General features: G+C 36.4%; 60 protein-coding genes and 1 other annotated feature (1 of these 61 running past the window's edge). Of the genes, 41 read left to right on the top strand and 19 right to left on the bottom strand.

The window, feature by feature from the left end; all coding sequences use genetic code 11:
• Positions 1-191: the final stretch of an asparagine synthase (glutamine-hydrolyzing) gene (asnB, locus tag BLE01S_RS17940; protein WP_066145602.1), read on the top strand. It extends 1,699 nt beyond the left edge of the window; the window shows 191 of its 1,890 coding nt (coding positions 1,700-1,890); its start codon lies off the left edge, out of view; the stop codon is at positions 189-191.
• Between the two features lie 59 nt (positions 192-250).
• Here asnB and BLE01S_RS17935 read toward each other — a convergent pair whose 3' ends face one another.
• Positions 251-1,090, bottom strand: a complete 840-nt coding sequence (locus BLE01S_RS17935) for a C39 family peptidase (RefSeq protein WP_066145599.1) — start codon at positions 1,088-1,090, stop codon at positions 251-253.
• A 96-nt stretch (positions 1,091-1,186) separates the two neighbouring features.
• Positions 1,187-1,705 carry a gamma carbonic anhydrase gene (locus tag BLE01S_RS17930; RefSeq protein WP_066145595.1) on the bottom strand — a complete coding sequence of 173 codons (519 nt, stop codon included), beginning with the start codon at positions 1,703-1,705 and terminating at the stop codon, positions 1,187-1,189.
• A gap of 152 nt (positions 1,706-1,857) precedes the next feature.
• On the opposite strand from BLE01S_RS17930, the gene BLE01S_RS17925 reads away from it, so the two are divergent.
• Both BLE01S_RS17925 and tbcS read left to right on the top strand, forming a co-directional pair.
• Positions 1,858-2,670, top strand: a complete 813-nt coding sequence (locus tag BLE01S_RS17925) for an alpha/beta hydrolase (protein WP_066145591.1) — start codon at positions 1,858-1,860, stop codon at positions 2,668-2,670.
• A 12-nt stretch (positions 2,671-2,682) separates the two neighbouring features.
• Positions 2,683-3,783, top strand: a complete 1,101-nt coding sequence (gene tbcS, locus BLE01S_RS17920) for a tetraprenyl-beta-curcumene synthase (protein ID WP_066145588.1) — start codon at positions 2,683-2,685, stop codon at positions 3,781-3,783.
• A gap of 77 nt (positions 3,784-3,860) precedes the next feature.
• Here the strand turns inward: tbcS and BLE01S_RS17915 are convergent, their stop codons facing one another.
• On the bottom strand, positions 3,861-4,235 hold the full coding sequence (locus BLE01S_RS17915) for a winged helix-turn-helix transcriptional regulator (protein WP_066145585.1): 375 nt from the start codon (positions 4,233-4,235) through the stop codon (positions 3,861-3,863).
• 183 nt (positions 4,236-4,418) lie between these two features.
• Between BLE01S_RS17915 and BLE01S_RS17910 the strand changes: the two genes are divergently transcribed.
• Positions 4,419-5,609 (top strand): MFS transporter, encoded by a 1,191-nt coding sequence (locus BLE01S_RS17910; protein ID WP_066145583.1) that lies wholly within the window; start codon positions 4,419-4,421, stop codon positions 5,607-5,609.
• Positions 5,610-5,699: 90 nt separating this feature from the next.
• On the top strand, positions 5,700-6,542 hold the full coding sequence (locus BLE01S_RS17905) for an aldo/keto reductase (RefSeq protein ID WP_066145580.1): 843 nt from the start codon (positions 5,700-5,702) through the stop codon (positions 6,540-6,542).
• Between the two features lie 85 nt (positions 6,543-6,627).
• Here BLE01S_RS17905 and mnmM read toward each other — a convergent pair whose 3' ends face one another.
• Positions 6,628-7,200 carry a tRNA 5-(aminomethyl)-2-thiouridylate-methyltransferase MnmM gene (mnmM, locus tag BLE01S_RS17900; RefSeq protein ID WP_066145576.1) on the bottom strand — a complete coding sequence of 191 codons (573 nt, stop codon included), beginning with the start codon at positions 7,198-7,200 and terminating at the stop codon, positions 6,628-6,630.
• Positions 7,197-8,165: a tRNA modification radical SAM protein MnmL/YtqA gene (mnmL, locus tag BLE01S_RS17895; protein WP_066145574.1), complete on the bottom strand. Its 969-nt coding sequence runs from the start codon at positions 8,163-8,165 to the stop codon at positions 7,197-7,199. The genes mnmM and mnmL overlap by 4 nt, the downstream gene beginning before the upstream one ends.
• A 128-nt stretch (positions 8,166-8,293) precedes the next feature.
• On the opposite strand from mnmL, the gene BLE01S_RS17890 reads away from it, so the two are divergent.
• Both BLE01S_RS17890 and BLE01S_RS17885 read left to right on the top strand, forming a co-directional pair.
• Entirely contained in the window at positions 8,294-8,578 is a 285-nt protein-coding gene (locus BLE01S_RS17890; RefSeq protein ID WP_066145571.1) for a YtzC family protein, read from the top strand.
• 754 nt (positions 8,579-9,332) lie between these two features.
• A complete protein-coding gene (locus tag BLE01S_RS17885; protein WP_066145568.1) occupies positions 9,333-10,517 on the top strand; it encodes an MDR family MFS transporter in 1,185 nt (394 codons plus the stop codon).
• 29 nt (positions 10,518-10,546) lie between these two features.
• Here BLE01S_RS17885 and BLE01S_RS20565 read toward each other — a convergent pair whose 3' ends face one another.
• Positions 10,547-10,681, bottom strand: coding sequence for a YpzI family protein (locus tag BLE01S_RS20565; RefSeq protein WP_082788812.1), 135 nt, complete (start codon positions 10,679-10,681; stop codon positions 10,547-10,549).
• 179 nt (positions 10,682-10,860) lie between these two features.
• Positions 10,861-11,095 (top strand) — a binding site (T-box leader).
• A 57-nt stretch (positions 11,096-11,152) separates the two neighbouring features.
• On the opposite strand from BLE01S_RS20565, the gene leuS reads away from it, so the two are divergent.
• The 3 genes from leuS (at position 11,153) to BLE01S_RS17870 (ending at position 14,337) form a co-directional block, all read left to right on the top strand.
• The gene (gene leuS / locus BLE01S_RS17880) at positions 11,153-13,567 is read left to right on the top strand and encodes a leucine--tRNA ligase (RefSeq protein WP_066145564.1); all 2,415 of its coding nucleotides are present in this window, start codon (positions 11,153-11,155) and stop codon (positions 13,565-13,567) included.
• A gap of 146 nt (positions 13,568-13,713) precedes the next feature.
• Positions 13,714-14,028: a rhodanese-like domain-containing protein gene (locus BLE01S_RS17875; RefSeq protein ID WP_066145561.1), complete on the top strand. Its 315-nt coding sequence runs from the start codon at positions 13,714-13,716 to the stop codon at positions 14,026-14,028.
• A 126-nt stretch (positions 14,029-14,154) separates the two neighbouring features.
• Complete coding sequence (locus BLE01S_RS17870; protein WP_066145556.1) at positions 14,155-14,337, top strand: sporulation protein Cse60; 183 nt, start codon at positions 14,155-14,157, stop codon at positions 14,335-14,337.
• Between the two features lie 156 nt (positions 14,338-14,493).
• Here the strand turns inward: BLE01S_RS17870 and BLE01S_RS17865 are convergent, their stop codons facing one another.
• A complete protein-coding gene (locus BLE01S_RS17865) occupies positions 14,494-15,762 on the bottom strand; it encodes a BaiN/RdsA family NAD(P)/FAD-dependent oxidoreductase (RefSeq protein WP_066145553.1) in 1,269 nt (422 codons plus the stop codon).
• Between the two features lie 192 nt (positions 15,763-15,954).
• Between BLE01S_RS17865 and BLE01S_RS17860 the strand changes: the two genes are divergently transcribed.
• Positions 15,955-17,577: a putative polysaccharide biosynthesis protein gene (locus BLE01S_RS17860; RefSeq protein ID WP_066145550.1), complete on the top strand. Its 1,623-nt coding sequence runs from the start codon at positions 15,955-15,957 to the stop codon at positions 17,575-17,577.
• A 56-nt stretch (positions 17,578-17,633) separates the two neighbouring features.
• Here the strand turns inward: BLE01S_RS17860 and BLE01S_RS17855 are convergent, their stop codons facing one another.
• Positions 17,634-17,909: a bZIP transcription factor gene (locus BLE01S_RS17855; protein ID WP_231955837.1), complete on the bottom strand. Its 276-nt coding sequence runs from the start codon at positions 17,907-17,909 to the stop codon at positions 17,634-17,636.
• A 113-nt stretch (positions 17,910-18,022) separates the two neighbouring features.
• Between BLE01S_RS17855 and BLE01S_RS17850 the strand changes: the two genes are divergently transcribed.
• From BLE01S_RS17850 to ykzP, 3 genes are all read left to right on the top strand, one after another.
• Entirely contained in the window at positions 18,023-18,742 is a 720-nt protein-coding gene (locus tag BLE01S_RS17850; RefSeq protein WP_066145547.1) for a pseudouridine synthase, read from the top strand.
• A gap of 294 nt (positions 18,743-19,036) precedes the next feature.
• Positions 19,037-19,792, top strand: a complete 756-nt coding sequence (locus tag BLE01S_RS17845) for a hypothetical protein (protein WP_066145544.1) — start codon at positions 19,037-19,039, stop codon at positions 19,790-19,792.
• Positions 19,793-20,136: 344 nt separating this feature from the next.
• The gene (gene ykzP / locus BLE01S_RS21000) at positions 20,137-20,307 is read left to right on the top strand and encodes a protein YkzP (protein WP_169800043.1); all 171 of its coding nucleotides are present in this window, start codon (positions 20,137-20,139) and stop codon (positions 20,305-20,307) included.
• Between the two features lie 116 nt (positions 20,308-20,423).
• Here the strand turns inward: ykzP and pulA are convergent, their stop codons facing one another.
• Positions 20,424-22,523 (bottom strand): type I pullulanase, encoded by a 2,100-nt coding sequence (pulA, locus tag BLE01S_RS17840; RefSeq protein WP_066145540.1) that lies wholly within the window; start codon positions 22,521-22,523, stop codon positions 20,424-20,426.
• 358 nt (positions 22,524-22,881) lie between these two features.
• On the opposite strand from pulA, the gene glgB reads away from it, so the two are divergent.
• The 5 genes from glgB (at position 22,882) to BLE01S_RS17815 (ending at position 31,023) form a co-directional block, all read left to right on the top strand.
• Positions 22,882-24,786, top strand: a complete 1,905-nt coding sequence (gene glgB / locus BLE01S_RS17835; protein WP_066145537.1) for a 1,4-alpha-glucan branching protein GlgB — start codon at positions 22,882-22,884, stop codon at positions 24,784-24,786.
• A gap of 12 nt (positions 24,787-24,798) precedes the next feature.
• Complete coding sequence (locus BLE01S_RS17830) at positions 24,799-25,956, top strand: glucose-1-phosphate adenylyltransferase (RefSeq protein WP_066145534.1); 1,158 nt, start codon at positions 24,799-24,801, stop codon at positions 25,954-25,956.
• Positions 25,953-27,059, top strand: a complete 1,107-nt coding sequence (gene glgD, locus BLE01S_RS17825; protein WP_066145528.1) for a glucose-1-phosphate adenylyltransferase subunit GlgD — start codon at positions 25,953-25,955, stop codon at positions 27,057-27,059. Before BLE01S_RS17830 ends, glgD begins: the two co-directional genes overlap by 4 nt.
• Before the next feature lie 99 nt (positions 27,060-27,158).
• On the top strand, positions 27,159-28,583 hold the full coding sequence (gene glgA / locus BLE01S_RS17820; protein WP_066145525.1) for a glycogen synthase GlgA: 1,425 nt from the start codon (positions 27,159-27,161) through the stop codon (positions 28,581-28,583).
• A gap of 13 nt (positions 28,584-28,596) precedes the next feature.
• The gene (locus BLE01S_RS17815) at positions 28,597-31,023 is read left to right on the top strand and encodes a glycogen/starch/alpha-glucan phosphorylase (protein ID WP_066145522.1); all 2,427 of its coding nucleotides are present in this window, start codon (positions 28,597-28,599) and stop codon (positions 31,021-31,023) included.
• Positions 31,024-31,680: 657 nt separating this feature from the next.
• Here the strand turns inward: BLE01S_RS17815 and BLE01S_RS17810 are convergent.
• A complete protein-coding gene (locus tag BLE01S_RS17810; RefSeq protein ID WP_066145518.1) occupies positions 31,681-31,902 on the bottom strand; it encodes a DeoR family transcriptional regulator in 222 nt (73 codons plus the stop codon).
• 259 nt (positions 31,903-32,161) lie between these two features.
• Positions 32,162-32,974 (bottom strand): alpha/beta fold hydrolase, encoded by an 813-nt coding sequence (locus tag BLE01S_RS17805; protein ID WP_066145515.1) that lies wholly within the window; start codon positions 32,972-32,974, stop codon positions 32,162-32,164.
• Positions 32,975-33,175: 201 nt separating this feature from the next.
• Between BLE01S_RS17805 and BLE01S_RS17800 the strand changes: the two genes are divergently transcribed.
• The 9 genes from BLE01S_RS17800 to BLE01S_RS17760 all read left to right on the top strand — a co-directional run bounded on the left by BLE01S_RS17800 (position 33,176) and on the right by BLE01S_RS17760 (position 41,940).
• Complete coding sequence (locus tag BLE01S_RS17800) at positions 33,176-33,880, top strand: ATP-binding cassette domain-containing protein (protein WP_066145512.1); 705 nt, start codon at positions 33,176-33,178, stop codon at positions 33,878-33,880.
• Complete coding sequence (locus tag BLE01S_RS17795) at positions 33,873-35,051, top strand: ABC transporter permease (RefSeq protein ID WP_066145509.1); 1,179 nt, start codon at positions 33,873-33,875, stop codon at positions 35,049-35,051. Before BLE01S_RS17800 ends, BLE01S_RS17795 begins: the two co-directional genes overlap by 8 nt.
• Positions 35,052-35,192: 141 nt before the next feature.
• A complete protein-coding gene (gene pepV / locus BLE01S_RS17790; RefSeq protein WP_066145508.1) occupies positions 35,193-36,620 on the top strand; it encodes a dipeptidase PepV in 1,428 nt (475 codons plus the stop codon).
• A 24-nt stretch (positions 36,621-36,644) separates the two neighbouring features.
• A complete protein-coding gene (dat, locus tag BLE01S_RS17785; protein WP_066145503.1) occupies positions 36,645-37,493 on the top strand; it encodes a D-amino-acid transaminase in 849 nt (282 codons plus the stop codon).
• A gap of 219 nt (positions 37,494-37,712) precedes the next feature.
• Complete coding sequence (gene thpR, locus BLE01S_RS17780; protein WP_066145500.1) at positions 37,713-38,267, top strand: RNA 2',3'-cyclic phosphodiesterase; 555 nt, start codon at positions 37,713-37,715, stop codon at positions 38,265-38,267.
• Between the two features lie 22 nt (positions 38,268-38,289).
• On the top strand, positions 38,290-39,243 hold the full coding sequence (locus tag BLE01S_RS17775) for an NERD domain-containing protein (protein WP_066145497.1): 954 nt from the start codon (positions 38,290-38,292) through the stop codon (positions 39,241-39,243).
• Positions 39,244-39,246: 3 nt separating this feature from the next.
• Positions 39,247-40,221: a diacylglycerol/lipid kinase family protein gene (locus tag BLE01S_RS17770; RefSeq protein ID WP_082788810.1), complete on the top strand. Its 975-nt coding sequence runs from the start codon at positions 39,247-39,249 to the stop codon at positions 40,219-40,221.
• Between the two features lie 190 nt (positions 40,222-40,411).
• The gene (locus BLE01S_RS17765; RefSeq protein ID WP_066145495.1) at positions 40,412-41,200 is read left to right on the top strand and encodes a phosphotransferase family protein; all 789 of its coding nucleotides are present in this window, start codon (positions 40,412-40,414) and stop codon (positions 41,198-41,200) included.
• A 233-nt stretch (positions 41,201-41,433) separates the two neighbouring features.
• Positions 41,434-41,940, top strand: coding sequence for a DoxX family protein (locus BLE01S_RS17760; RefSeq protein WP_066145492.1), 507 nt, complete (start codon positions 41,434-41,436; stop codon positions 41,938-41,940).
• Positions 41,941-41,988: 48 nt separating this feature from the next.
• Here BLE01S_RS17760 and BLE01S_RS17755 read toward each other — a convergent pair whose 3' ends face one another.
• Positions 41,989-42,168: a YfhD family protein gene (locus BLE01S_RS17755; protein ID WP_066145490.1), complete on the bottom strand. Its 180-nt coding sequence runs from the start codon at positions 42,166-42,168 to the stop codon at positions 41,989-41,991.
• A 115-nt stretch (positions 42,169-42,283) separates the two neighbouring features.
• A complete protein-coding gene (locus BLE01S_RS20560; protein WP_420812671.1) occupies positions 42,284-42,415 on the bottom strand; it encodes a YfhE family protein in 132 nt (43 codons plus the stop codon).
• 108 nt (positions 42,416-42,523) lie between these two features.
• On the opposite strand from BLE01S_RS20560, the gene recX reads away from it, so the two are divergent.
• On the top strand, positions 42,524-43,321 hold the full coding sequence (gene recX, locus BLE01S_RS17750) for a recombination regulator RecX (RefSeq protein ID WP_066145487.1): 798 nt from the start codon (positions 42,524-42,526) through the stop codon (positions 43,319-43,321).
• 21 nt (positions 43,322-43,342) lie between these two features.
• Positions 43,343-43,657 carry a YfhH family protein gene (locus BLE01S_RS17745; RefSeq protein ID WP_066145485.1) on the top strand — a complete coding sequence of 105 codons (315 nt, stop codon included), beginning with the start codon at positions 43,343-43,345 and terminating at the stop codon, positions 43,655-43,657.
• A gap of 324 nt (positions 43,658-43,981) precedes the next feature.
• Here BLE01S_RS17745 and BLE01S_RS20555 read toward each other — a convergent pair whose 3' ends face one another.
• Positions 43,982-44,143, bottom strand: a complete 162-nt coding sequence (locus BLE01S_RS20555; RefSeq protein WP_082788808.1) for a YpzG family protein — start codon at positions 44,141-44,143, stop codon at positions 43,982-43,984.
• Between the two features lie 15 nt (positions 44,144-44,158).
• Positions 44,159-44,329 carry a small, acid-soluble spore protein K gene (locus BLE01S_RS17740; RefSeq protein ID WP_066145483.1) on the bottom strand — a complete coding sequence of 57 codons (171 nt, stop codon included), beginning with the start codon at positions 44,327-44,329 and terminating at the stop codon, positions 44,159-44,161.
• Positions 44,330-44,469: 140 nt separating this feature from the next.
• Between BLE01S_RS17740 and BLE01S_RS17735 the strand changes: the two genes are divergently transcribed.
• On the top strand, positions 44,470-44,733 hold the full coding sequence (locus BLE01S_RS17735) for a YfhJ family protein (protein WP_066145481.1): 264 nt from the start codon (positions 44,470-44,472) through the stop codon (positions 44,731-44,733).
• Between the two features lie 52 nt (positions 44,734-44,785).
• Here BLE01S_RS17735 and BLE01S_RS17730 read toward each other — a convergent pair whose 3' ends face one another.
• On the bottom strand, positions 44,786-45,769 hold the full coding sequence (locus tag BLE01S_RS17730) for a metal-dependent hydrolase (protein WP_066145478.1): 984 nt from the start codon (positions 45,767-45,769) through the stop codon (positions 44,786-44,788).
• 157 nt (positions 45,770-45,926) lie between these two features.
• Here BLE01S_RS17730 and mutY point away from each other — a divergent pair, with 157 nt between their 5' ends.
• From mutY to BLE01S_RS17705, 5 genes are all read left to right on the top strand, one after another.
• Positions 45,927-47,030: an A/G-specific adenine glycosylase gene (gene mutY / locus BLE01S_RS17725; RefSeq protein ID WP_066145476.1), complete on the top strand. Its 1,104-nt coding sequence runs from the start codon at positions 45,927-45,929 to the stop codon at positions 47,028-47,030.
• A 109-nt stretch (positions 47,031-47,139) separates the two neighbouring features.
• Entirely contained in the window at positions 47,140-47,889 is a 750-nt protein-coding gene (fabL, locus tag BLE01S_RS17720) for an enoyl-[acyl-carrier-protein] reductase FabL (RefSeq protein WP_066145473.1), read from the top strand.
• Between the two features lie 69 nt (positions 47,890-47,958).
• Complete coding sequence (locus BLE01S_RS17715) at positions 47,959-48,162, top strand: gamma-type small acid-soluble spore protein (RefSeq protein ID WP_066145467.1); 204 nt, start codon at positions 47,959-47,961, stop codon at positions 48,160-48,162.
• Positions 48,163-48,674: 512 nt separating this feature from the next.
• Entirely contained in the window at positions 48,675-49,205 is a 531-nt protein-coding gene (ntdP, locus tag BLE01S_RS17710; protein ID WP_066145464.1) for a nucleoside tri-diphosphate phosphatase, read from the top strand.
• 50 nt (positions 49,206-49,255) lie between these two features.
• A complete protein-coding gene (locus BLE01S_RS17705; protein WP_066145461.1) occupies positions 49,256-51,004 on the top strand; it encodes an ABC transporter ATP-binding protein in 1,749 nt (582 codons plus the stop codon).
• 23 nt (positions 51,005-51,027) lie between these two features.
• Here BLE01S_RS17705 and BLE01S_RS17700 read toward each other — a convergent pair whose 3' ends face one another.
• A complete protein-coding gene (locus BLE01S_RS17700) occupies positions 51,028-52,110 on the bottom strand; it encodes an FUSC family protein (RefSeq protein ID WP_066145457.1) in 1,083 nt (360 codons plus the stop codon).
• A gap of 228 nt (positions 52,111-52,338) precedes the next feature.
• Positions 52,339-53,619, bottom strand: coding sequence for a glutamate-1-semialdehyde 2,1-aminomutase (locus BLE01S_RS17695; protein ID WP_066145454.1), 1,281 nt, complete (start codon positions 53,617-53,619; stop codon positions 52,339-52,341).
• A 162-nt stretch (positions 53,620-53,781) separates the two neighbouring features.
• Here BLE01S_RS17695 and BLE01S_RS17690 point away from each other — a divergent pair, with 162 nt between their 5' ends.
• The 4 genes from BLE01S_RS17690 (at position 53,782) to perR (ending at position 56,102) form a co-directional block, all read left to right on the top strand.
• Positions 53,782-54,201: a potassium channel family protein gene (locus tag BLE01S_RS17690; protein WP_066145451.1), complete on the top strand. Its 420-nt coding sequence runs from the start codon at positions 53,782-53,784 to the stop codon at positions 54,199-54,201.
• A gap of 67 nt (positions 54,202-54,268) precedes the next feature.
• A complete protein-coding gene (gene bcp / locus BLE01S_RS17685) occupies positions 54,269-54,739 on the top strand; it encodes a thioredoxin-dependent thiol peroxidase (protein WP_066145448.1) in 471 nt (156 codons plus the stop codon).
• 279 nt (positions 54,740-55,018) lie between these two features.
• Positions 55,019-55,567 (top strand): cob(I)yrinic acid a,c-diamide adenosyltransferase, encoded by a 549-nt coding sequence (locus tag BLE01S_RS17680; protein ID WP_066145443.1) that lies wholly within the window; start codon positions 55,019-55,021, stop codon positions 55,565-55,567.
• A 100-nt stretch (positions 55,568-55,667) separates the two neighbouring features.
• Positions 55,668-56,102, top strand: a complete 435-nt coding sequence (gene perR / locus BLE01S_RS17675; RefSeq protein WP_169800042.1) for a peroxide-responsive transcriptional repressor PerR — start codon at positions 55,668-55,670, stop codon at positions 56,100-56,102.
• Between the two features lie 30 nt (positions 56,103-56,132).
• Here perR and BLE01S_RS17670 read toward each other — a convergent pair whose 3' ends face one another.
• Positions 56,133-56,483, bottom strand: a complete 351-nt coding sequence (locus BLE01S_RS17670; protein ID WP_066145438.1) for a YgzB family protein — start codon at positions 56,481-56,483, stop codon at positions 56,133-56,135.
• 141 nt (positions 56,484-56,624) lie between these two features.
• On the opposite strand from BLE01S_RS17670, the gene BLE01S_RS17665 reads away from it, so the two are divergent.
• A complete protein-coding gene (locus BLE01S_RS17665; protein WP_338034324.1) occupies positions 56,625-57,503 on the top strand; it encodes a nucleotidyltransferase-like protein in 879 nt (292 codons plus the stop codon).
• The last annotated feature ends 168 nt before the right edge of the window (positions 57,504-57,671 follow it).

Raw genomic sequence — 57,671 nt, 5'->3', positions numbered from 1 at the left:
TTAAAAATAGTGAAACAGACCATATTTTAAACAAGCGTTATATTCTGAAATTACATGAAGATCATTGCCAAGGAAAAATGGATCATAGCCGTAAAATTTGGACGGCTCTTGTGTTTATGATCTGGCATGCGGTTTATGTAGAAGAGAAGTATGACTTTCAAAATGAATACAAAAAGGCCACTGCTCATTAAGAGTAGTGGCTCCATTTTAGAAGCACGTTCAAGATGAATATGTTGAAGCTTGAAAGCTTTTAATCATACGAATAAGTGAGCGCATGGCTTCCCATTTGCACCCAAGATTTTTCAAAATCTTTAATGGGTGCTTTTTTATTTTTCTTACCTGTCAATGGATCGTTGAAATAAATATAGTCTTTATCATAGCCCGTAATTAGAACAGAGTGTTCTTTCATCGTGATTTGAATGACACCTTCCTTCGTGTGCCATGTTTGGAAATAGGAATCTTCCAATTCGCGATATTGCGAATTAATAATGACCCAAACAGGTCTGCCATCAGAAAGTGGTATTTTTAACTCTTCAAAAGATTGATTTGATAAATTTACGATTTTCCCTGGTAAATAGTTTTCTGCTAGTTCCATAATCGGTTCATGATACACACCTAGACCTGGCTCGTTAAATGTATACATATTGCCGACAAAGCCTTTATTCGGATTACCGTAGTGGATTTGGCCGTTTTTATAGGTTCGTTTTGCCGGATCTTTTCTTATTTCTTTAGCGAGCTTCATTTTATCCGCTTTAACTCCTGCACTTTCAAGCAACATAGCAAGTGAAGTTACTTCACAACCACGGGGAAGCTCTGGGAATTGCTCGATGACTGGAGCATCAATAATAATTTTATCCTCAAGTTGTATAATTAAGGGTTCATTTTTTTGTATTACTGAAGCATTTGCGGTTTCTGGTGCTGTAAAGTTATCCGTTTGACGCATACCTAAAAAAACAACAGCTAGTCCAAATATGGTAATAGCAGCAAAAGAAAACAATGTAGAGATAAACGAATTCCGTTTATTTTTAATAAAAAGAACAGTAAGTAAAAGAAGAACACATGCTATAAAAAGGAAAAGGAATGCTTTCATGTAACATCACCTTTACAATAAGATAAATGGTTATATTCTTATTATCGGCAATATATACCATGATTTCCAGTAGTTCTGATGAATAGTCTGTGACACTTATTTTTGCTGAATAGATTTATAATACTGTGCTTTTTCCGCATATTCCCTTGCAATCCGTTCCATATCAATAATATCGTCATCATTTAATTCACGTATTACTTTTGCAGGGCGTCCAAAAGCCAATGTATTCGCTGGAATTTTTTTACCTTGGGGAACAAGACTTCCTGCTCCGATAAACGCACCTTCGCCAATTTCTGCTCCATCTAAAATAATAGAGCCCATACCAATCAAGGCTTTTTTTCTGATAATACTGCTATGTAAGATGACTTGATGTCCGATCGTAGCCTCATCTTCAATGATTAATGGATTGTTTGGACTTTGGTGTAAAACAGAGTTATCTTGGATATTTACTTTCTCGCCAATAATTGTTGGTGCTACATCTCCACGGATTGCACAATTAAACCAAACGCTTGAACCTTTACCGATTTTAACATCACCAGTTACAGTCGCATAATCGGCAATAAATACTGAAGCGTGTATGTCTGGTGTTTTACCGTTATATGGATAAATTGCCATAGTTAATTTTAACTCCCTTTCCTTGTCTTTTTCTATATTTTAACGGATAAAGCAACATTTTTGTGAAAGTAAGTATTATCTTTAGAAATAGTCCTTCAATATCTGTAAACTGGGTAGAATAGAGGTTGAAAGATTGTTGAGGAGGATGCAACATGAGGAAATGGGAAGCAATTGGAACTGCTAAGGCAGTAATAGTGATTGTACATGGAGCAATGGAGCATCAGGGGCGTTATGGTTGGCTAATTGAAATGTGGCGATTAAATGGGTTTCATGTAATAGTAGGAGATTTACCCGGCCAAGGACTAACCACGAGATCACATAGAGGACATATTCGTTCCTTTGACGAATATATAGAGGAGACGAAATTATGGTTGCAGGAAGCGAACACGTACGCTTTACCTATTTTCATGTTAGGTCATAGTATGGGTGGGTTAACCGTAATTAGGCTTTTACAGACAGTTAAGATACATGTTGACGGTATTATATTGTCTTCCCCATGCTTGGGTCTTGTCGAATATCCTCCAACACCAATTAATGCTTTATCAGTAGGATTGAACTGGATTGCCCCAGGATTAAAAATAAATAGTAATTTAAGTATAGATCTTGTGACTAGAAATGAAGAGGAAAAGATGCGTGCGATGAATGACAGTTTATATGTAACGAAGGTCTCTGTTCGATGGTATAGAGAGTTATTAAAGGCAATGAAAACTGCCTTTATGCAGATTTCAGATTTTCCTGATATCCCTCTTTTGGTTATGCAGGGCGGGGATGATAAGATTGTAAGTAAGTCCGACGTAAGAAAATGGTTTAACGAGCTTGCCATTTCTGAAAAAACATATAAAGAATGGCCAAAATGTTATCATGAGATTTTTAATGAGCCAGAAAGAGAAATCATTTTTAATTATGCGAAAAGTTTTGCTGAGTTAAGACTCCGCATGCTAGGTTATGTATCAACTAGAGAATGAGGTGTTGTTAAGATGGTTTTACCCTCCCATCCACTTTCTTTGATGAGTCAAGTGTACCGAAACATTATGCCTGTGGTACATGAAGAGCTTAAATATTGGAAACAGCGGGCGAAAGAAATTCCAAATCAGGAATTACAAGAACAGGCATTAGCAAGTATTGAGCATAAGACGTTCCATTGTGAAGGTGGATCGATTATGGCTTTAACGGCACTTGAACATAAGGACCTGGCGATCAAGTTTATCGTCGCTTATCAGACTATTAGCGATTATTTGGATAACTTATGTGATAGAAGTACTTCATTAGACCCAGAAGATTTTGCTGCATTACATGAATCAATGATTGATGCATTAACGATAGGCGAGCTGCCAAAGTCTTATTATAGATTTCGTGAAGATCAAGATGATGGAGGATATTTGGCAGAGCTTATGCAAACATGCCAATCTGTTTTAAGCAATATGAGCAACTATGAAGAGATTAAACCTTTCTTACTTGAATTATGCCGGTATTATTGCGATTTGCAAATACATAAACATGTGTGTAAGGAAGAACGTGAAGAAAGATTAAAAAATTGGTTCGCGGAAAACAAAAATCTTCTTCCGGATATGGGGTGGCATGAATTTTCTGCTTGTTCTGGTTCGACATTAGGCATTTTTTGCCTTGTTTCATATGCGCTCCGTGAAGACTTTAGTGTGAGCCATGCAAATATGATTCGGGAAGGATATTTTCCTTATATTCAAGGTTTACATATTTTATTGGATTACTTCATTGACCAAGATGAAGATCGTGCAGGCGGGGATTTAAATTTTTGTTTTTATTATGAAAATAATGAAGAGCTTTTTACACGACTGCTACATTTTTTAAAAGAAGCCGATAGGCACACAAGCGAACTACCTGATATGAAATTTCATCAATTGATTAATAGAGGTCTTCTAGGTGTATATTTATCAGATAGTAAAGTGAATGAACAAAAAGAGGTAAAACAATTAGCAAAAAAAATGATGAAGCAAGGTGGCGCTGTAAGTTACTTCTTTTATTGGAATGGTCGTGCTTATAGATGGGTGAGAAATATGTTGATTAGGCCGGAGAAAGGATTAGCAGTGATTCATAAATAAAAGTTATAGGTACTGTTATACATAAAAAAACGAAATTTCCACTCGGAAATTTCGTTTTTTTTTGAAGTAACACCACTTTAATTCTTCAATTTGTCATTCAAAACACTGTCTTCTAATACAGAAAATTTATCGCCGTACACTTTGACAATATGATTTTCTCCCCATGAACATAAGGAATCCAAAATACCACGTAAGCTCATTCCATATTCACTGAGCTCATATTCAACTTTTGGAGGAATTTGATGATAAACAATACGATTAATTACTTCATCTTCCTCTAATTCACGTAATTGTTGGGTTAGCATTTTTTGGGTAATATTTGGCATCAGACGCTTCAATTCACTAGTACGCTTTTTCCCATGTGTTAAATGACAAAGGATAACACATTTCCATTTCCCACCTATTACTTCTAAAGTTGCTTCTACTGAGATATTGTATTTCTTTTGTTGCATCGTAGACCTCCTTATAATAGGCACTTAAAAGTACCTATATAACCTTTTGGTACCTATATTACTAAAAAGTGCGTACTTTTCATTCTGATTAATATCTCTCATAATAACATTTACCTACTGACTTATACTATTTTTATTTATTAAGTTTATCTAAGTCAAAGGAATTTTTATAGGAGGATAAAAATGAGTGTAGATAAAAAGCGAAGTATATTAGCACTACTAGCTCTAGCGGTTAGTGCGTTTGCTATAGGAACAACGGAATTTATTAGTGTGGGACTATTGCCGCTTATAGCACAAGATTTAGAAATAACGATCACGACAGCTGGTTTAACTGTTTCTCTATATGCTCTAGGTGTAACGTTTGGAGCGCCAATCCTGACATCTTTAACTTCAAGTATGTCCCGCAAATCCTTATTACTTTGGATTATGGTTATTTTTATTATTGGTAATAGTATAGCAGCCAGTGCTACAAGTATAGTTGTATTACTAGTAGCTCGTATCGTCTCAGCATTTTCACATGGTGTGTTTATGTCAATTGGTTCTACAATTGCAGCGGATTTAGTACCAGAAAATCGCAGGGCAAGTGCCATCTCCATTATGTTCACTGGTCTCACTGTAGCAACCGTTACCGGTGTGCCATTTGGAACATTTATTGGACAACAATTTGGTTGGAGAATTGCCTTCATCATTATTGTTGCTATTGGCCTCATAGCTTTCATAGCTAATAGTATCCTTGTTCCATCAGGATTAAGAAAGGGGTCGCATTCAACATTTCGGGATCAATTCAGGTTGGTGACAAATGGTCGGTTATTATTGATATTTATCATTACAGCTTTAGGTTATGGTGGAACATTTGTAGTATTTACTTATTTATCGCCATTACTGCAAAATATAACGGGATTTAAAGATACGACCGTCGTAATCATTCTATTAGTTTACGGTGTTGCAATTGCTATTGGTAACATTCTTGGTGGTAAGTTGTCCAATCGAAATCCGATACATGCATTATTTTATATGTTTATCGTACAAGCTGCCGTATTACTGACCTTAACTTTTACGGCTCCATTTAAAGCAGCGGGATTAATTACTATCTTTTTTATGGGCTTTATGGCATTTATGAATGTGCCGGGTCTACAGGTGTATGTAGTTATGCTAGCTGAGCGATTTGTACCAAGTGCAGTAGATGTAGCCTCAGCTATAAATATTGCTGCTTTTAATGCGGGTATTGCTATAGGTGCCTACTTAGGTGGTTTAATTGCGGACAGTATTGGCCTTATTCATACCGCTTGGATAGGAGCGGTAATGGTTGTATTTGCCGCAGCTTTAACAGGTTGGGCTCGTTTACTTGATATAAAAGATCAAAGAAGTAAATGATAAGATTGAAAATAGATAATGACCTCCATTTTTCGGAGGTATCGATCAAGTTGAAATTTAAAATTATGATCAGTAGGAGGATATTTAAAAATGGTGAGAAGTATATATGACACAACAACGCTTCATAACGGAGTAAAAATGCCTTGGTTAGGGATTGGGGTATTTAAAGTTGAAGAAGGTCCTGAATTAATTAACGCTGTAAAAACAGCTATTGAGCACGGGTATCGCAGTGTCGACACTGCAGCTATTTATGAAAATGAAGAAGGTGTTGGAAAAGGGATCAAAGAAGGAATGAAAGCAACTGGCATTTCTAGAAAAGAATTATTTGTCACTTCAAAGGTTTGGAATGCTGATCTAGAATATGATGCAACCATCGCTGCCTATGAAACAAGTTTAAATAAACTAGGATTGGATTATTTAGACTTATATCTGATCCATTGGCCTGTCGAAGGTAAATATAGAGATGCTTGGAGAGCGCTAGAAACCCTTTATAAAGAAGGAAGAGTTAAGGCAATAGGGGTAAGTAATTTCCATGTAGGTCATCTTAAAGACCTAATTATAGACGCAGAAATTATTCCAATGGTGAACCAGATAGAATATCATCCACGGTTAAATCAAAAGGAAATCCAATTGTTTTGCCAGGAGCATGGTATTCAGATAGAAGCGTGGTCCCCATTAATGCAAGGTCAGTTACTAGACAATGAAATTTTAAAGCAGATTGCCAATAAATACAGTAAATCGGTCGCCCAAGTAATTTTACGTTGGGACCTACAAAATCAGGTCGTAACTATTCCGAAATCTACAAAAGAACATCGAATTATAGAAAACGCATCGATTTTTGACTTTGAACTAACAAAAGATGATATGCGAAAAATTGATGCTTTAAATCAAAATTTTCGAGTTGGCCCAGATCCTGATAATTTTGACTTTTAAGGAATTTTGTATCTATCTTTTATTTTTATTAAAGGTGCTTAAGGTATTATTTACCTCAAGCACCTTTTTGGTTCATAGTGCAAATTTACTTTTTCTCCAACGCAAGGATGAAAGGTGGATTATTTTTTTGATTGATAAATCCGTATTGTAAAACATGAACATTTTCTTGATCTAAGTTTTTTACATATTGCAACAAGGCATCCCGTTCATCCATACCTTCAGGATGTCCGTGGTACACAACGAGGACAATTGTGCCTCCTTTGGGCATGACTGTTAGCAATTGTTCAACAGCATAGATCGTTGTATCTGGCTTCGTAACAATTGATTTATCACCCTTTGGTAAGTAACCCAGATTAAAAATAGCGCCAGTAATCTTCTGGTGATCATGTATCGGAATCATTTTGAGTAGTTGTTCATGTCCAGTCTGGAAAAGGGTAGTCCGTTTATTAAGTTCCTCTGTTTCAAGACGCCGATTTGTTTTAATAATCGCAGCATCTTGGATATCAAAGCCATACACATAGCCATTACTACCTACTAGCTTTGTCAAAAACAAAGTATCATGTCCATTTCCGACAGTAGCATCGACGACTACATCACCGTCATTTACGGCAGTTTGTAAGATATTTCGTGCAAAATCTAGTATACGCGGCAAATTCATATCGTCATTTCCTCTGTTTGTGTATGATAAAATTTTCCTTGCCAACTATTTCTTCGCTTTAATTCAGCATCAATGGCATTCATCACACTCCATTTATTTACACTCCACATCGGACCGACCATTAGATCGATGGGACCATCACCAGTGATTCTGTGAATGATCATTTCCGAAGGTAAAATTTCAAGTTGATCACAAACAAGTTCAACATATTCTTCTTGTGTTAGAAATTCAAGAAATCCTTTTTCATATTGTTTCACCATAGGTGTTCCTTTTAATAGGTGAAGTAGATGAATTTTGATTCCTTGTACATCTAACTTAGCAACTTCTTCAGCTGTTTCCATCATCATTTCGCGATTTTCAAGAGGAAGACCGTTTATGATATGTGAACAAACACGAATGCCGTGTTTCCTCAGTTTATTGACGCCTTCAACATACGAAGAAAAATCATGAGCACGGTTAATAAGTAGGGCTGTTCGTTCATGAACAGTTTGAAGTCCAAGTTCTACCCATAAATAAGTGCGCTCATTCAATTCTGCTAAGTATTCGACGACGTCATCAGGTAAACAATCTGGACGGGTACCAATCGAAAGTCCAACGACTCCATCTTGTTTTAAAACGGATTCGAATTTTTCCCTTAATTCACTGACTGGTGCATGTGTGTTTGTATATGCTTGGAAATATGCCATATATTTTCCGTCTTTCCATTTATGATGCATTTTTGTTTTAATTTCCTCAAATTGAGTGACTAAATCGTCTGCTCGATCGCCAGCAAAATCACCTGATCCTGCTGCGCTACAAAACGTACAACCACCGTGAGCAACCGTTCCGTCACGATTAGGACAATCAAAGCCACCATCCAGAGCAACTTTAAAAACTTTATGCCCAAAAAGATTTTTTAAATGAAAATTCCATGTGTGATAACGTTTATCGCCTATGGAATATAGAAACGGGTTCGCCGAATTCATTTTTCAGCAACCTCCTTATTGTTTTACTCAAAAAATTGTATCATAGCTTTGTGTGTTTGAGAACAAACTAACAAGGAAGATGTCTCTAAAGGACATATTCAAAAATAGCGGATGAGGGGTGGATATCCATGGCAACTCGTCAATCGATCGAAGACTGTATGAATCGTTGTGAATCAGCCATTCTTGTCGCAGAAGAGCAATATAATCAAGCGAGCCGTCAAGAACATTATTATGATGTGGAATTCAGTGAAGCCCAGCAACAACTGGAAACAGCTGTTATGGAAATTGAGAAACTTTCTGACAGTTCCAATGCCCAACAAAGGGAACAACTTTACCGTACCCGATTAAAGGTTCAACAGTTGCAAAACAAAATGATGGTAACAAATCATGATCATCCGCTAACGTGGCAGTAATTGAAGAATGGCACTTCGGGGGTATCCGAAGTGCCATTTTTCCTAGTTTACTCTATATAAATGGCGATTCGCTTTGGATTTGCAGGTAAACTTAAGAATTTATATGTAATTATTATATGAAAAATAAAAAAGAGTAAAGACAATTCGAATTTATATTGGATAGAATTGGTATTCCGAAGCTTACCGCTCATTTTTCGCCGAGCCGCTTCGTAGCTAGGCTCTTGCAGGGTCTCGGCTGTCTCGCAGCAGTCGAGCGGACGCTTCTCCAAGCCAATAATATATGGAATCTTCATTGGTCCAATTACTAATTCATTTTAACATTCGCAAAATGGATGTTGCTTATAAAACATCTGAACTTACAAAACTACTACTAGAAAATGAAAAGGCCTTTGTTTATACGTCTACATGTCCAAAAAACAAAAAGAATACATCTTCCAAATGTCCACTGGAACGATAAGTTGCTGCTCCAACATATGATTGACCTCGAATCTTCGTTTTTGCGTAGATATTAATATGTTATCTCTCAACATCTGTTCCAACGCTAAACAGGCAAGGTTATAAGCAATCCATCATCATGAGGGTAAAAAGCAATCAATCTTTCACGCCGTTTTATTTAAACGAGTACCTTCTGCTTTCTTATTTACAGAATTTACTTTTATTATTATTTGACAAAGATTCACTTGCGCACTCTCAGTAAAAGGTCTAGAATTGCTTTGGTTATCGAAATAATTGATCGGAAAGGTTGTTGGAAAACATGCCGAAGGCCTTATGGCTGTTAGTCATCGGGATGCTTGTAAATGTGACTGGTGCTTCGTTTTTATGGCCTTTGAATGCCATTTATATACATGATCATTTAGGTAAGTCTTTATCTATTGCTGGATTCGTGCTCATGTTGAATTCAGCAGGAAGTGTCATTGGGAATTTATTAGGTGGATTTTTATACGACAAGCTAGGTGGATATCGCTCTATTATGCTGGGTATTATCATTTCAGTCGTTGCCCTTACTGGTTTGACATTTTGGCATGGATGGCCACTTTATGTAATATTTTTGATTATTATTGGTTTTGGTAGTGGAATTATTTTTCCGTCGATGTTTGCGATGGCGGGTTTTGTATGGAAGGAAGGAGGGAGAAAGGCATTCAATGCTGTGTACGTGGCTCAAAATGCCGGAGTAGCCATTGGGTCAGCGCTTGGCGGTTTTGTTGCTTCGTTTTCCTTTGATTATATTTTCTTAGCAAACTTATTGATGTATATTGCGTTTTTATTTATTGCGTTTTTTGGATATAGAAATATTGCTGGTCAACAGTTGAAACAAACGAATGTATTGCAACAACGAAAACCAATTAAAAACAAACATAAATTATATGCGCTTATTATATTATGTGGTGCTTATTTTCTTGGTTGGGTGGCATATGTTCAGTGGCAATCAACAATTGCGGCTTACACACAAGTTGTAAATATTTCCTTAAAGCAGTATAGTATCTTGTGGACGATTAATGGAGCATTAATTGTACTTGCTCAGCCATTATTACAATGGTCTCTTAGAAAATATTCCAATCAATTAAAAGGGCAAATTATAGTCGGATTAAGTATATTTATTATCTCGTTTGGTGTTGCGGGAGTAGCTGATGACTTTAAAGGGTTCCTCGCAGCAATGATTATTTTAACAATGGGAGAAATGTTAGTTTGGCCAGTAGTACCAACGGTTGCAAATCAACTTGCTCCGAAAGGAAGAGAAGGTTTTTACCAAGGGATTGTTAACAGTACGGCTACGAGTGGCAGAATGATTGGTCCTGTTCTTGGAGGGATTCTTGTGGATATGTACGGGATGTCTGTATTGTTTGGATTTTTAATTGGTCTATTATTAGTTGCGCTCATTTTAGCTTGTTTTTACGAACGACCACTTAAAGCTACAGGGATACAAACAAACAAGCAATAGCTGGGCCATTGCTTGTTTTGAGAAATATATTATTCGCTAATAACTTTTCCTTTTTCGCCTGGTTTTTCAAGCCTTGTTGCTCCACCATAATGTAAAGCTTGATCCCGATCAGATTCAACTTTTTTCATTTTTTTTAGCTTTTTTTCTTGTCGATCTCTTCCCATTCTCATCACCTCTATATATAAAGTTTCCTAGCGGAAAGTATTTATACTTATTGATTGGGGCGCTAGATGATTCTTTTATGCATTATTAATAGCAGAGATATAACATTGTGATAATACAAACTAATTGGGCTTGAATTTATGTCTAAAATTATCTACAATAGGGGATACATGTAGATATAGAAGAAACGGTAACAAAGGATCAGTAGTGATTTTATCCTGAAAAAGAGAGTTGGCGGTAGGTGCGAGCCAATCGGGAAGGATCATGAACTCGCCTTTATAGTTGCATATGTGAAAGGAAAGTAATAAAAATCCTAATAATATATGCCGTATTCCGCGTTAAGGAAGCATAAAGCGAGTGTTAATTACACTAATGTGGGTGGTACCGCGGGAGAATTCAAACCTCTCGTCCCAAGAAGTTTCTTTGGGATGAGGGGTTTTTCTGTTTTTTAATACTATATAGGAGGCACTAACATGAGTTTTAGCCATCATAAGATAGAACGAAAATGGCAGCAGTACTGGGAAGAGAATAAAACGTTTAAAACAGATGCGGGTGGAGAAGGTGAGAAGTTTTATGCTCTCGATATGTTCCCTTATCCATCTGGTGCAGGTTTACACGTCGGTCACCCTGAAGGATATACAGCAACCGATATCCTTTCACGTATGAAACGGATGCAAGGGTATAATGTTCTTCATCCGATGGGCTGGGATGCATTTGGCCTGCCAGCTGAGCAGTATGCATTAGATACGGGAAATGACCCAGCTGAATTCACGCAACACAATATCGAAACATTCAAAAGGCAGATTAAATCACTTGGTTTCTCTTATGATTGGGACCGTGAAATCAATACAACAGATCCTGGTTATTATAAATGGACACAATGGATTTTCTTAAAGTTGTTTGAAAAAGGGCTTGCTTATGTGGATGAAGTACCAGTGAATTGGTGTCCTGCACTTGGAACGGTGCTTGCCAATGAAGAGGTCATTGATGGGAAAAGTGAACGAGGTGGGCATCCAGTTGAGAGACGTCCAATGCGACAATGGATTTTAAGAATTACGGAATACGCAGACCGACTGCTTGATGATCTAGAAGAACTTGATTGGCCCGAAAGCATTAAAGATATGCAACGTAACTGGATCGGTCGCTCTGAAGGGGCAGAAGTGACTTTTGGCATCGACGGTTTTGATGAAACATTTACTGTATTTACAACACGTCCAGATACGCTTTTCGGTGCAACATACGCAGTATTAGCACCTGAGCATCCATTTGTTGATAAAATCACTAGTCAGGAACAGAATGCAGCTGTTCAAGCCTATATTGAAAAAATAATCTCGAAAAGTGATCTAGAAAGAACAGATCTTGCTAAAGAAAAAACAGGAGTGTTTACCGGCGCATATGCAGTGAATCCTGTGAATGGTGAAAAAATGCCGATCTGGATTGCTGATTATGTTCTTATGTCATATGGAACTGGAGCGATCATGGCTGTTCCGGCGCATGATGAGCGTGACTACGAATTTGCGAAGGAATTTGGTTTGGAAATTAAAGAAGTTGTTGCAGGTGGGAATGTAGAAGAGTCTCCATACACAGGTGATGGTGTCCATGTTAATTCCGGTTTTCTTAACGATATGAATAAAGAAGATGCAATTACTGCGATGATTGATTGGCTTGAGAAAGAAAAGGTTGGAACGAAGAAAATAACATATCGCCTTCGCGACTGGTTATTTAGTCGTCAACGTTATTGGGGTGAACCGATCCCGATTATTCATTGGGAAGATGGTACGATGACGGGGGTTCCAGAGGAACAACTACCAGTAATTCTACCTGTTACAAATGAAATTAAACCATCTGGAACTGGTGAATCTCCACTTGCGAATATTTCCGACTGGTTGAATGTCGAAGATCCAATTTCAGGGAAAAAAGGTCGTCGGGAAACTAACACAATGCCACAATGGGCCGGAAGCTGTTGGTATTATCTTCGTTATATCGATCCAAACAATAATGAAGCGTTAGCGGATGAAGAGCTATTGAAAAAATGGCTGCCAGTTGATATTTATATCGGCGGTGCAGAACATGCGGTACTTCATTTGTTATATGCTAGATTCTGGCATAAATTTTTATATGACATTGGTGTTGTTCCAACGAAAGAACCATTCCAGAAACTATTTAACCAAGGAATGATCCTTGGGGAAAATAATGAAAAAATGAGTAAATCAAAAGGCAATGTGGTTAATCCTGATCACATTGTAGATAGTCATGGTGCTGATACACTTCGTCTATATGAAATGTTTATGGGACCACTCGATTCATCCATTGCTTGGTCTACGACAGGACTTGATGGAGCGCGCCGCTTCTTAGACAGAGTATGGCGTTTACTTGTGAATGAAGATGGTAGCTTATCAGAAAAAGTGCATCCAGGTGCTGGTTCGGAGCTTGAGAAAGTGTATCATCAAACAGTGAAAAAAGTGACGGAAGATTATGAGACACTAGGATTTAATACAGCTATTTCTCAAATGATGGTATTTGTAAATGAAGGATATAAATCCAATGTGCTTCCTAAAGAATATATCGAAGGTTTTGTTAAGATGTTAGCGCCAATTTGTCCACATATTGCAGAAGAATTATGGGCAAAGCTTGGTCACGAATCAACATTAACATATGAAGCTTGGCCTACGTATGACGAAACGAAGCTAATCGATGATGTGGTCGAAATTGTTGTTCAAATTAATGGGAAAGTTCGTTTGAAAATGCAGGTTGCACGAGATACAACTCGCGAGCAACTCACAGAACTTGCAGAGAATGACGAAAAAGTGAAAGAATTGATTGAAGGAAAAACAGTAAGAAAAGTAATTGCAGTGCCAGGAAAATTAGTGAACATTGTAGCAAATTAAAGGATGAAGAACCCCTAACTATATATTGGGGTTCTTTAATTATTTTAAAATACCTTAATGACAAACCCAAAAATGTAATTAAAAGCTTATAGCATTTAATTTTGATATAATGAAAAATATATTTTATTGGAAAGGGTGAACAGTTTATGTCTGAAATTAAAACGATTACTCCTGAAGAAGTGAAAACTCAACTTAGTGAAGGTGTAAATTTACATTTAATTGACGTAAGAGAAGATGACGAAGTGGCAGAGGACATGATTCCGAAAGCTGTACATATAAAGATGGGCGAGGTTCCTGAGCACTTAGATCAATTAGATAAAGACAAGGAATATATTATTATCTGTAGATCAGGTGGACGTAGTGGAAGAGTTTGCGAATATTTAAATGAACAAGGATACAATGTGACAAATATGGTCGGCGGTATGTTGGAATGGACAGGACCTAGAGAACCGAAGCTATAAAATTGCTACCCTTAAATAGAGTGGGAAATCCTCTATTTAAGGTTTTTTTGATTGCGTAATTATTAGAATAGTATAAAAATGTGCGACCTGGCAATACTAAGTGAAAAAGCCGGGAGGATGACTAGGATGATGCAAGTGAAACTTTTTGATTGTGAGCATGAGCAAGATCTTGAAGAAGAAATGAATGAGTTTTTGGGTGGACTCGGAACAAGAGATGTCATCGATATTAAATACCATATTGCAGCTATCGGGGAAGCTGACGACGAACAAATATATTGTTTTAGTGCGATGGTGTTGTATGTAAAATAAAAGCAATGCATCCAAGCTTTAATGGAGGAAATTTTAGTTACAATCGAATGGAGAATAAAACAGCTATAATCATAACTACGGTATTACTACTGAAATTAGCCACAGTCATTATCCGCGATAAAAAGAGCCGTCCCAGTTCCTGAGACAGCTCTCCTTTCATTTCCTAGCATTGCCAATGAGCGCAGCATTTGCGCCTGCTAATCTACCTGTTACTAAGGCAGATGTGATATTGTATCCGCCTGTGTACCCGTATATATCTAGCACTTCTCCGCAGAAAAATAGCCCAGGCATAAGTTTAGAGGCCATTGTTTTAGGTTCAATTTCCTTAACTGATACGCCACCACCTGTAACAAATGCCTTATCAAGCGGTAGTGTCCCATTAACTGTAAAGCGGAATTGTTTGCAAGAAACAGCGAATGCTCGAAGCTTATCTAATGATATGGAGGCACACAAATCACTCGGGTCAATTTCGTTTGTTTCCAATAAAAACAATAAATAACGTTCAGGTACAAGGCCTTTTAATGCGTTTTTTACCGCCTTTTTGGGTTCTTCTTTGATCTTCTTTTGTATATCTTGAAAAAGCTCTTCTTGTTTTAGATCTGGTAAAGCATCTAGCGACATAATGACTTCATCTAAATTCCACTTTTTTTGTGCTTTGACAACGAATTGGCTACATCTGAGCACGGCAGGTCCGGAGATACCAAGATGTGTAAAAATCATATCCATTCTATGTGTGATGATCGCTTTGCCTTTTGGGTTGAGCACACTTAGTGCTACATCACGCAGTGACAATCCTTGTAATGTTTTTTCTTTTATAAAAGTTTCAGCAGATGTTACCGGAACTTCAGTTGGGAAAAGTTCAGAAATCGAATGTCCAGCAGACTCTGCCCATGGGAATCCATCACCGGTAGAACCTGTTTGTGGAACTGATTTTCCACCTGAAGCGATGACAACTGCATTACTTGAAATTTTTTCACCTGATTCTAGAAGGACTCCAGCGACTTGATCTTCCGCATACAGAACTTCCTTTACGGGTGAATTCACTCGTACTTCAACTCCAAGCTTTTCCATAAGTGTTAGCATTGCATCCACAACAGACTGTGCTCGATCCGATACCGGAAACATTCTACCGTGATCTTCTTCCTTCAGTTTAATCCCCAGGTTTTCAAAAAAATTTATAATATCTTCATTATTAAAAACAGAGAAGGCGCCATAAAGGAAGCGTCCATTTCCGGGAATATGTCGAATAATTTCTTCAACTGGAAGTCTATTCGTTACATTACAACGTCCACCACCTGAAATAGCCAGTTTCCGTCCCAGCTTATTCCCTTTATCAATTAAAAGTACCTTTACTTTTTCCTCGGCAGCCGCAATAGAAGCCATCAGCCCTGATGGGCCGCCACCAATAACAATTACATCATACATTTTCCGTTCAACACCTTGTTGTTTAGTCCCCTTATTTTAAAATTAGTTTTGGTGAAAAGCAAACTTGATCACATACTGTTCATTGTCAAATAGCGTCGATACCTGTAAACTATCTAGTAGTGATAAAAACATTAAGCTAAAATCTTTAATAATAAATTTAAACAATAAACTAATTGGAGAGTCAGAGAGTGTATGTCATCTAAATTAATTCGAGGAACTTTCATAATAACTTTAGGAACAATCTTGTCCAAAGTGCTTGGACTCTTGTATGTTATTCCTTTTTACCGAATTATTGGTGGAGAAGAGGAAGTAGCACTATATCAATTTGGGTACGTGCCATATACGATCTTTATAAGTATTGCTACGGCAGGAGTACCGCTCGCTGTCTCGAAATATATTGCAAAATATAACGCTCTTGAAGAATATGCGGTTGGACGAAAGCTATTTCGTTCAGGGATGTATATCATGTTTGCAACAGGTATACTTTCTTTTATAGCGATGTATCTTCTAGCTCCTTGGTTTGCAGGCCTAGTGTTAAATGGCGCAGATACAACAAATTCGTATAGTGTTTCAGACGTAACAACTGTCATTAGGGCGGTCAGCTTTGCATTAATTATTATTCCTTTTATGAGTTTGATTCGCGGATTCTTCCAGGGACACCAATCTATGGGACCATCGGCGGTATCGACTGTAATCGAACAATTAGCAAGAATTATCTTCTTGCTAGCTGGCGCATACATCGCTCTATTCGTGTTAAAAAAAGGAGTAGTCACAGCTGTAAGCGTCGCTACATTTGCCGCTTTTATTGGTGGTCTTGCAAGTCTTATCGTGCTTATTTGGTATTGGAAAAAACGAAAACCAGGATTGGATAAGCTATTACAACACGATAGGGGCACATTAGATATCCCACTTTCAAGTATGTACAAAGAAATTCTTATTTACGCATTGCCCTTTGTACTTGTAGGAATAGCGAATCCATTATTCCAGTTTATCGATCAAATCACATTCAATCGGGCTATGGCAGCAGCAGGAAAATCGGCAGAAGCACTTGGCTCACTAGGTATATTAAATTTTACAACTCATAAACTTGTAATTATTCCAGTATCACTTGCTACAGCTTTTGCGTTAACACTTGTCCCTATGGTGACCGAGTCATTTGTTAAGGGAGAACGACGTGTGATGTTCCGCCAACTGGATCAAACTTTTCAAGTGCTATTATTTATAACAATTCCAGCCGCAATAGGATTAGCTTTGCTTGCAGATCCTATGTATACGATGTTTTACCCGTATGATGAATATGGCGCACAAGTACTGCGGACATATGCGCCTGTTGCCATTTTGTTTTCATTATATGCGGTCACAGCAGCAATTTTACAAGGAATTAATGAGCAGCGTTATACAATACTAAGTCTTTTAAGTGGATTGTTGATAAAGTTAGCCCTAAATATGCCATTAATAAAAATGTATGGAACAGAAGGTGCTGTGTACGCCACTGCTTTGGGTTATACTTTTTCTATTGTTATAAATTTAATTGTCATAAAAAAATTCGCCCATTATCCATTCAAATTAGTAGCTAAAAGAACATTATTAATTATTATTTTTAACGTGATAATGGCTATCCCTGTTTATTTTGTATATAAAGGTTTACTCAATTTTCTATCACCTGAATCAACATTTCAGGCAATTATTATTGTTGGAATCTGTGCAACAATTGGTGGATTCATTTATGCTTATCTCGGATTAAGATCAGGTCTTGCGGACAGATTGTTTGGTACCCGTCTCCAACGACTTAAAAAACGATTGCGGCTGTCGTGAATTACAGATATGAAAAAAGAGGCTACCACGGGTAAGCCTCTTTTTCGAACTAAATATTAATAGTATCCACCCGGAGTATCTGTATGTCCAGGGTGCTCAGGTCGGCCAGTAAAGCCTAATTGTCTTTCAAGTCTATCCACCCTGCGGTCTAATCTTTCAACTTGTCGATCGAGACGTTGTATTTGTCTTTCCAGTTGATCTATTCTTCTGTTTACAGACTGATCTGGAAATCCCGGAAAACTTGGAAAACCAAATTGTTGCTGGGGTGGTGTTTGTCGTTCAGGTTGCTGCGGTATCATTCCCATTGGTATATGCTGGGGGTAATTCATCATAATGTCATTCACTCCATTCATTCGTTGTACATCAATAGCCTATGTAAAAGGTAAAAGAATGTTCGGGTGTTTAGCCCGAATTAGGAAAGTAATATTCATTCGGAGGTTAATCTATGAGAATCGATAAGTTGATTGCTAATCTTGGCTACGGGAGCAGAAAAGAAGTAAAGAAAATTTTGAAAAACGGAAGTGTCACGGTTAACGGTAAAACAGTGAAAGATGCAAAAGTTCATGTTGATACAGTGAATGACTCGATTATGATATTAGGGGAAGAAATTCACTATAAGGAATTTATTTATTTAATGATGAATAAGCCTCCTGGTGTAATTTCAGCTACTGAAGATTCTCGAGATGAAACGGTTGTTGATTTGCTCGCTCATGCGGATATGGTTTACACCCCGTTTCCTGTAGGGCGGCTAGATAAAGATACAGAAGGATTTTTGCTTTTGACAAATGATGGACAGCTCGCACATCAATTGCTATCACCGAAAAAAAATGTTCCCAAAACGTATTTTGCAGTGATCAATACTGAGGTAACAGCAGAAGATGTAGAGGAATTTAAAAAGGGAGTTACGCTCGATGACGGTTATCATACAAAGTCGGGTGAGCTAAAAGTATTAAAGTCCGGACTCAGATCTGATATTGAGCTAACAATTACCGAAGGGAAATTTCACCAAGTGAAGCGGATGTTTGAAGCAGTCGGTAAAAAAGTAATATACTTAAAAAGGATATCAATGGGACCACTTAAATTGGATGATTCCCTTAGTCTCGGAGAATACCGAGAATTGTCGGAGGAAGAAATTAATTTATTAAAGGAATACCGCAATGAATAATAGGTCTTTCTCTAAAAAGTTGAATTGTCTTTTTCCTGAGAACAATTTATGTTGCTGTATAGTAAATCGGTTGATAGATGAGTTAATTGTATAATTGCTTCATATCAACAAAAGTCACCGTATTTATACGAGTGCATTCAACAATTTGCCAATGTAGTATCTCTTTCTATGTAGAAGAATAACAGGCTACAGAAAAAAACCAATTTTTCTCATCGAAATCTCATCTTTCTCACATTTGGATTTAATATCCGGGTATTAAGATTGAAGTAACTTATAAATAGGGAGAGTATGTACATGAAAAAAATTACAATTATAGCAGCAACCCTATTACTTCTGACAATTGTAGGTGTTAGCTATGCTGCTCAAGCAAAACAAGATACAAAATCATTATCCGAGAATGCTACTGAAATACATAAACAAAAGAGTGAGGGTGAAGATGGAGAGGTTCATGATTTTCATTCATATGACACAACTGACGAGATAGCAGTTGAAATGGGTAAGAATGAAACAAGCAAAAATATATCTGTAGAAAATAAAACGGATAAACTTCCGGAATACTCCATCATTTCTACTCATGTTGATATGGAACACTTGAACGCTAAAGTAGTAGAAGATAACCATAATAAACGTGTCATTCTAATAATAGATGACAATGGTCAATCAAAGTTCAAAAGTATCTATGTTAAAAATACAAACAGGTTAAAATTAATAGACTTTGAAGGTGGATTGGTGTTTGATCAAAATCTTGAACGTATAAAAGAGAGTGTAGAAGCAACTACTGATCCTGCTGAAAATGAGAGTGTAAAGAATGAAGCCGCAGAACAAAAAAGAAAGACTGAAACATTTCCTGAGTATTCCACAATCTCTAGCCATGTCGATATGAAGGACTTAAACGAACAAGTCGCAGAAGATAATCATAACAAACGTGTCATTCTATTCAAGGATGACAATGATCAGCAGAAATTTAAAAGTATCTATGTTAAAAATACAAAGAGACTTAAAATTATTAACTTCGACGGTGACGCAATCTATAACGCCATTATTTTATAATGAACTTTCCTCCCTCGGAAACGAATATCCACTTTCGTTTTCGGGGATTTTAATTTTAAATGCTCTAGATCGGGTAGAGTATGCCTGGAATATGATCAAATAGCACAGAACGTTAATTAATATGGTGCGATGATCAGAAAGTAGTCTGTCATGGCTCATAAAGTAGCTCTTACAGCCAGTAAAACTCCGCAAATCGCCAGTACCAGCAAAAATATCATTGTTTTAAGGCGAGAAAAGCGAATCTTTAGCTATATAAGAATAAAGGGCAATCATCTAATTGATTTTTTAAGCGAATATGAATTTCAGCAGTGGAGAAACTATCAATGAAAGGGGAGTTATGAAAAATGGTAAAGCGAAAAGCGGCTAGAAATGCAGTAGAAAAATATAGTAAAACTCCAAAAGAGAATATTGAGGAATCTGATTATACCGCAGAATTTGCTGCTGGAGAGAGCCCGATGAAAGGTGCAAATCGTAATTCTAATCTCGGGCGAAAAGGTAGAGGGAATGAACAATAAAAAAACGGCAGTCGCCGTTTTTTTATTTGTTAAGAAATTATTAGGATAACTTCAAAAGAGGGTTTTTCACCTAACTCCATCACACAGCAGCTAGCAAACGGCGCTTATTATTTTCTTTACCGAGACTTTTTGAGGACGAATAGCTCATATGGTCCGATAAATGTAAATTCTCCTTTTATTTCTTTTTGCTCCCTTTGGAAATCATTCGTTACAGAAATAATCCAACTGCCTGATGAAGGTAATTGTAGCTCGTAATGTTCTTTAGTTGGATTTATATAGATTGAAAAGTCTTCCTCATTTCCAAATAAGGCAAAGCCGAAAACTGGAACTGGGGTATCTAATATATGAAATCTTCTCCTTACTTCCTCTTTAGAGGGAAGACGGAAAACATCATATTTTTTTCGAAGTGCAATAAGGGTCTTAATAAATTCGATATTTTCATTTTCTTGTTCTCTTTTTTTCCAGTCCAATTGGTTGATCTTATCCCCAGAAATATAGCTATTTTCATCTCCGAGTTTACTTCTAAACCATTCCTGACCGGCATGAATAAACGGTATCCCTTGGCTTAGCAAGGTAATTCCAGTTGCAATTTGGTGCATTTTTTTCCGTTCTGCATCGCTGAATTGTTCATTAGTAATAAGCAGGCGATCCCAAAGTGTATGGTTATCGTGACATTCAACATAGTTGACCGTTTGATCTAATTCAGATACATAGGGTTCCCCGTACTCTTCTATAGCTGACCCAGTGACAAGATGGGGCATACGTTCATTAAAACGGCCATTACCGTTTGCGTAGCCAGTATCATGATGATCAAATAAATTACCTTTGAGAGAATCGCGAAAACGATCATTAAAAAATCTAATACCCATTAATTGATGGGATTGAAAAGATGTAGCTTTTTTATCAGCAGCAAGTGCTGTGTTCAGTTCCCATCCTTCGCCTAAAAGCATAATGGGTACATCTTCTTTAGCACAACGCTCTTGAATTTGTTTCATTGTTTCAATATCCATCGCACCCATTAAATCAAATCGAAATCCATCCACATTATATTCATTTAACCAAAAATCAATAGTATCAATAATGAATTTTCGTACCATTTCCCGTTCAGTTGCAAGATCATTCCCAACACCGGTCCCGTTACTAAGACTCTCGTCAGCATGATAGCGGAAATAATATCCTGGGACAAGTATTTCAAAGGGGGATTCTTCCATCACGAACACATGATTATATACAACATCGAGAATGACGGAAATACCTTCCTCATGAAAACTTTGGATCATCTTTTTGCTATCCATTATTCTGGATATAGGATCCTTAGGTGAACTAGCATAACTACCTTCGGGAACTTGGAAATAAAGAGGGTCATATCCCCAATTATACTCATTAATAGGATTAAGCTCATTCACACGGGCAAAGTCATTAATAGGTAATAGTTGAACATGAGTAATACCTAACTCTTTTATATAAGATAGGGCTGTTGAAAATCCATTTGAAGTAGTTGTAGATTTTTCCGTTAAACCTAGGTATTTACCTTTATTGAGAACGCCACTTTCTTTTTGGATTGTAGCATCGCGAACATGCAGTTCATAAATAATAGCATCTTGTAATTGTTGAAGTTTTGGTCTATTTGAATGAATTTTTTCTGTTTTTGCAAAATCGACAACTACACCTTTTTTACTATTAGCGAGCATCGCTTTTGCATATGGATCATTAACACGCTTTATTTCTCCATTAACAATAATTTCATAATCATAGGAATAGCCATGCCAGTCACCATCAATTTTTAATTTCCACACACCATTTTTTTGTCGATTCAATAAAAAGCCAATACTATTTAAATATAATTTTATAGCTGTTGCAGTGGGGGCCCATATCGAAAATGTAGTGCTGGTTTTCGTATATAATGCTCCTAATTCTGTATTTAAAGCAGAATAATTTTTATCAAACCAATTGGTACGAACGATAGATCCTGGGTATACGGGTATTTCCTCTTCACCCCATTTAAGTACAAGGTTTTCCCCCATAGGAAGTTCTTCGAAAAAGATTAGTCTGGCAGTAGAAGCGTCTATGATCTTTTCCACTTTTGTTGGAAAATGCTTATTTTTATATTTCCAATAAATAATTGGGGATTCTTCTTTATGAAGCAATAATGAGATATCTTCCATAATTACAGTTAATACATATACATCATCTATCCAAGCCGCACGAGTCTTCACAAAAGCAACCCCTTTTTTCTTCGCTATTGCTTTCCCTAATACATGTATTTGCTTTTATTATATGTTTGTACTCCAATATTGGGAGATTTAAATACTGAAATATAAAATTACATGTTTGTAAAAGTAATTCACTTTAATGGCAATATATAAACAAAATATCTATATATTCGTAGCTATAGCCAAATAATTTATTCGACAAAGTCTTACAGCCCCCCTTAATTTCTATAGAGAATTGTCGAAGGAATCTTCTGAAAAAACATGAAGTTATCGCCTATAATATTATTTGTGATTAATTTCACTCTATCTATTCCAAAATCATTTAATTTCAAGAGACAGTTCAAGAAAGGAGTTAGCTACAATGTACTACAACATTTCTGAACAGGATATCTTTTTATTTCACCAGGGTACGAATTATCATAGTCATCGATTGTTAGGTTGTCATCAAATTGAATGGGAAGGTAAAACAGGTTTACGGTTTGCAGTTTGGGCACCTAAGGCTAAAAAAATACATATTGTTGGTGATTTTAATAACTGGAAAGGAGAGTTATATTCGCTAAAACGGATTACAGAGGAAGGATTATGGGTTGGTTTCTTTACAGAAATTCCTATAGGTGTTCCTTACAAGTACCAAATAGTTGCAACGAATGATCAAATCTTGATGAAAGCAGATCCCTATGCATTTCAATCAGAGCTTCGTCCTGCAACAGCGTCTATAACTACCGATCTTTCAAAATATGAGTGGATGGATAGCGATTGGCAAGAAACAAAGATAGAGTTTGATGTTTATACATCCCCTATTTCAATATATGAAGTTCACCTAGGATCATGGAAAATCAAGGTAGACGGTGAACTTTATACTTATCGAGAGCTTGCTGATGAATTAATCCCATACGTTAAATCATTAGGTTATACACATATTGAATTACTCCCACTTGCAGAGCATCCATTTGACCTTTCTTGGGGATATCAAATAACGGGATATTATTCAGTAACATCACGTTATGGAGCGCGTGATGATTTTAAATACTTCGTTGACGAATGTCATAGGCATAAGATTGGCGTCATTATGGACTGGGTACCCGGTCATTTTTGTAAAGATGATTTTGGGCTCCGAACATTTGATGGAGGACCGTTATTTGAATATGCTGATCCCCGTAAAGCTGAAAAAAAATCATGGGGCACTTTAACTTTTGACTTTGGAAAACCCGAAGTACAAAGTTTTTTAATTTCCAATGCCCTTTTCTGGTTTGAAGAGTTCCATATTGATGGCTTGCGTGTAGATGCAGTTGCAAGCATGCTCTTTCTTAATTTTGATAAGGGGGAAGAGGAAGAAAAAATATACAATTCATATGGTGGTGAGGAAAACCTTGAAGCATACGCGTTTATTCGCAAATTAAACGAAGTTGTTTTTTCATATGAGCCAAATGCATTGATGATGGCGGAGGATAGTTCGGATTTGCCACTCGTTACGGCACCTACATATGCAGATGGTCTCGGTTTTAATTTTAAATGGAATATGGGCTGGATGAACGACATGCTGAACTATATGAAAAGGGATCCTATACATCGTAAATGGCACCATAATTTGCTAACTTTTTCCTTTATGTATACTCATACGGAAAACTTTTTACTTCCATTTTCACATGATGAGGTAGTCCACGGTAAAAAATCATTGCTAGATAAAATGCCTGGTGATCAATGGCAGCAATTTGCAAACCTTAGACTGCTATACGGCTATATGATCACACATCCAGGTAAAAAGTTATTATTTATGGGAGGTGAATTGGCGCAATACGCTGAATGGAAAGATAAAGAAGAAGTGGATTGGCATTTATTAGACTATCCACTCCATAAAGCAATGCATGAATACGTAAAAACTTTAAATCACTTTTATCTAGAAAATCCTGAGTTGTATGAATTAGATCATGAAACAGAAGGGTTCGAATGGATTGATCCACATAATGTCGATCAAAGTATTATTGCATTTCGCAGAAGAAGCAAAAATCAGGAAGGCGAACTGATTATCGTTTGTAATTTTACACCAAATGTCTATTACGATTATAAAATTGGTGTGCCTAGTCCGGGAATATATCAAGAAGTGTTTAATTCAGATGCAGACGAGTTTGGAGGATCAAGCCAGTTAAATGAAGCTGATCATTTTAGTTTTCCCAAAAAGTGGCATGCATTGCCACAACATATCCAAATAAAAGTGCCACCTTTAGCGATATCTATTTTTAAACTGAAAAAAAATTACATCAAATAGGGAGGTCATTGAATGAAAGAGTGCGTAGGTATGCTGTTAGCTGGAGGGGAAGGTAAACGATTAGGTGCTTTAACGAAAAACTTGGCAAAACCGGCGGTGCCTTTTGGAGGAAAATACCGCATTATAGACTTTACTTTAAGTAACTGCACAAATTCGGGCATTCATACGCTGGGGGTCATGACTCAATATTCCCCACTTGAATTAAATACTCATATTGGTAATGGAAAACCGTGGGATTTGGATCGAGAAAATGATGGTGTGTCGATACTATCGCCTTATACAGCCAAAAACGGTGGAAACTGGTATTCAGGGACGGCTGACGCAATCTATCAAAATATTCACTATATTGATCAGTATAATCCGGAATATATACTCGTTATTTCGGGTGATCATATTTATCAAATGGATTATACAAAATTATTGGATCAACATAAACAAACAAAAGCAGATGCAACTATTTCTGTTATCCCTGTAGCTTGGGATGAAGCGTCACGATTTGGGATCTTGAATACGACCGATGATCTGAGAATCTATGAGTTTGATGAAAAACCGAAAAAGCCTAAAAGTAATTTAGCTTCAATGGGTATTTATATCTTCACATGGACAGCTTTAAAATCATATTTAATCGAAGATGCTGCGCTTAGCTTTTCTACCCATGATTTTGGAAAGGATATTATTCCTGCCATGCTAGGTGATGATCTTCGCCTGTTTGCATATCGTTTCGAAGGTTATTGGAAGGATGTTGGCACGGTTCAAAGTTACTGGGAAGCTAACATGGATTTGTTGGATGAAGATTGGAGTCTTTCTTTAAACGATCATAACTGGAGGATATACTCTAATGAATCCAATTTACCGCCACAATATCTCGGTGAAACAGCAGTGGTAAAGCATTCATTAATTAATTCTGGTTGCTGGGTTTCTGGAACCGTTGAAAGCTCCGTGCTATTTGAAAATGTAGTTATTCAACGTGGTTCTATTATTAATCAATCCATTTTACATCCGGGAGTAAAGGTAGGTAGTAACTCTGTATTGGAGCGAGTGATTGTGATGGAAAATACAGAGATTCCTGCAGGGACCCATATTAAGGTTGATTTGGCTAAAGAGCCACTTGTTATTGATCAAGAAAAACTAAATCAGATGGTATTGTTAACAGGAGGGGAAGTCGGATGAATACAATGATGGGTCTTATAAATTTGGAACATGAGCATCATTTTTTTCATGAATTAACATATTTTCGCAACGGTGCTTCTATTCCTTTTGCAGGTCGCTATCGAATGATTGATTTTACGTTATCAAACATGGTCACATCGAATATTGAGGAAGTTGCCATTTTCACTCGTAATAAATATCGTTCATTAATGGATCATCTTGGAACAGGGGAAAGTTGGGAATTAGATCGGAGAAATGGTGGTTTGTTTATTTTACCTCCCGATTGGAATGATCCGTCAGATATTTCTAAAGGGGATTTACAGTTTTTTCATAATAACAGGGATTATTTTCATAGAGGGAAGTCTTCACACGTGCTAGTTAGTGGTAGTCAATTTATAGCAAATACTGATTATCAAGATGCATTTAAGTTTCACCTTGAGCGAAATGCAGACATAACTCTCATTTCTGCTCGTGTCAAGGAATTAAAGTCGGAACATGATCCTAATTTTCGCATCGAAGAAGATAAGGATGGTTGGGTGAAGGATATTACAAATGATAAGAGAAACCACCAATTATTTACAGGAGTATATATTATTAAAAAAGAAGTTTTAATGGAACTGGTTGATCAATGTATCGCCCATCACCAAGATCATTTTTTTATTCATGGCATCAAAGAGAGACAATCTAACTTAAAAATTCAAAATTACCAATATAATGGTTACAGCGCTTTTGTTAATTCGATTGAAAGTTATTATCGACATAATATGAATCTATTAACGGAAGAGAATTATCAGGATCTGTTTTACAAGCCACCTTTTATTCGAACAAAAATTGGAAATCAGCCCCCAGCTAAACATAGGTACGAAGCTAGTGTCAAAAAGTCTATTCTTGCAAATGGATGTGTTGTCGATGGAGATGTAGAAGGGAGCATATTATTTCGTGGTGTGACAGTAAAAGAGGGGGCTATGATAAAAAATTCAATCATTATGCAGCGTTGCACGATTGAAGAAGGTGTGTATTTAGAAAATGTAATTTTAGATAAAGATGTGCATGTGACAGCAAATCAAAAATTAATAGGGTCACAGGATAAACCGTATGTAATTGCAAAAAGGCAAGTCATGTAACGATAATAGGTAAGTTTTTTAGCAATTTTATCCCAAGTTGTGGCAATCTCATCTGATTGCCTTGCACAGATGGAAAATGAAGAGAAGGAGAGATCACATATGAAAAATATATTATTTGTAGCCTCGGAATGTACACCATTCGTTAAAACGGGAGGACTAGCGGATGTGATTGGATCTCTTCCACAGGCATTAAAACAAAATGAAGGTATGGAAGTTCGCGTAATTTTGCCACTTTATGATGAAATATCAGAAGAATGGAGAGGGCAGATGAAGTATCTTGCCACATTCGATGTACCATTAGGATGGCGCAAACAGGAAGCGAGTATTTATGCGCTTGAATATAATCAAGTGGTTTACTACTTCATTTCTAATGAATATTATTTCACCCGTAAAGGCGTATATGGGTATTACGATGACGGAGAGCGGTTTGTATTTTTTTGCCAGGCAGTAATAGAAGCAATAGCACAACTTGACTATAAACCAGATGTGTTACATGCTCACGATTGGCAAGCAGGAATGGCTGTAGCTTTGGCTAAAATAATGAATCCAGTAGAAGATATGAAAACTGTAATTACGATTCACAATATTAAATATCAAGGGATCATGCCATTAGGAACATTTGATGATTTCTTTCAATTACCTGTAGAGCATATAAGTGGTATGGAATGGAACGGAATGTTGAACTGCCTGAAAAGCGCATTGTTTCATGCGGATAAAATTACAACAGTTAGTCCTAGTTATGCAGAAGAAATAAAAGATCCATATTATAGTGAGAGCCTACACCCGCTTCTAATAGAAAGATCAGATGATTTAGTAGGAGTGCTAAATGGCATTGATACAAAGGATTATAATCCTTTGACTGATCCATCGCTTCCTGTAAATTATCGTTCTTCTAGAGCAAGCAAAAAGGCAAATAAAATGGAGATACAGGAAAAGGTTGGATTGCCGATCGATGGTGAAAAACCGTTGTATATTATTATTACCCGTCTTGTTGAACAAAAAGGATTACATCTAGTCCAGCATATTTTAGATGAGTTTCTACAAGAAGATGTTCAAATGGTTATATTAGGAACAGGTGATGAAGAATTTGAAAGATATTTTGCTGATGCCGCCCATCGATATCCAGACAAACTAGCTACATTGTTAACATTCGATGAAGGGTTAGCACGGCAACTTTATGCAAGTGCGGATTTCTTTGTGATGCCGTCTAAGTTCGAACCTTGTGGGTTAGCGCAACTAATCGCCCTGCAATATAAGACAGTTCCAATTGTACGCGAAACCGGTGGTTTAAAAGATACAGTTTTTCCATATAACGAAATAACAAGCGATGGAAACGGATTTAGCTTTGCGAATTACAATGCCCATGATCTTTTGACAGTTTTGCGATATACATTAAAGATATATCATGATCGTCAACAATGGATGTTACTATTGAAAAATATTAACAAAGGTCAATTTAGTTGGAAAGATTCCGCACGGGAATATGCCAATATGTATGAGCAAATAATTCCAATATACGCATAGGGGATGATTGTCTTTGCCCAAGTTAACTGTAAATGAATTTAAAGAACGGATCATCGATAAATTAAAATCAGATTATGTAAAAGATATACACGAGGCATGTGAGAATGATATATATTATATTATTTCCTCGATTGTAAATGAGGAAATTCTGCCACAATGGCATGCTACTCAACAAAAATATAAAGAGAAAAACTGTAAACAAGTGTATTATTTATCGATGGAGTTTTTAGTAGGTAGCTTGCTTGAGAGCAATCTACTTAATTGCGGTTTGCTTGAACAATCAAATCAAGCGTTAGAAATGCTTGGTTTTAAACCCGAGAAAATATATGCTCAAGAACATGATGCTGGTTTGGGGAACGGTGGGTTAGGCCGGTTGGCCGCTTGTTTTTTAGATTCACTATCATCTCTTTATTATGCTGGTCATGGATATGGGATCAGGTATCGCTATGGTTTATTTGAGCAGCGAATTATTCATGGAAATCAATTAGAGTTACCAGATTATTGGTTGAAAAATCGTTATCCTTGGGAATCAAGGAAAGAAGATGAAGCCGTATGTATTCATTTTCATGGGGACGTACATATGTTCAAAAAGAACGATGGAAGTCTCGAATTCAAATATAAAAATACTGATAAAGTCATGGCAGTACCTTATGATATTCCAGTAGTTGGATATCAAAATGATGTGATTAACACACTCCGCCTTTGGAGTGCAGAATCAGTTTATCAAGAGGAGGACTTAACAGGAGATGGTTCCCAGTATTATCATGACCTTGACCATCAACATTCGATCGAACAAATTACTGGATTTTTATATCCGGACGATTCAAGTCATGAAGGAAAAGAACTACGTTTAAAACAGCAATATTTTCTTGTTTCATCAAGTATTCAAAACATTATAAAAAACTTTAAGCGGAATCAAAAATTATCATTAAGTCATTTATCGGAAAAAGTTGTAATTCAAATTAATGACACGCATCCAAGTCTTGCGATTCCAGAACTTATGCGTATCCTCTTGGATGAGGAGCACTTTAGTTGGGAAAGCGCATGGGAAGTGACGACAAAGGTTATAGCCTACACAAATCATACTACATTAAGCGAAGCACTTGAAACATGGCCAAAAGGCATGATGCAACATCTGCTTCCGCGCATTTATATGATTATAGATGAGATAAACGAACGATTTTGTAAAGGGATTTGGTTTGATCATGAGGAGTTAAGAGAGCAAATTCCTGAGTTAGCGATTATTGCTCATGAACAAATTCACATGGCGCGTCTTTCAATAGTTGGCAGCTTTAGCGTAAATGGTGTCGCACGCATTCATACTGAGATTTTAAAGAAAAAAGAGATGAAACATTTTTATACACTTTTTCCTGATCGTTTTAATAATAAAACAAATGGGATTACCCATCGACGTTGGTTATTGCAAGTAAATCCCAAACTATCTAACCTAATCACAGATGTAATTGGACCAAAGTGGGTGCAGCGCCCGAAACAACTCATTAGTTTATTAAAATATTCGAAGGATACATCATTTTTAGAAAAAGTCGATCAAGTGAAACGTGAAAATAAGATACGATTAGCAAATATCATTCATGAACGGACTGGTATTTTAGTTGATGATCAATCCATTTTTGATGTACAAATTAAACGGCTTCATGAATACAAACGACAATTGCTAAATATTTTTCACATTATTTATCTGTACAATGAACTGAAGGAACATCCCAACCTGGATATTACACCTCGCACATTTATTTTTGCAGCCAAAGCTGCTCCGAGTTATCATTTAGCTAAAGAAGTCATTAAACTTATCCACACGGTTGCATCGATTGTGAATTATGATTCGGATATTCAAGGGAAATTAAAAGTAATTTTTTTAGAAAATTATAATGTCAGCCTCGCAGAAAAGATTATCCCAGCTGCCGATATTAGTGAGCAGATTTCAACTGCTAGTAAAGAAGCATCAGGTACAGGAAATATGAAAATGATGATGAATGGGGCTATTACTGTTGGTACGTTAGATGGAGCAAATATTGAAATTAATGATTTAGTCGGTGACCAAAACATGTTTATTTTTGGCTTAACCGCAGATGAAGTATTAGATTATTATCACCATGGTGGTTATAATGCGACTGATATTTATAATACGGATGACAGAGTGAAACGGATATTGGATCAATTAAATCAAGGTGAATTCGGCTCACATGAAATAGAGTTCAAAGATATTTATTATAATATACTGTACCATAATGATCCATATTTCGTACTAAAAGACTTTGAACCTTATTTGGAAACTCATGAACTAGTGGAACGTGCATATAGAGATCGATTAACCTGGCTAAACATGAGTGTAACAAATATCGCCTATTCCGGAAAATTCTCAAGCGACAGAACAATTCAAGAATACGCAACAGACATATGGAAAATCAAACCAGTGTAACAAGAAAAGCGAAGGCACCCGTTCAGCGACGTAAAAACTGGAAGGAATCTGACGAGATAAAGGAAACACGATAAGCCGCAGGCGAATCGATGTTGACTTATCGTAGGAATAATCGTGAAGTTTGCTAGTCGTTGGTGCCAGTAGCTAGACAAGAAGAAAAGCGAAAGCGCCTTGTTCATCGACGTACAGAGTGGAAGGGCGCTCGTACGAGATAAAGGAAACACGATAAGCCGCAGGCGAATCGATGTTGACTTATCGTAGGGAGAAGCCCTGAAGTCTGCTAGTCGATAGGCGCTGTAGCTAGACAACAACAAAAGCGAAAGGCACCCGTTCATCGACGTACAAACTGCGCCCATAGGATGTGGGTGCCTTTACGTTGCCACAGGAAGTGGCGGTTTTAGTTGGGGAACCTTTATGTGTACGCGATAAAGGAAACACGATGAGCTATTCTCTATCACCTTAAGATTAGTCTAACTTAAGTAAAAAATGAATAAGTAATTAGAAAAAAATTGAAGAAGCTTACCGCTTGCCCTGCGGAAAGCGGTAAGCTTCGGAAAAACTGTTCTATCCAACGAGAAAATAAAAAGCTGTAGACGTCCCGTTTCGAGTTTGTCTACAGTAAAAGAGCTATCCTTTTGGATAGCTCTTTTACTAATTTTATGATGTTAACTTGACTTTTTTCTGAGTTGTTGTCCATTTCCCACGACGTGGGCTGCTGATTAGGTCATTGTATTCTAACACATTCAAGTCTCGTTGAATGGTGCGAGGAGTGCTTCCGAATTCATCTGCAAGCTCCCGAGTTGTAACGGTGCCATTATCTTTGATGAATATATAAATATCTTTAATTCGGGTAAGCATTCTATTTGTTGAAGGTTTCAAAAAACCACTCCCTCATCTTTAATTCCTTTGGCAGAGGCTGCAGACGGCTTTGAGGCCTATAAATCTTGATGGCCTTTCCAGTTCGTTTTTCTTCCCTGAGGACAACTCCTTTTCAATATTTAAATGTGAATTAACAGACAATTCCATTATAACGTATTTATGATTAAAAGGAAATAGGAAATATTCGGATATTTAAATGGAAAAAGGCCAATCGGTATTCAATCCGATTGGCTGATCTGTATTCTTCAATTAATCTAAATTAGCTAGACACTTGTACTTTTTCTTGACCTAATAGTAATTCATGAATTTGATGAATAAACTGTATGGTAACTTCATTAAAAGTTTCCGGCTGGTCAATATTACACACATGGCCAGAATCTTTAATCGTAATTAGGTTTAAATCGGGCTGCTTATGTACAAGTTCTTTCACAGGTGAGAGAAATAAATAATCCTCTTCTCCCATAACAAACAACGTAGGTACATTGTTTGCTTGTAACTGAAGCGAACGTAAGTAGGGATTTATAGATTTTGTTAAAGCAAACCATTTGATAAATTCTTTCTGGCACATTTTCTTTGCTTGATTAATAAAAGCTAATCTTGATTCATTATGATTAGAATGAGGCATCAAAATCCAAGCATACAGCTTATATAAATACATATATGGTACGATATGTTTAACAGCATTAGCTATTCCGATAAGCAATTTAGTACGGATATCTAGCTTGATCACTGCTCCACCCAAAATTTGAGAGGTTACTCGATCGGGGTATTCTTGAACAAGGGTTTGAATAACAATTGTACCAAGGGATATGCCGATAAAGTGACTTTTTTTAATTTGCAAATAATCCAATACGCGGATGACATCAGCGGTTACTTCTACAAAGGAATCATCCTTTTTCCATAATCCTTTTCTAGATCGTCCATGACCTCTAAGGTCAATGCTTAATACGTTAAAACTTTTACGGTATTCTTTTATTTGTTTATACCAAATACTTGAGCTTCCGCCAGCTCCGTGGATTAATGTAACCCATGGATTAGCAGGATCAGATTTATATTGTCGATAGTGCAACACAGCCTGCGGACATCTCCTTATCAATAAATAGATACTCATCTATTAAAGCACTTACAGCATGTAAAGTGAATCAATAGCGTGTGATTCCGAATGACAACTTTATTAATGTTCGCTAAATGATCATAATTAGCCTCTTGAATGGAACTTTCATGAATAATAAACGTATAAATGTTAATTAAATATAGAAATGGAGATGTGCCATTGACTTTACTTGATGTTGATTTAAAAAATGCTGGTTATGAATTGGGAAAAGCGGCAGTGTCTGATGTTCATTTTTTTATTCATTCATCAGAGCTTGTAGGCATGATCGGTTCAAATGGAGCTGGTAAAAGTACAACAATTAAAGCGATCCTCAGCCAACTGCCATTTGTTGAAGGCAAAGTAAAGAGAAAGAAAGGGAGTACATATTCATACATACCCGAACGTCCAGTCTATTATCATGAGTTGACGCTATGGGAGCATTTTGAGTTTGTGGCAGCTGTGGAAAAATTAAATGAATCAAGCTTGCTCTACGCAAAGGACATATTAAAAAAAATTCGTTTGTTAAAAAATATTCATGAATTTCCTAGTACTTTTTCTAAAGGAATGCAGCAAAAAGGCATGATAGCGCTCGCTTTGTTTACGAAGCCGGATCTATTAATTATTGATGAGCCATTCATGGGTCTTGATCCAGGAGCGACACGACTACTCCTTGAAATGCTTGAGGAAGAGAAAGCTAAAGGAACAGGAATATTAATGTGTACGCATATTTTGGATACGGCACAACGAATATGCGATTCGTTTGTGATTATTGAAAAAGGCACGATGAAAGCAAAAGGGACTTTATCAGAGGTATTAACATCATGTAATGCAGAAGACGGAAGTCTATATTCCTGTATTGCTGATGAGGATGGCAGAGATGAATAGTTTTAGTTTACTATTTGCAAGGATACAACAAAATTGGAGGTTTCAATACGGACTTTTTAAAGCGGTAAGTGATTGGACAATCATGGTTTATCTCGTCATTCCTGCAATTGTGATTGGGGCTGCCGTTTATCGTTCATGGTGGGTGGATATACCTTATTGGATAGAAGGGATCCCATATGAAATATTGTTTGTTCTTTTCTTTTTCTTTTTATGGAACGGACATTTTCATACTTTTGTAAGGGAAGCTGATGGCATCTTCTTAATGAAAAATGAGAGCTTGCTACTAGGATTAAAACAAGGTGGTATTATTTATACTTCCATACTTGAATTACTATCAGCGATGTTTCTGGCTTTTGTCATTTCTCCCTTTTGGATAAAACATTTTGAAATGAGTATTGTAGGTCTCATTCTTTTTCATTTAATGTGGGTCTCGTTAAAATGGCTCGTCATGGCTGTAAAAGGAAAGATGAATATTCTTGTAAAAGGTTGGAGGAATATATTTAGAAGTATGCCACTCGCCATCATGGCATTTATTATTTGGTATGTAAGTTATAGAGCATTTACTATGGAAAATACTTTCTTTATGATGAGTATAATCATGTTAAACGTGCTTGTTACCTTGAAGTTAATTAAAAAGCGCTTCACATCCATTAGAACGTTTGAGCGGGATCTAGTCATTGATGAAATGGAAAAAATAAAATATATAACCCTAATATTAGGGATGTCAATGGACATGGAGAAATTGTCTAAACCCACCTTGACAAGGAGAAAACCACGTCTTTACTCAAGATCAAATCGAATATTTAAAGAAAGAACATCTACAAAAGGATTTCTTGAATTATTTATAAAAGCAACGACAAGAAACTCAGAATATATTCTTGGTTTTTTAAAAATAACAGGTATAACGGCTGCAGCTATTATCGCGATTCCGCCAATTTGGTTTAAAATTACGATTATTTGTTTCGGCTATATATTTTTAATTAGTTGGATTGGTAATGTATGGAATAAGTTGATTGGTGAGCATCCATTCACAAAAAAATATGTGGGAGATGATGGTTATTTACATGGGAAAAGAGCTGTAACAATAATACTCTCTATTCCGTTTATCGTTGTTATTATTTGTGCTCTTATTATTAGAATATGGATTTCGAGTCTTTTTTCCTTTTTATGAATGAGGTAAAAGCGGTACAATAGAAACAAATAGTGCATGTCCAAAAAGTAGGATAAAAAGGACTAAGAAATTCGATGTGTTATTTTTACCGGCTTTTTGAACAACCTTGAATAAGTTTATTAGTCAAAGGAGCTAGAGATGATGGCTAACATTGATTGGAAAGCAGAAGTGGAAAAAAGAAAAGATAATTTAATTGCAGATTTAAAAGGGTTGTTGAAAATTAGAAGCGTGCTTGATGATCAACACGGTACCGAAGAAGCACCGCTTGGTTTAGAAGTAAGAGCGGCACTAGATTACCTTTTAGAGCTAGGTGAAAAGGATGGTTTTACTACTAAAAATGTAGCTAATATAGCAGGACATGTTGAAATGGGAACAGGGGAAGAGCTTATTGGTGTTTTATGCCATGTAGATGTTGTGCCCGAAGGAGATGGATGGACTGTTGACCCATATGGTGGAGAGATTAAAGATGGAAGAATTTATGCAAGAGGTGCAATTGATGATAAAGGTCCTACTTTGGCCGCGTATTATGCAATGAAAATTGTGCAAGAGCTTGGGCTTCCACTAGAAAAAAGAATTAGGATGATTATCGGCACGGACGAAGAGAGTGAATGGCGTTGTGTTGATCGATATTTTCAAGAGGAAGAAATGCCAGAGATGGGTTTCGCACCTGATGCAGATTTTCCTATCATTAATGCAGAGAAAGGGATTGCCGACTTTGACCTCGTGCAAACAGTGAGTAAAAAGGAAGGGAATAATACGAGTATTACATTATTATCGTTTAATGCAGGCAGACGATACAATATGGTCCCTGATTATGCTAAAGCAGTTATGGATGTACAAAAGGATCATACCGAATTAATGCAACATTTTAATGATTTTATAGAGGCCCAAGAATTAAAAGGGAGATATTATATTGAAAGTGGTTATATGATTCTGGAGCTTGAAGGTGTGTCAGCGCATGGCATGGAGCCTGATAAAGGAAAAAATGCTGGCCTTTTACTAGCGAATTTTCTATCTAGTTTTGAACTAGATTCATTAGGGAAATTATTTGTAAGTAGTGCAGTAGACTTCTTTTTCGGAGATTCTCGTGGCCGCAAATTAGGTGTGCAGTATGAGGATGACATTACAGGAGAACTCACAATTAATGTTGGTGTTATGTCTTATAATGAACAAGATGGTGGCCGGTTTGGTTTGAATATGCGTTATCCTGTCACTTTTAAACTGAATGATGGAATGAAAACATTAACGGAAGTAGCTAATCAAGCAGAATTTACGATAGCTAATTTCACCAATTCGCAGCCCCATCATGTGTCAAAGGATAACGAGCTTATTCAAATTCTCCAAAATGTGTATGAACAACAAACACACAAGGAAGCAAAGCTCTTATCGATTGGAGGAGGCACATATGCACGTTCATTAAAATCTGGAGTAGCATTCGGTGCCTTGTTTCCAGGGAGACCAGATGTGGCCCATCAAAAGGACGAATATATGGAGCTAGATGATTTATTTAGAGCAACAGCAATTTACGCCCAGGCTATTTATGAACTCGCACGAGGAAATGATAAGTAAAATCTCAACTAAGGGGATAGTAATATGGTGAAAATTATTTACAATGATCAAATTATGGATAAAAATAAAGTGCAAATTGATATTGAAGATCGTGGTTATCAATTCGGTGATGGCGTATATGAAGTGATTCGTATTTACGATGGGCAATTATTTACAGCAGAGGAACATCTAACTCGATTTTTTAGTAGTGCAGAAAAAATAAAGATCGTTGTACCATTCCCAAAAGAGCAATTACTTAGATTAATTAAACAGTTAATCAACGAAAATAAAGTAAATAATGGCTCTATCTATATGCAGATCACAAGAGGAGCCTCGCCAAGAAATCATGTTTTCCCGAGCGCCGAGACTAAACCTGTGTTAACCGCTTATACGAAGGTAGTAGAAAGACCGGAATCTGCACTTGAAAATGGCGTAGAAGCAATCGTTGCTGACGATATCCGTTGGCTTCGTTGTGATATTAAAAGCTTAAATTTATTGCCCAATTTACTAGCTAAGCAGCAAGCAACAGAGAAAGGATGTTATGAATCCATTCTTCATCGTGATGGCACAGTAACTGAAGGTTCTTCCTCCAATGCTTATATCATCAAAGATGGTAAAGTGAAAACACATCCTGCGACAAACTTAATATTAAATGGAATTACACGTCAAGTCATTGCACGTTTGTGCGATGAAAATCAAATTCCGTTTTATGAAGAAGTATTTACAGTTGATGAATTGCTTGCGGCGGATGAAGTGTTTATTTCAAGTACTACTTCTGAGGTAATGCCTGTCATTCGTGTGGATGGTAAATTGTTTAGCGATGGAAAGCCAGGACAAATTACAAGGAAACTCCAATCATTATTTTTAGAGGAAATTAAAAAGATGGAAAAATGATCAGCATTCAGCAAATAACCTGTGTTTATTTGGCTTCAGTAGGGAATTATAAAACCTATTGAAGCTTTTTAAGAATGTAAGGAACATTATAAAACATAGGTTAGTACTACCTGCACTGAATCCACAGCAAGTATACTCTCTTTACACCGTTAGCGTTTTAGTGATAGCAAACATTTCATCGGTACATTATAATACATTAATGTAAGGAGTATATGAATTATGTCCCATTACTTTTTTGCACTCTCCCTTTCGAATGACTTGAAGGGAAAATTACAAGACGTAAGCAAAGAAATGAGAGTTAATTTAGCATTCAAAAATTGGGTGCACCCTAAAGACTATCATATTACACTGGCTTTCCTTGGTCAGGCAAATGAAGAACAACTTCATGAAGCTTGTAAATTAAGTGAAAATGCATTGGCAAGTATTTTTACATTTTCATTTGAGTTAAGTAAAGTAGGCGTTTTTGGTCTCCCTAAAACTCCAAGGATATTATGGATGGGAACAAAGGAGTCTAATCCTCTCGATGAGGTACAAAAACGAGTATCGCTCGCTTGTACACAGGCGAAGTTTAAGCTTGATGAGCGACCTTTTATCCCCCATATTACACTAGCGCGAAAATGGATAGGATCTGACGATTTTACTCTAGAAAATACGGTACTTAAAAAGGATCTTTTTAACATAGAGTATGAGGCTTCAGAAGTAGCATTATTTCGAACACATCCACATAACACACCTAAATATGAAAAAGTAAAATCGTTCAAGTTTCTACCATGAATATAAAGGAAGGTCACGGCCTATGGCACAGTTAATAAAATTACAAGATTATATCTCTCGCTATGAGAATGACTTAACGCGATATCCCACACAATTTGTTCGCTTAAAAAAACAGCAATGGGAAAAGATGAGAAATACTTGGGAAAATCCAGCATTCCTAGCAATCAATCATGTTGAAGAAGAGAACCAAACCAAACAAAGTTTTATCGAGAAAATGAAAGGTTTATTTCAGCCTGAAGCTGAAAATTTGTCTGAAGAACTAGCAGTACCCATTCAAAAAGTTGAAGCTGGAGCTGAAGAAGAGGGGCAATTTGCATTTTCATATACATTACCATTACAAGCAAAAACTGAAACAGAATTAAAGCAAGCATTTCTAGATCAACTTCTACGCTTTCAAATTAATTGGGCAAGCTCCACAATAGCCGAAAAATCATTCGTAGATTCCACATATTATAATGATGAACGACTAAGCCATTTCTTGCAACGTTTTCCAGATACATATTTTCTTCTGTACGAACCAATATTTCTATTGAAAAAAGCTCCAGTCGAGGTGGAGGTACTTATACTGACTCCAACCGAAATTTGGTGTTGTGCTTTTATAGAAATGGAGGAAAATGCGGCTTATACAGGTTCACCAGATCATTTTTGGATAAAACGATCTGGTGGCAAAGAAGCTAAAATATTGAATCCTGGATTATCAGCGAGCCGAACGGAAAAAATAATTAAACAGATATTTTCTTTGTATGAAGTGGAATTGCCGATTCGAAAAGCAGTAATCTCCCGCAATGGTTATTTGGACTACCCCGATGCGCCAAATGATTTAACGATGCTAGATAAACGTTCATATGAAGAATGGTTTCAGAAAATGAGAACATCAGGCTCGCCATTAAAGATGATGCAACTCCGTGCTGCTAAAGCATTATTGGAATACTGTCAAACTACGTCTTTTCGACGACCAGATTGGAATAGAGATTAACAAGTGAATAAGATTAATAGTTTTGAAATAGTAAAAAAATTAATATTTATCGTAAATCGCGAAGCAAAAAATGGCTTTAGCCGAAAAATTTGGTATAATATCGAGAGGAAATTAGATGATATACCCCACGATGTTTATTTTACTGAAAAAAAAGGACACGCCACTTTACTTGCAAAGCAAGCTGCAGAAAGTACAAACGATCCACTCATCATTATTGCGGTAGGTGGTGATGGTACTATTCATGAAGTATTGAATGGCGCGTTACAATATAGTCATATTACATTTGGATATATTCCTACAGGTTCTGGTAATGATTTTGCAAAAGGCTTTGAGCTTCCAAGAAATCCAGAAGCTTGTCTAGAAATAATTCTACGTGAAGTAAATAATATTAGTCATCAATTTGATATTGGCTTTTATCAAGGGAATGACGAACAAAATGGATATTTTGTAAATAGTTTAGGAGCAGGGTTTGACGCTTCTATTGTTTATAAAGCTAATAAGTCTCCTTTAAAGAAGTGGTTGAACTACTTCTCACTCGGTAATATAATATATGCCATATATTTAATAGCAGAATTATTTCATTATAAGCCAAATATGCTTGAGCTTACTATTGATCAGAAGAAATATACTTTTGAAAAAACATGGTTTATCACTATATCAAACCAACCTTACTACGGGGGAGGTATGCAAATTGCTCCCCTTGCAGACCCAAAAGATGGGGCATTTAGTATTGTTGTTGTTCATCAATTATCAAGGTGGAAGTTACTGTTTGTTTTTATGAGTGTTTTTTCCGGAAAGCATTTAAATTTTAAGGAAGTAACTGAATATAAAGGAACAGATATTAAAATCGATGTTGACCGCCCCATTCTGTTACATGCAGATGGAGAAAATATTGGTCACACACCGATACATGTAAAAATGAGTGCGAGAAAATGGAAATTAATTCAAAGCTCAGTAGCAGTTTCTGAGGGAAAATAACATAATTCTACAAGTTTCTTCGAAAAAACAATAATTTCTTTAAATCTGACTTGACGGAAAAAGTAGATTAGAGATAAAATTTAACGAAGGGTGGCTATTGTTATTTACTTTGTATCAATAGCTGTCTTTTTTTCTTTTAAGATGATGATTCGGAGTGCTGTCTCCGTTGACATAATGAAGGTGAATAACGGTGAAACATTTATTTGGGCAGGAATGGGATATCATTCCTGCTGGCGGAGCGACAGGAGAAGCTTTTTTTGCAACAAATGATAATGAAAAGTTATTTTTGAAGCGAAATTCATCTCCTTTTCTTGCAGTTTTATCAGCGGAAGGAATCGTTCCAAAATTAATATGGACGAAACGAATGGAAAATGGCGATGTAATCACTGCTCAGCAATGTGTAAATGGCCGAGAGTTTAAACCGAAAGATATGGCAGAGGAAAGGGCAGCAACGTTATTAAAAAAGATCCATGAATCCTTGCCTTTATTAAAGATGTTAAAAAGAATGGGGAAAGCTCCAACTTTTCCAGCTCACATGTTGGAGGACGTGAACTCAAGTTTAGACGATGAATTAAAGTCAAAAATAGTTGTTCAATCATCGCTAGATTTTTTAGAAAAAGAAATAGGGAATATTACCTGTGATGAATGGGCGGTTTGCCATGGCGATGTGAATCACAATAATTGGTTATTGACTGACACGGATGATCTTTATTTGATCGATTGGGATGGGGCAACAATTGCAGATCCTGCCTTAGATCTTGGTTTATTGCTGTATTGGTATATCCCTCGCAATGAGTGGGCTCGCTGGTTAGCAATGTATGGCCGAGAGCTATCCGAAAACCTAGAAATACGTATGAAATGGTATGTAATAGCTCATACATTAACATCGATCCAATGGCATAAAGACAAGGAAAGATTTGAAGAAATGCAGCATTGGCTGGATTATTTGACGAAGATAGAAATAAATTTTAGTGTATGATGAAAACTCCTTACCTACATTAGTAGTGGTGGGGAGTTTTTGCATATAAAAATGTATAAGGCAAAGATGTGAAACAATCTTAAATGTCTTGTCAAAAGGTAAAAAACATAGTATATTAAGAATGTAGATACATTGTGAAATTAATCACAATTAACTTTAAGCACTTATATTTTTTTAGCTATAAATGTGAATTATTTCACAAGTTATTGAAGGTAGAAGAAGGAGTGAGTGAAATGACAAAATGGTATGAAAATCGCTGGGTAGCAATGATATGGGGAGCATTAAGAATTTGGTTAGGTGTTCAGTGGCTCCAAGCGGGCTTAGGAAAGGTTGGTACGTTTGATGCCACAGGATTCCTCACTGGTACAATTGCCAAAGCAGGTGGAGAGGCACCGATCGTTCAAGGATGGTACGCTGGATTTGTTGAAACATTTGCAATACCAAATGTTAAATTGATAAATATATTAATTCCATGGGGAGAAATCCTAGTTGGTGTCGGTTTAATCATCGGAGCACTCACAATTCCTGCATTAATTGCTGGAGCGTTTATGAACTTAAACTTTTTATTAGCAGGTACAATCAGCACAAATCCAATTCTTTTAATCGTTGCAGTTATCCTACTGTTTGTCGCAAAAGGAACAGCGTACTATGGAGTAGACAGGATCCTGGTACCTGCAACAATGAACAATCTAAGGGGAAAAGGAATTTTTAAAAAAATGCGTGCAGCTATAATTCAATAGTGACCAATAAAATAATGAGAGAGCATATTGTAGCTCTCTCGTTATTATTTATTTTTTCTTTGCACGATTATCTGCAGCTTTAGATCGAGCCATTGCTTCTCTGTCATTGTTGTCGGCCATTTCGGTAGAAAATTCTACGTCCATACCATCAGATTTCATATTTTTAGGTACTTGGGGAAGTTTTTGTTTATTTTTATCACGTGCTTTACGTCGATCGTCACGTCCCATAGCGCAAACCTCCTTTAGGTATTTTAGTGATTTAAATTATCACAAATTTATTATTTGCGATAATCAGAATTACATACCACTTATATATAGAATTTCTATGTTGTTGGTCCCGATCTTATTTCCGTCTACGGTTGCCATCAGTATATCCTCCTGCTTTATCCGCACGTTTGAATTCGCTAGAATAAAGCACTTCCTGAGTAGTCGTCAAATTACTTTTTTGATCTAAATCTTTTCGTTTAACCATCATTACCACCCCTTCATCTTTACTTTCATTTTGACCCAGCAAGTTCGAAAACATACACAGATGTTTTTGTGATAAAATAGAATCATTATGTCTTCACGAAGGAAGATGAGTATGCCGATTATTACAAAAATTTCCACGCAAAAAAATGCAACCGATCGTTATAATATTTTTCTAGATGAAAAATTTGCTTTCGGTGTTGATGAAGAAGTATTGATGCGATTCCAGCTTGGTAAAGGAAAGGAATTATCAGAATTAGAAATTACACAAATTCAATATGAAGATGAAATTCGTAAAGCGTTTAATACTGCCATCAACTTCTTATCGTTTCGGATGAGATCGGAATCGGAAATTCGTACCCACCTAAAGAAAAAGGAATGGGAAGAGCCTGTCATTCAAGCGGTTTTGCTGAAATTAAATGAGCGTCAATATATTGATGATCTTGAATTTGCTTCTGCTTATGTGAGAACTCAAGTAAACGGGGGAAAAAAAGGACCGGGGACGATTAAGCAAGAGTTGAAACAAAAAGGCGTCGCGGATCATTATATCGAAGAAGCGTTAACTAAATATGATGGAGAGCAACAAATAGAACATGCAATTCAGTTGGGAAATAAATTAACGAAGCAAAATAGCAGTTTGTCTGAAAGATCCCTCAAACAAAAAATCCAACAGCACTTAATGACTAAAGGTTTTCCCTCCAATATCATTTCCATTGCAATGGAAGAAATTGAGTTTGAGAAAGAAGATGATGCAGAATGGGAAGCCCTACTAGTACAAGGCGAAAAAGCTCATAGAAGATATAAAAGCCTTTCTGGTTATGAATATAAACAAAAAATGAAGCAAGTGTTGTTTCGAAAAGGATTTGCTATTGAAATAATTGATCGATTTCTTCAAGAAAAAGACAAGGAATAGTAGATAAGGTGGATAGAGACAATGGAAAATGAAAAAAGATATAGTCAAATGACGGTAGCGGAATTAAAAGCGGAGATTGCACAAGTTAAAGAAAGAGCTCGTAAAGCGGAGCAACTCGGGATTGTTAACGAGTTTGCAGTGTTGGAGAGAAAAGCACTGATGGCTAAAGCTTATTTGCTTGATCCAGCGGATTTCAAACCAGGTGAAATTTACGCGCTTGATGGAGATCCCGGTGTTTATTTTAAAATTGATTATATGAATGGTGTATTTGCTTGGGGTTACAGATTAAATGGAAATGGTAAGCAAGAGGCGCTACCTATTTCTGTATTAAAATGAAGTTGCTTTCTTAAACATTGTGGTTATTTTTCCGCGATTAGAATAGACGAATTTAGTAACAGGTGAGCGTCCGCTCGTACCTTATGAGCACTGAAAAAACATCTTGCTATACAACGAAATGGATAGCAGGATAAAGAAAAAATGGGCGAAAATATTCCTGTTTTCATTACGATTATTGAATAGAGTGTGATTTCTTTTATAGGTACTCGCTTTCCTTGAGCGGATCGTATTTTGAATATTACTCCATTTTGATTTTAGAGAATAGCATAAAAAAGAGACACAGCAAAATATAGCTGTGTCGATACTTGCATTTTAATTTTATATTTACTTCTTGTATTTTGTAACTGCAGCTCTTTGCCTAATAATGTCATCCTGAGTTAGTTGTGTATGTCCATTTACTTGTGAGCTCATATTTTTTGGAGAAAACCATGCTCGATTAAAAGGGGTTAACTGGCGATTTAAATGAGAATTCTCGTTGTTAGCCATATTGTGTTTTCCTCCTTATTGATTAAGTTCTCCATCTTCTCTGGCACCTGAAGCACGCATTCTATCCTGTGGGGCTGTGTTAATAGTCCCATCAGCGCGTTTTGAGGCATATTCCGCTTTTGCCCGAGGTTCGCCTTCGAATTTATTGTCGTTGCCGTATGGGAAATCTTTAGCCTTGTTGCGCATTCGGACACCCTCCTTATTGTTGTCTAAACGAAAATTAGTTTAGATCTAAATAGACTTCAAAGGCCTGCGGTATTAAGAGGTCCGCATATCTCTATTATGAGTATAATCGACTGATTTTATTAAAAGAGGAGTAGATATTAATGAATGATTATTACGAGCGGTTAACCGCCTATTTGCTTGAGAAAAATCCAGATTTAACAGAAGCTAAAGCAAGAACATGGGTAGAATTACTATGGGAAGATTTTGAAACAACTTATGCAAAAGCAGGAAGAAAATATCGCGGCCATGAGATGGCAGAACGAATCGTCCGTTCACTAATTGATCAACACGGTAGTAAACTACATGAGTTTGCGGGAAAAAATCCGAAATATGCGCATATGTTACATGATGAAGAGGTTAAATAACTAAATACATCCCGGTGCTATAAAGCTCGCGCCGGGATGTTATAATGTGTGCTTATTGATTAACGACGATATTTAACTTTTTTCGGAGTTTTTCTTCACTGAAAATCCATCCAGTATAGGATGAAATAATTTCTAAGTCTAAATCGAGTTGTACGATCGCGACAAAAGGGTAATGTCCGTTACTTCGATATCTAAGATCTATAAAGCGCACTTCAAAATAATCGTCATATTCTACAATTTCCCAACGGTAGATAGGGGAAAATGATAAGAAAGCCGATATGTTTCTATCGTTTTTCGCAGCTTTTATTAATGGTGTTTCTGGGACAGGGACACGTTGGAATTTGTCGAAAATAGTAATGGAGCGTTTAAAAGCCCGACCAACATAGAAACAATCATCTGAGATAACTGCCAATCTCCATTGATTAAAGCGCATAGTAGGTGCAATAATGATCTCATCAGCGTCTGTAATAGTTTTAAGCACTGCCGAACGAACAGTTTGTTGCATGATATATCTTAGTATGTAATAAAAAATAATTATTACATACATACACAGAAAAGTAGGGCCAGGTGGTGTCCCGCATATCCACAAAATAATACCTATTACATGTAGTCCAAATATAATAGGATCGAATGTGTTAATTGTTCCTAAGGCTACCCATTTTGCAGAAAATGGTCTCAGAGCTTGTGTGCCATAAGCATTGAAAATATCAACAAAAACGTGTAAAAAGACTGCTAAAAATGACCATAACCATAAATGAAGCATATTGGAATCTGGATAAAACATCGTAACTAGCGCTGTTACAAGGACGGGCCAAAGTAAAACAGCAGGGATGGAATGTGTGATTCCTCTATGATTACGTATATACACTGCATTATTTCTTAATTTTAAAAATGTATCTATATCTGGTATTTGGGATCCGATTATGGCTGCTGCTAGAACACTTTGCGTATTTACAGCAGTATCTGCTACTACTGGATCCAAAGTGGCCAAGCCTCCGATTGCGATACCCATAACAACATGTGTAGCTGTATCCAAACTAAGTCCTCCTCCGGGAAGGGATATCTGTTACTCTAAGTTGCATTCCAAACCATCATATTTTAAAGAAGAATAAAAAGCAATGAAGTGCATTGCAAAATCTTATAATTAATTATTCCCTAAATCAATGAAGGAATAACATTCAGGTGATATAAATATGAAAGATTCTTTGAAAAATACATTGAGCCAAATAGATATAAAGCAATTCCAGCATGATTTGATCAGCTGGTTTATTGAGGAACAAAGGGATCTACCATGGAGAAAAGATGCTGATCCTTATAAAGTGTGGGTTTCTGAAATTATGCTTCAACAAACAAAGGTTGATACGGTTATCCCATATTTTGACCGTTTTCTAAAAAAGTTCCCAACCATTGAATCGTTCGCTGCTGCTGATGATGAAGCTGTTTTAAAAATATGGGAAGGATTAGGTTACTATTCAAGGGTACGGAATTTACACTCAGCTGTAAAAGAAGTTGTAGGAAATTATGGTGGTGTAGTTCCAGATACACAAGAAGAAATTTCCAAACTTAAAGGTGTAGGACCATATACAGCTGGGGCGGTTTTAAGTATAGCCTACGGTAAACCGGAACCTGCTGTGGATGGAAATGTAATGCGAGTATTGTCACGGATTATGCTAATCAGAGAAGATATCGCAAAAGCGTCGACTCGAAAAGTATTTGAAGCTGCAGTTAGGGAACTAATTGATCATGAACATCCATCCTTTTTTAATCAAGCATTAATGGAATTAGGAGCGTTGATTTGTACCCCAACTTCACCGGCATGTTTGCTCTGCCCTGTAAGGGATCATTGTTTAGCATTTGAAGATGGAGTGCAATCAGAGCTTCCGATTAAGTCGAGAAAAAAGAAAACACGTCATGTAGATTTAATTGCTACAGTATTGAAAAATAATAAGGAAGAATTTTTAATTAGGAAGCGTCCTAATAAAGGGTTGCTTGCTGGTTTGTGGGAATTTCCTAATGTAGAAAGAAATATCCATTTCGAACAATCGAAAGCAGCTCTTCAAGCTTATTTAATACAAGATTTACAACTTGAGACAAAACTGGAAAATGGAGCGTTTGTTAGGGTAGATCATGTCTTCACACATCTTACTTGGACGATTGATGCTTTCGCAGGGGAATTAAATCCTAATATTGAAATTGGTCAGGAGTATAAATTGGTAACAAAGGATGCATTGGAAGAATATGCATTCCCAGTTTCACATCAAAAAATATGGCAAGCATATAAAAAACAATTTGCTTAATACATTTTACATAATAGAAATATCGGAGTTTTCGACTAGATTATATCCTAATTGCCGATTAATCATGTGAAGTGTAAAATATACAGGTATAAAAGAAAGGTGGATTTTTATGTCGAATAAAGTTGCACTAGTAACAGGGAGTAGTAAGGGTGTCGGGAAAGCAGCAGCCATTGCCCTTGCAAGAAAGGGATATGATATTGTAGTAAATTATGCGCGGAGTAAAACAGCTGCACTTGAAACGGTAGAAGAAATTGAAAAACTTGGTAGAAAAGCTTTGCTTATTAAGGCTAATGTCGGTGATGTTGCTAAAATTAAAACGATGTTTCAGCAAATTGATGAAGAATTTGGCAGGCTTGATGTATTGATCAATAATGCAGCATCCGGTGTCTTGCGTCCGGTTATGGAGTTAGAAGAGTCACATTGGGATTGGACAATGAACATAAACAGCAAGGCATTGCTATTCTGTGCGCAAGAGGCAGCTAAACTAATGGAACGTAATGGCGGCGGGAAAATTGTCAGCTTAAGTTCGCTTGGTTCTATCCGCTATTTAGAAAATTATACGACAGTTGGCGTTTCAAAAGCAGCCGTTGAATCACTAACACGCTATTTGGCTGTTGAATTGTCTGCGAGAAATATTATTGTTAATGCAGTTTCAGGTGGGGCAATTGATACTGATGCTTTAAAACATTTTCCAAACCGTGAAGAATTACTTGAAGATGCTAGAAAAAATACACCTGCAGGTCGTATGGTAGAAATAGATGATCTCGTCAAAACAATTTTATTCCTTATTTCAGACGACGCTTCTATGATTAGAGGCCAGACAATTATCGTTGATGGAGGCCGATCTATTCTCGTATAAATTTTTTTATAAAAACTTGGATAACAATCTTCATGTTTGGTTATTATAACAAACGTGGAGGTGAGATGAATGAAAAAATCAAATAAAACACAAAGTGGTACAAACATTGAAGAAGTAAGACAACAAAATGCACAATCTGCAGGTGGTGCAGGTGCACAAGGTAACTTCGGAGCTGAGTTCGGAAGCGAAACAGACGCTCAACAAGTAAAAAAGCAAAATCAACAAGCTGAATCTAAAAAAGCTAAAAACTCTGGTAATTTTGGCCAGCAATAATAGCTAATAGTAGTAATCGAACGATCGTCCATATTGGGACGATCGTTCTTTTTTTGAAGAAATAATTTTGTTTGAAATTGATTACTTAGTTTTGCTTCGTTTTTATACATTCATTAGGAAGTAGGGACATTTGTTATTGAATTAATGAAATAAATCTTAGTTTTATTCGGCGCAGAATCGCATTTGTTTTAAAAACTAGGGTAAAACGGTATAATAATAACTATTATAAACGAAAAGCGCAAGTGTTCGTTTAGCGACGACGGACTGCGCCTATAAGATAGCTTGCCATAGGACGTAACGTTTTTAATCGAGGAATATTTTTATGGTGAAATAACGGAAACTCGGTGAGTCTCAAGTACCGAATGAATGTTGACTTATCGAAGGAATCCCGCTAGACACCGGGCTTTGTAGCTAGATATTTCTTTATTAAGCTAAATTATTTAGTTTTTATTGAAAAATATTAATGATCACGAATTGCATGCTTGCCCTTTGGATCAGAAAGTAGGGAGACGATGGTTATTCCCGTGGAAGGAGAAAATATCCAAATCCATAGTTATAAACATGATGGAAATATACATCGTGTTTGGGATGAAACAAAAATATTAAAAGCGACGAGACATCTTGTTATTGGTGGAAATGATCGAACGCTCGTAACGGAATCTGATGGTAGAACTTGGATAACACGAGAGCCGGCAATTTGTTATTTCCATACAGATTTATGGTTCAATATTATTTCTATGATCAGGGAAGATGGGATTTATTATTATTGCAATCTAGGTTCTCCATATGTCTATGATCAAGGTGCAATAAAATATATAGATTATGACCTAGATATCAAAGTTTTTCCTGACATGACGTATTCACTTTTGGATGAAGATGAGTATGAATTTCATAGAATGCAAATGAAATATCCTGATGTAATCGATCATATTTTAAAAAGGAATGTGGACAAACTTGTTTATTGGATTAGACAAAGGAAAGGACCGTTTTCACCAGATTTTATTGATATTTGGTATGAGCGATTTTTGATGTATAGGAGCTAGTAAGTGAGTAGAAAAATTCACTTTTTTGGATTACAGAGGAGGATCAATGCTTGGGAGTTATAAAGAGATATTTGCAATTTGTAAAGCCGTATCGTTGGAAAATTGTATGGACTTTAGCAATTGGAATCATAAAGTTTACCATCCCATTATTAATCCCCATTTTAATGAAATATGTCATTGATGATGTAGTTGGTGCAGACGCATTGTCGCCGGACGAAAAAACAATGAGATTAATGCTAACAATGGGGGTTATGTTACTGATTTTCGTTGTTATTAGACCGCCTGTTGAGTATTATCGACAATATTTCGCTCAATGGACAGCAAGTAATATTTTATACGATATACGTGATAGATTATTTACTCATATTCAAAAATTAAGCTTTAAATTTTATTCTAATACAAGAGCGGGCGAAGTAATATCAAGGGTAATTAATGATGTAGAGCAAACAAAGGATTTTGTCATTACAGGTTTAATGAATCTCTGGCTTGATGCAGCTACTGTAATTATCGCCATCATTATTATGGTTACGATGGATGTACCATTAACCCTCGTATCCTTAGCTGTTTTTCCACTTTATATTATTGCGGTTCGCTACTTCTTCGGAAATTTACGAAAGTTGACACGTGCGCGCTCACAAGCTCTTGCGGAAGTTCAAAGTTATTTACACGAACGAGTTGCTGGTATGTCATTAATTAAAAGTTTTGCAATAGAAGATCATGAACAAAAACGCTTTGATAAAAATAATGCTAATTTTCTTGAGAAGGCGTTAGTACATACTAGTTGGACAGCTAAGGCTTTTTCTGTTGTAAATACAATAACGGACATTGCGCCACTTATTGTCATCACTTATGCAGGTTACCAAGTTATTCATGGTGATCTTTCAATAGGAACAATGGTTGCCTTCATGGGATTTGTGGAAAGGCTATATAATCCACTACGAAGATTAGTTAACTCATCAACGACGCTCACTCAATCAATTGCATCAATGGACAGAGTGTTTGAATTACTTGATGAGAAATATGATATAGATGATGCACCAGATGCTGTTAAATTAAGTGAGGTACATGGTAATATTCATTTGGAAAATGTTACTTTTGCTTATGATAAAAAAGAAAATCCAATTTTACACGCAATAAATCTGGAGGTTAAGCAAGGTGAGACAATCGCATTAGTTGGAATGAGTGGAGGGGGAAAATCTTCGCTTGTTAGTCTAATTCCTCGATTTTATGATGTAACTGAAGGAAGAGTTCTTCTGGATGGGACGGATATTCGAAAATATAAAGTTCGTAGTTTACGTGATAAAATTGGTATGGTCTTACAAGATAATATTCTGTTTAGCGAGTCAGTAAAAAGTAATATTTTACTCGGGAAACCAGAAGCTACTGATGAAGAAGTGTACAGAGCAGCAAAGCAAGCAAATGCACATGAATTTATTATGAACTTGAGTTCAGGGTATGATACCAAAGTGGGGGAACGAGGCGTAAAATTATCAGGAGGACAAAAGCAACGGGTAGCAATTGCGCGAGTTTTCTTGAAGAACCCACCTATTTTAATTTTAGATGAAGCGACGTCTGCCTTAGACCTTGAAAGTGAGCAGCTAATTCAAGAGTCGCTAGAAAAATTAGCAAAAGATCGGACAACATTAATTATCGCACATCGATTATCAACCATTACCCATGCGGATAAAATCGTTCTGATTGAGCATGGTGAAATAGTTGAAACGGGTACACATGAAGAGTTAATGAAAAAACGCGGGAATTACTATCAGTTGTTCCAAGTTCAACAATTGGATATGTAAAAAACTCTAGCGGATATTTTCCGCTAGAGTTTTTGCGTTTCTTCGCTAACTATACTATCTTTTTTATGATAAGTTTGGAAAGTGCGAATAAGCAATTCAAGGTGCTCAAGTTGTTCTTCGTATTCTATTGTAGCTGAAAGGATATGCATTAAGTGATAAGGCTGAAACTCATTTTCTATTTCACTATTTTTTATTTCTTTAATAAATGCATCCATTAATTGATCGCGATTAAAAGTGGCTTGGTTTAATGTATCGAGTTCCACCTCTGCACGTACACGTCCAAGAAATTTTAAATGAAGTTGCTCATGGTAGCTCAATAAATAATCAAGTCGTTCCCTTGTATGGAGTTGGAGTGATTCAGGTAATTGGTATAGAATATTCTCATAGCGATGCTGCAATTTTAAAATGTCAAAGCTTTTTTGTGTTACCTGTATCATTTGATGATAAATGACAAGCTTTCTTTTATCCGAGAATTTATGTTTTTTGAAATAACGTCGTTCTTCCTTATACATAGAATATAATAGGTTAATGTTGCGGATTTTATCTTTTATATTCCCAATATCCTTTTTAAGTAATCTGTCTTCAGAGGCGAATCTGGTAGTTAATCTTATCCATTGAATGATATCTTCTGTTACGCCAGATATACTTTGAAAAAGTTTGGTTTCATATTTTGGTGGAATAAAGATAAGATTTACCGCAAATGAAGAAATAATTCCTAAAAAGATGGCTGAGGACCGCAAAAGTGCAAACTGAAGAAAGTCATCTGCGGGTGCTTCCATAATAGCGATAATGGTTACTAGTGCAAGGCGAATTGAATTTTCTAGTTTCAGATTTACCATAAAAATAATAGCGATGATTGCAGCAAAACCAATAATTAAAATATGGTTGCCGAATGCCATAACGAAAATGACGGCGATAATAGCTCCAATTATATTACCTTGTATTTGTTCAAGGACTGTTAAATAAGATCGATAAATAGTTGGTTGTATGGCGAAAATAGCAGCTATTCCCGCAAACAAAGGTGCTGGTATTCCGAGAAGCTGTGCAATATAAAGCGCCAATGTAATGGCTATTCCCGTTTTTAGCATGCGGGCACCAAGCTTCATATTTGATTATTCCTTTCTAACGTCTGTATTTAAATATATTATTTTTTAAAAAAATGTGTCTATAGAATGTGTAAATACAAAGTCAACATCGGCTCACCATCAGGCTCGCCGTGTTTCCTTTATCACAAGTTACCTCGCTTGAAACCGCTAGGTCCTGTGGAAATTTTGATGCATCCACATTTTTGGAATACAGTTCGTACTACGCTAAACGAGTGTTTTCCATATTTCTTATTTAAACGCGTTTTCGACTGCTTTGATTGTTTCTAGTATATCATCTTCTGTATGTGCGGATGTTATGAACCAAGCCTCGTATTTAGATGGAGCAAGATTTATACCTTGATGAAGCATTTTTTTGAAGAATCTTGCGAATAATTCCCCATCTGTTGCTTCTGCTTGTTCGTAATTTACCACGTTTTCGCGAGTAAAATAAATGGTTAATGCACCTTTTAAGCGATTGATTGTAATAGGAGCATCGTATTTTTTTGCGGCTTCGAGAATCCCTTTTTCAAGCATAGCACCAAGTTTATCAAGGCGTTCGTATAGCCCTTCTTCTTGTAATACTTCTAAGCAAGCAATCCCCGATAGCATTGAAGCAGGATTTCCTGCCATCGTACCTGCTTGATAAGCTGGACCAAGTGGTGCGACTGTTTCCATAATCTCTTTGCGGCCACCATAGGCACCAATTGGCAGCCCCCCACCAATAATCTTCCCGATAGCTGTTAAATCAGGAATGACTCCTAACATATCTTGTGCAGCACCATAGGTGAAGCGAAAAGCTGTAATAACTTCATCAAAAATGAGAAGGGCGCCATTATCATGTGCTACTTTCTTTACTTCTTCGAAGAAACCCGGTTGAGGTTCAACAATTCCAAAGTTACCAACTATCGGTTCTGCTAGAACGGCTGCAATTTCTTTACCCCATTTATTCATTGCATCATGATAAGCTTCTATATCATTAAAGGGGATTGTAATGACCTCTTGGGCAATACTTTGAGGGACACCAGCAGAATCAGGCATGCCAAGTTGAGAAGGTCCAGACCCAGCTGCAACGAGTACTAAGTCGGAATGCCCGTGATAGCAGCCCGCGAATTTTAAGATTTTTGTTCGACCTGTATATGCGCGAGCAACTCGAATGGTTGTCATAACAGCTTCCGTTCCTGAATTCACAAAGCGGACTTTGTCGAGGGATGGAATAGCGTCTTTGATCATTTTAGCAAACTTCACTTCGTGCTTCGTAGCTGTACCGTATAAAACACCCGTTTCTGCTGCTATTTTTATCGCTTCAGCAATATGCGGATGTGCATGACCAGTAATAATAGGGCCATACGCGGCTAAGTAATCGATATATCGATTACCATCCACATCATAAAGATAGGCACCTTTTGCTTTTTCGATTGCAATTGGTGCACCTCCACCAACGGCTTTGTAAGATCGGGAGGGGCTATTAACACCTCCGACTATATGTTCTAGTGCTTCCATATGAAGAGATTCAGATTTTGTAAAATTCATTTTAGTACCTCCTAAACTTGCAGTCCATTCTATATTGTAATCCAGCCGCCGTTTCAGCGCAAACAATGCATAAATAGATTGTTAGAAATATGGTGATGAGGTCTAGAAAGTTGCAGATCAGCGTAAAATAATTGGACAAGATATAAAGAGGTGATTTCTTCATTGTGGTATATCATCTTTATTGCTATCATTTTGTGTATTTTAATGGCACTCAAAACATTGTTTTTCCCCGCAAGGTTTAGTTATAAACAAGTTTCATTTGAGAATTTTGTATTCCTCGGTTGCACCTATGCTGTAATCATGATTGGATTTGGTTTGTTATTTCTAATGTTAGAAATGCAGGGCTTGGAAGTGATGGCTGAAACACATGTTACTGGACGGGAAGATTGGAAGGAACAGCTTAGTACTTCAATATACCTCAGTGCTATCACATTATTTTCCGTTGGTTACGGAGATGTCGTTCCAGTAGGTATAGGCAGACTGCTTGTTATAATTGAAGCATTGCTAGGCTATACGATTCCAGCTGCTTTTGTTGTAAGATCATTTATCGATTACGACCCTACAATTGAGAAAAGAAAATGAACTTCTTTGAATTTTAGTTAGATTTTCTATACGCTAGAGGGAGTAATATGTATAGGAGGCATAGATTATGACTGAAATTAATGAAATTGCTCCAAATTTTCGTTTACAAGCAAGTAATGGGGAAAAGGTTTCACTTTCTGACTTTAAAGGGAAAAAACATGTTGTTCTCTACTTTTATCCGAAAGATATGACGCCTGGTTGCACAACACAAGCCTGTGATTTTCGAGATATGCATGCTGAGTTTTCTGATTTAGATGCGGTAATTCTCGGAGTTAGCCCAGATCCGCTTGAAAGACATGAGAAATTTGTTGATAAGCATGGCCTGCCATTTTTATTACTTGTCGATGAAAATCACGAGGTCGCAGAAAAATATGGTGTTTGGCAATTAAAGAAGAATTTCGGTAAAGAGTATATGGGGATTGTTCGATCTACTTTTATTATTAATAAAGACGGTGAAATTGTTCAAGAATGGCGAAATCTAAGGGTAAAAGGGCATGTGGAAGACGCATTACATTTTATAAAAAAAGAACTCGCATGAATTAAATGATCTTTTTGAGCCTATTTATTTATATGCCGGCTGTTGTCCATGTTGAAAATGTCATAACAGCATATACTACATAAGGCATACCTCCTCAGGAAGATACTTGATTGGGACTGTTTTTATGCAGTCCTTTTTTTATTGATAATACGTCAATTAAGAATACTGTTTTTATGCAAATTCAATTTTTATTATTTAACGCTATTCGGTGTAATATATAATGATATAGAAAGACATAAACGAATTCATATAACATTTAATATACGAGGGGGAGTTATGTTGAAAATTTATACGAAAACAGGAGATAAAGGAATGACTTCATTAATATATGGTGAAAGGATTGCTAAAAACGATATTCGGGTTGAGGCATATGGAACATGCGATGAAGCAAATTCGATGATCGGACTAGCGCTTAGTCATTTTGCTGATGAGGGAGTAGCGGAATTACAAGAGGTCCGTAACTTTTTTCATGAAGTTCAAACAATACTATTTCATGTAGGTGCTGAATTAGCAACACCAGTTGGAAGAGAAGTAAAATGGAAATTAGAAGAAAAGTACGTGAAAAATCTTGAAGAAATGATAGATAAATGGGATGCAGAACTTCCAGTTTTGAAAAACTTCATACTTCCAGGTGGGCATCCATCGGGAGCGACATTTCATACAGCGAGAACCGTGATCAGAAGAGCTGAGAGAAATGCTGTCGAAATCGGACATGCTAACCCGTTAGTGCTATCATATTTGAATCGTTTATCTGATTTACTGTTCGTAGCAGCTCGATTTGTTAATAATAAATTAGGAGTAGAAGAAAACAAACTTCATGATCGCTGAAGTAAGTAAATCATTGACAAAGCAGCTGCATCCTTAGTACACTATTTATAAGGATTATAAACAGAGAATTAATTTTTAATTAGAAAAGAGGTGCATGGCGATGCCAGATACACAATTGAAGGAAGCAATTCATACTTTGAAAGATACCGGAGTACGAATAACACCTCAGCGTCATGCGATTTTAGAATATTTAATCCAGTCAATGACCCATCCGACTGCTGATGATATTTACAAATCACTTGAAGGTAAGTTTCCAAATATGAGTGTCGCTACTGTATATAATAACTTACGCGTTTTTCGAGAAGTAGGACTTGTAAAAGAATTAACTTATGGAGATGCATCAAGCAGATTTGACTTCGTAACGTCTGATCATTACCATATTATTTGCGAAGATTGCGGGAAAATAGTTGATTTTCATTATCCTGGTTTAGATGAAGTGGAACAATTTGCTTCACAGGTTACAGGATTTCAGGTAACACATCATCGAATGGAGATATATGGAGTTTGTCCGGATTGTAGTAAAGGAACACATTAAAAGGATTGCCATTGCTGGCAATCCTTTTTTTTATTTAGTTTTACGATTATAGTTTTGATCAAATTCTTTTCCTTCAAGTTCGGGATCAACTGTCAATGGTTCACGACAGTGCATGCACATATCGACACGGCCCAATATTTTTGTTGGTTTATCACAATTAGGGCAAACTACTTGCACAGCTTTTGTTGATAACATACCAATCCAAAAATAGACAAGAGTACTCGCGATTATAGCTAACAAACCTAATATCATAAAAATAGTCATAACCAATGGGTTTGTTCTAAAGAAAATTCCGCCATACATAATAATAAAACCGATAAAAATTAAGCTTAACGCGAAAGAACGTATTTTGTTAATTTTATTAGAGTATTTTTTTGCCATTTACAAAGCCTCCTAAAAGATAACTATAACATAATTAACGATAACTTCTTAGTATAAATAAAACGATTTTTTGAACAAGGAGGAAAATCGTCTGAACATGTCGAAGAAGAATCATTAAAGATAAATCCATTTGGAGGAAATATGATGGAAGATATGCTGAGATCTATATATCAAGAAAAGGCTAGTCAAATTAATACTTTAGGGATTTTGAAGATTAATAAGAAATATAAGGTTCATACATTAACAGATATGTTTGATGTTATTTTATTAATTATTGTAAAGGAACAGGAAGAACGTAAATCAATAATGATGAAACATTATATTTACGAAGGAGAGAAAGCTGCGCTTCATATAATAGAAGAAGCGCAATTAAGAAACTGGATTTTGCTTGGTACAAACCGAAAAATAATTGAGTGGATTGACGAAGGAGAAATACTATTTGATAGAAATGACTACATGGAAAAGCTTAGAGTTGAACTAAGAGACTTCCCCTTCTATGGAAGAAAGATAAAGATGGGTTTGGAATTTGCTAAGTTGATTAGAAGGTATTATGATGGGAAGACTTTTTTTGAAAATGCTCATTACTTAGATGCTTATAATCATATTGTTCATTCGCTACACCATCTTGGAAGGCTTTCGCTCATTGAAAATGGTTTTCATCCGGAACTCACTGTTTGGGATCAAGTGAAGAAAATTGAACCTGAAATATTTAAACTGTACGAGGAATTAGTGAAAAGTGATGAATCACTTGAAAAAAGATTGGAGTTATTATTTTTAGCGAGTGAATTTCTAATTAATAATAGAGCTTCAATTGGAGCGGCTCACCTTTTAGAGGTGATGGAAAATAAAGAACTGTGGAGTATAGATGAAATTACTTCGAATCAAGAAGCGGAATATTATGGAGTAGATTTAAGTATTATGTTGGAGTATTTAATTGATAAAGATTTTATTCAAGTTGTAGAAATGCAGGTAGATAGTCATGGATTGTGCGAACGGCTCTATAAGAGAAAAGAAAATTAATTTGAAAAAAGGGTTGACCGATTGATTTAAACTTGGTATATTAATAGACGTCGCTGCTGACGTAAGAAAAAAGCAGTGGCGTCAAAAAACTTTTAAAAAAAGTGTTGACAGTATGATTGGTAAATGTTATATTAATAAAGTCGCTGTCAGAAAGCGGTGAGTAAGTTT

Origin of the sequence: Lederbergia lenta NBRC 16444, assembly GCF_001591545.1 — a bacterium.
GTDB lineage: Bacteria > Bacillota > Bacilli > Bacillales > Bacillaceae_C > Lederbergia > Lederbergia lenta.
Note: the sequence above shows the minus strand (reverse complement) of the source record. Positions and strands in the feature narration are given on the sequence as shown.

Coding starts and splice junctions, on each gene's coding strand:
- fabL (WP_066145473.1), top strand. CDS start 47,140: ATGTCGAATAAAGTTGCACTAGTAACAGGGAGTAGTAAGGGTGTCGGG.
- BLE01S_RS17865 (WP_066145553.1), bottom strand. CDS start 15,762: ATGTATGATGTAATTGTTATTGGTGGCGGCCCATCAGGGCTGATGGCT.
- BLE01S_RS17870 (WP_066145556.1), top strand. CDS start 14,155: ATGATGCAAGTGAAACTTTTTGATTGTGAGCATGAGCAAGATCTTGAA.
- BLE01S_RS17745 (WP_066145485.1), top strand. CDS start 43,343: ATGGAAAATGAAAAAAGATATAGTCAAATGACGGTAGCGGAATTAAAA.
- BLE01S_RS20560 (WP_420812671.1), bottom strand. CDS start 42,415: ATGATGGTTAAACGAAAAGATTTAGATCAAAAAAGTAATTTGACGACT.
- BLE01S_RS17795 (WP_066145509.1), top strand. CDS start 33,873: ATGAATAGTTTTAGTTTACTATTTGCAAGGATACAACAAAATTGGAGG.
- BLE01S_RS17830 (WP_066145534.1), top strand. CDS start 24,799: ATGAAAGAGTGCGTAGGTATGCTGTTAGCTGGAGGGGAAGGTAAACGA.
- BLE01S_RS17735 (WP_066145481.1), top strand. CDS start 44,470: ATGAATGATTATTACGAGCGGTTAACCGCCTATTTGCTTGAGAAAAAT.
- BLE01S_RS17715 (WP_066145467.1), top strand. CDS start 47,959: ATGAAAAAATCAAATAAAACACAAAGTGGTACAAACATTGAAGAAGTA.
- mutY (WP_066145476.1), top strand. CDS start 45,927: ATGAAAGATTCTTTGAAAAATACATTGAGCCAAATAGATATAAAGCAA.
- BLE01S_RS17855 (WP_231955837.1), bottom strand. CDS start 17,909: ATGATGAATTACCCCCAGCATATACCAATGGGAATGATACCGCAGCAA.
- BLE01S_RS17935 (WP_066145599.1), bottom strand. CDS start 1,090: ATGAAAGCATTCCTTTTCCTTTTTATAGCATGTGTTCTTCTTTTACTT.
- ykzP (WP_169800043.1), top strand. CDS start 20,137: ATGGTAAAGCGAAAAGCGGCTAGAAATGCAGTAGAAAAATATAGTAAA.
- glgB (WP_066145537.1), top strand. CDS start 22,882: ATGTACTACAACATTTCTGAACAGGATATCTTTTTATTTCACCAGGGT.
- leuS (WP_066145564.1), top strand. CDS start 11,153: ATGAGTTTTAGCCATCATAAGATAGAACGAAAATGGCAGCAGTACTGG.
- BLE01S_RS17740 (WP_066145483.1), bottom strand. CDS start 44,329: ATGCGCAACAAGGCTAAAGATTTCCCATACGGCAACGACAATAAATTC.
- BLE01S_RS17910 (WP_066145583.1), top strand. CDS start 4,419: ATGAGTGTAGATAAAAAGCGAAGTATATTAGCACTACTAGCTCTAGCG.
- BLE01S_RS17860 (WP_066145550.1), top strand. CDS start 15,955: ATGTCATCTAAATTAATTCGAGGAACTTTCATAATAACTTTAGGAACA.
- BLE01S_RS17890 (WP_066145571.1), top strand. CDS start 8,294: ATGGCAACTCGTCAATCGATCGAAGACTGTATGAATCGTTGTGAATCA.
- glgD (WP_066145528.1), top strand. CDS start 25,953: ATGAATACAATGATGGGTCTTATAAATTTGGAACATGAGCATCATTTT.
- bcp (WP_066145448.1), top strand. CDS start 54,269: ATGACTGAAATTAATGAAATTGCTCCAAATTTTCGTTTACAAGCAAGT.
- BLE01S_RS17755 (WP_066145490.1), bottom strand. CDS start 42,168: ATGGGACGTGACGATCGACGTAAAGCACGTGATAAAAATAAACAAAAA.
- BLE01S_RS20565 (WP_082788812.1), bottom strand. CDS start 10,681: ATGGGAAGAGATCGACAAGAAAAAAAGCTAAAAAAAATGAAAAAAGTT.
- BLE01S_RS17695 (WP_066145454.1), bottom strand. CDS start 53,619: ATGAATTTTACAAAATCTGAATCTCTTCATATGGAAGCACTAGAACAT.
- perR (WP_169800042.1), top strand. CDS start 55,668: ATGCCAGATACACAATTGAAGGAAGCAATTCATACTTTGAAAGATACC.
- BLE01S_RS17885 (WP_066145568.1), top strand. CDS start 9,333: ATGCCGAAGGCCTTATGGCTGTTAGTCATCGGGATGCTTGTAAATGTG.
- BLE01S_RS17930 (WP_066145595.1), bottom strand. CDS start 1,705: ATGGCAATTTATCCATATAACGGTAAAACACCAGACATACACGCTTCA.
- BLE01S_RS17850 (WP_066145547.1), top strand. CDS start 18,023: ATGAGAATCGATAAGTTGATTGCTAATCTTGGCTACGGGAGCAGAAAA.
- BLE01S_RS17670 (WP_066145438.1), bottom strand. CDS start 56,483: ATGGCAAAAAAATACTCTAATAAAATTAACAAAATACGTTCTTTCGCG.
- BLE01S_RS17665 (WP_338034324.1), top strand. CDS start 56,625: ATGATGGAAGATATGCTGAGATCTATATATCAAGAAAAGGCTAGTCAA.
- BLE01S_RS17875 (WP_066145561.1), top strand. CDS start 13,714: ATGTCTGAAATTAAAACGATTACTCCTGAAGAAGTGAAAACTCAACTT.
- tbcS (WP_066145588.1), top strand. CDS start 2,683: ATGGTTTTACCCTCCCATCCACTTTCTTTGATGAGTCAAGTGTACCGA.
- BLE01S_RS17925 (WP_066145591.1), top strand. CDS start 1,858: ATGAGGAAATGGGAAGCAATTGGAACTGCTAAGGCAGTAATAGTGATT.
- mnmM (WP_066145576.1), bottom strand. CDS start 7,200: ATGAATTTGCCGCGTATACTAGATTTTGCACGAAATATCTTACAAACT.
- dat (WP_066145503.1), top strand. CDS start 36,645: ATGGTGAAAATTATTTACAATGATCAAATTATGGATAAAAATAAAGTG.
- BLE01S_RS17760 (WP_066145492.1), top strand. CDS start 41,434: ATGACAAAATGGTATGAAAATCGCTGGGTAGCAATGATATGGGGAGCA.
- glgA (WP_066145525.1), top strand. CDS start 27,159: ATGAAAAATATATTATTTGTAGCCTCGGAATGTACACCATTCGTTAAA.
- mnmL (WP_066145574.1), bottom strand. CDS start 8,165: ATGAATTCGGCGAACCCGTTTCTATATTCCATAGGCGATAAACGTTAT.
- ntdP (WP_066145464.1), top strand. CDS start 48,675: ATGGTTATTCCCGTGGAAGGAGAAAATATCCAAATCCATAGTTATAAA.
- BLE01S_RS20555 (WP_082788808.1), bottom strand. CDS start 44,143: ATGGCTAACAACGAGAATTCTCATTTAAATCGCCAGTTAACCCCTTTT.
- thpR (WP_066145500.1), top strand. CDS start 37,713: ATGTCCCATTACTTTTTTGCACTCTCCCTTTCGAATGACTTGAAGGGA.
- pepV (WP_066145508.1), top strand. CDS start 35,193: ATGGCTAACATTGATTGGAAAGCAGAAGTGGAAAAAAGAAAAGATAAT.
- BLE01S_RS17905 (WP_066145580.1), top strand. CDS start 5,700: ATGGTGAGAAGTATATATGACACAACAACGCTTCATAACGGAGTAAAA.
- BLE01S_RS17700 (WP_066145457.1), bottom strand. CDS start 52,110: ATGAAGCTTGGTGCCCGCATGCTAAAAACGGGAATAGCCATTACATTG.
- recX (WP_066145487.1), top strand. CDS start 42,524: ATGCCGATTATTACAAAAATTTCCACGCAAAAAAATGCAACCGATCGT.
- BLE01S_RS17845 (WP_066145544.1), top strand. CDS start 19,037: ATGAAAAAAATTACAATTATAGCAGCAACCCTATTACTTCTGACAATT.
- BLE01S_RS17915 (WP_066145585.1), bottom strand. CDS start 4,235: ATGCAACAAAAGAAATACAATATCTCAGTAGAAGCAACTTTAGAAGTA.
- BLE01S_RS17775 (WP_066145497.1), top strand. CDS start 38,290: ATGGCACAGTTAATAAAATTACAAGATTATATCTCTCGCTATGAGAAT.